The organism is Clostridium sp. YIM B02500, from assembly GCF_022324665.1.
Classification (GTDB): domain Bacteria; phylum Bacillota; class Clostridia; order Clostridiales; family Clostridiaceae; genus Clostridium; species Clostridium beijerinckii.
Genome location: NZ_JAKGTE010000012.1, coordinates 57,672 through 115,342, shown reverse-complemented (window position 1 = coordinate 115,342; position 57,671 = coordinate 57,672). Strand labels below are relative to the sequence as shown.

At 30.2% G+C, this 57,671-nt stretch carries 51 protein-coding genes (1 of these 51 only partly in view); 47 read left to right on the top strand and 4 right to left on the bottom strand.

Features of this window, described 5'->3' with window-relative positions:
- Together aepY and L1S46_RS12245 are read left to right on the top strand one after the other, a co-directional pair.
- Positions 1 to 894, top strand: the 3' portion of a protein-coding gene (gene aepY / locus L1S46_RS12250) for a phosphonopyruvate decarboxylase (RefSeq protein ID WP_012060494.1). The gene continues 240 nt to the left of window position 1, outside the view; only the last 894 of its 1,134 coding nucleotides appear in the window; the start codon falls outside the window, past its left edge; the stop codon is at positions 892 to 894.
- A gap of 55 nt (positions 895 to 949) precedes the next feature.
- On the top strand, positions 950 to 2,074 hold the full coding sequence (locus L1S46_RS12245) for a 2-aminoethylphosphonate aminotransferase (protein ID WP_238900116.1): 1,125 nt from the start codon (positions 950 to 952) through the stop codon (positions 2,072 to 2,074).
- A gap of 16 nt (positions 2,075 to 2,090) precedes the next feature.
- On the opposite strand, the gene L1S46_RS12240 is transcribed toward L1S46_RS12245, so the two are convergent.
- Positions 2,091 to 2,891: a metal ABC transporter permease gene (locus L1S46_RS12240; RefSeq protein ID WP_012060492.1), complete on the bottom strand. Its 801-nt coding sequence runs from the start codon at positions 2,889 to 2,891 to the stop codon at positions 2,091 to 2,093.
- Between the two features lie 33 nt (positions 2,892 to 2,924).
- The gene (locus L1S46_RS12235) at positions 2,925 to 3,596 is read right to left on the bottom strand and encodes a metal ABC transporter ATP-binding protein (protein WP_012060491.1); all 672 of its coding nucleotides are present in this window, start codon (positions 3,594 to 3,596) and stop codon (positions 2,925 to 2,927) included.
- A 281-nt stretch (positions 3,597 to 3,877) separates the two neighbouring features.
- Between L1S46_RS12235 and dltD the strand changes: the two genes are divergently transcribed.
- From dltD to dltC, 5 genes are read left to right on the top strand one after another with little or no spacing between them, the layout of a single operon-like run.
- The gene (gene dltD / locus L1S46_RS12230; RefSeq protein ID WP_017212533.1) at positions 3,878 to 5,062 is read left to right on the top strand and encodes a D-alanyl-lipoteichoic acid biosynthesis protein DltD; all 1,185 of its coding nucleotides are present in this window, start codon (positions 3,878 to 3,880) and stop codon (positions 5,060 to 5,062) included.
- Positions 5,028 to 5,168 (top strand): hypothetical protein, encoded by a 141-nt coding sequence (locus L1S46_RS12225; protein WP_017212532.1) that lies wholly within the window; start codon positions 5,028 to 5,030, stop codon positions 5,166 to 5,168. Before dltD ends, L1S46_RS12225 begins: the two co-directional genes overlap by 35 nt.
- Positions 5,169 to 5,182: 14 nt before the next feature.
- Positions 5,183 to 6,697: a D-alanine--poly(phosphoribitol) ligase subunit DltA gene (gene dltA / locus L1S46_RS12220; RefSeq protein ID WP_238900115.1), complete on the top strand. Its 1,515-nt coding sequence runs from the start codon at positions 5,183 to 5,185 to the stop codon at positions 6,695 to 6,697.
- Positions 6,697 to 7,851 carry a D-alanyl-lipoteichoic acid biosynthesis protein DltB gene (gene dltB / locus L1S46_RS12215; protein WP_238900114.1) on the top strand — a complete coding sequence of 385 codons (1,155 nt, stop codon included), beginning with the start codon at positions 6,697 to 6,699 and terminating at the stop codon, positions 7,849 to 7,851. The genes dltA and dltB overlap by 1 nt, the downstream gene beginning before the upstream one ends.
- Positions 7,852 to 7,907: 56 nt before the next feature.
- Positions 7,908 to 8,135, top strand: coding sequence for a D-alanine--poly(phosphoribitol) ligase subunit DltC (gene dltC / locus L1S46_RS12210; protein ID WP_017212529.1), 228 nt, complete (start codon positions 7,908 to 7,910; stop codon positions 8,133 to 8,135).
- A gap of 596 nt (positions 8,136 to 8,731) precedes the next feature.
- On the opposite strand, the gene L1S46_RS12205 is transcribed toward dltC, so the two are convergent.
- Positions 8,732 to 9,145, bottom strand: coding sequence for a hypothetical protein (locus L1S46_RS12205; protein WP_012060486.1), 414 nt, complete (start codon positions 9,143 to 9,145; stop codon positions 8,732 to 8,734).
- Positions 9,146 to 9,556: 411 nt separating this feature from the next.
- On the opposite strand from L1S46_RS12205, the gene L1S46_RS12200 reads away from it, so the two are divergent.
- From L1S46_RS12200 to L1S46_RS12140, 13 genes are all read left to right on the top strand, one after another.
- Positions 9,557 to 9,958 carry a DUF6762 family protein gene (locus tag L1S46_RS12200; RefSeq protein ID WP_238900113.1) on the top strand — a complete coding sequence of 134 codons (402 nt, stop codon included), beginning with the start codon at positions 9,557 to 9,559 and terminating at the stop codon, positions 9,956 to 9,958.
- A 129-nt stretch (positions 9,959 to 10,087) separates the two neighbouring features.
- The gene (gene pepF, locus L1S46_RS12195) at positions 10,088 to 11,872 is read left to right on the top strand and encodes an oligoendopeptidase F (RefSeq protein WP_238900112.1); all 1,785 of its coding nucleotides are present in this window, start codon (positions 10,088 to 10,090) and stop codon (positions 11,870 to 11,872) included.
- 438 nt (positions 11,873 to 12,310) lie between these two features.
- Entirely contained in the window at positions 12,311 to 13,351 is a 1,041-nt protein-coding gene (locus tag L1S46_RS12190) for a rhomboid family intramembrane serine protease (protein WP_238900111.1), read from the top strand.
- Between the two features lie 215 nt (positions 13,352 to 13,566).
- Positions 13,567 to 14,955, top strand: coding sequence for a glycosyltransferase family 2 protein (locus tag L1S46_RS12185; RefSeq protein ID WP_238900110.1), 1,389 nt, complete (start codon positions 13,567 to 13,569; stop codon positions 14,953 to 14,955).
- A 353-nt stretch (positions 14,956 to 15,308) separates the two neighbouring features.
- The gene (locus L1S46_RS12180) at positions 15,309 to 17,258 is read left to right on the top strand and encodes a DNA topoisomerase IV subunit B (RefSeq protein ID WP_012060481.1); all 1,950 of its coding nucleotides are present in this window, start codon (positions 15,309 to 15,311) and stop codon (positions 17,256 to 17,258) included.
- A gap of 134 nt (positions 17,259 to 17,392) precedes the next feature.
- On the top strand, positions 17,393 to 20,305 hold the full coding sequence (locus L1S46_RS12175) for a DNA topoisomerase IV subunit A (protein WP_238900109.1): 2,913 nt from the start codon (positions 17,393 to 17,395) through the stop codon (positions 20,303 to 20,305).
- Between the two features lie 495 nt (positions 20,306 to 20,800).
- Positions 20,801 to 21,352 (top strand): DJ-1 family glyoxalase III, encoded by a 552-nt coding sequence (locus L1S46_RS12170; protein ID WP_077309218.1) that lies wholly within the window; start codon positions 20,801 to 20,803, stop codon positions 21,350 to 21,352.
- A gap of 138 nt (positions 21,353 to 21,490) precedes the next feature.
- The gene (gene recJ, locus L1S46_RS12165) at positions 21,491 to 23,257 is read left to right on the top strand and encodes a single-stranded-DNA-specific exonuclease RecJ (RefSeq protein WP_238900108.1); all 1,767 of its coding nucleotides are present in this window, start codon (positions 21,491 to 21,493) and stop codon (positions 23,255 to 23,257) included.
- A gap of 87 nt (positions 23,258 to 23,344) precedes the next feature.
- On the top strand, positions 23,345 to 24,424 hold the full coding sequence (locus L1S46_RS12160) for an undecaprenyldiphospho-muramoylpentapeptide beta-N-acetylglucosaminyltransferase (RefSeq protein WP_238900107.1): 1,080 nt from the start codon (positions 23,345 to 23,347) through the stop codon (positions 24,422 to 24,424).
- Positions 24,425 to 24,573: 149 nt separating this feature from the next.
- Positions 24,574 to 25,005, top strand: a complete 432-nt coding sequence (locus tag L1S46_RS12155; protein ID WP_017211285.1) for a flavodoxin domain-containing protein — start codon at positions 24,574 to 24,576, stop codon at positions 25,003 to 25,005.
- Between the two features lie 150 nt (positions 25,006 to 25,155).
- Positions 25,156 to 28,665, top strand: coding sequence for a pyruvate:ferredoxin (flavodoxin) oxidoreductase (gene nifJ, locus L1S46_RS12150; RefSeq protein ID WP_041899795.1), 3,510 nt, complete (start codon positions 25,156 to 25,158; stop codon positions 28,663 to 28,665).
- Between the two features lie 382 nt (positions 28,666 to 29,047).
- Positions 29,048 to 29,383: a DUF1292 domain-containing protein gene (locus L1S46_RS12145; protein WP_012060474.1), complete on the top strand. Its 336-nt coding sequence runs from the start codon at positions 29,048 to 29,050 to the stop codon at positions 29,381 to 29,383.
- Positions 29,384 to 29,766: 383 nt separating this feature from the next.
- On the top strand, positions 29,767 to 30,960 hold the full coding sequence (locus L1S46_RS12140; RefSeq protein ID WP_041899793.1) for a pyridoxal phosphate-dependent aminotransferase: 1,194 nt from the start codon (positions 29,767 to 29,769) through the stop codon (positions 30,958 to 30,960).
- A gap of 59 nt (positions 30,961 to 31,019) precedes the next feature.
- On the opposite strand, the gene L1S46_RS12135 is transcribed toward L1S46_RS12140, so the two are convergent.
- Entirely contained in the window at positions 31,020 to 31,220 is a 201-nt protein-coding gene (locus tag L1S46_RS12135) for a hypothetical protein (protein ID WP_238900106.1), read from the bottom strand.
- A gap of 796 nt (positions 31,221 to 32,016) precedes the next feature.
- On the opposite strand from L1S46_RS12135, the gene L1S46_RS12130 reads away from it, so the two are divergent.
- From L1S46_RS12130 to L1S46_RS12000, 27 genes are all read left to right on the top strand, one after another.
- Entirely contained in the window at positions 32,017 to 32,655 is a 639-nt protein-coding gene (locus L1S46_RS12130) for an HAD family hydrolase (RefSeq protein ID WP_017211288.1), read from the top strand.
- A 275-nt stretch (positions 32,656 to 32,930) separates the two neighbouring features.
- Positions 32,931 to 33,665, top strand: a complete 735-nt coding sequence (locus tag L1S46_RS12125; RefSeq protein ID WP_238900105.1) for an aminotransferase class IV — start codon at positions 32,931 to 32,933, stop codon at positions 33,663 to 33,665.
- 118 nt (positions 33,666 to 33,783) lie between these two features.
- Complete coding sequence (locus L1S46_RS12120) at positions 33,784 to 35,733, top strand: FapA family protein (RefSeq protein ID WP_238900104.1); 1,950 nt, start codon at positions 33,784 to 33,786, stop codon at positions 35,731 to 35,733.
- A 14-nt stretch (positions 35,734 to 35,747) separates the two neighbouring features.
- The gene (locus tag L1S46_RS12115) at positions 35,748 to 36,197 is read left to right on the top strand and encodes a chemotaxis protein CheW (RefSeq protein WP_017211291.1); all 450 of its coding nucleotides are present in this window, start codon (positions 35,748 to 35,750) and stop codon (positions 36,195 to 36,197) included.
- A 9-nt stretch (positions 36,198 to 36,206) separates the two neighbouring features.
- Positions 36,207 to 36,695 carry a chemotaxis protein CheD gene (locus tag L1S46_RS12110; protein WP_041899787.1) on the top strand — a complete coding sequence of 163 codons (489 nt, stop codon included), beginning with the start codon at positions 36,207 to 36,209 and terminating at the stop codon, positions 36,693 to 36,695.
- 23 nt (positions 36,696 to 36,718) lie between these two features.
- On the top strand, positions 36,719 to 37,825 hold the full coding sequence (locus L1S46_RS12105) for a chemotaxis response regulator protein-glutamate methylesterase (protein ID WP_041899786.1): 1,107 nt from the start codon (positions 36,719 to 36,721) through the stop codon (positions 37,823 to 37,825).
- An 8-nt stretch (positions 37,826 to 37,833) separates the two neighbouring features.
- Complete coding sequence (locus tag L1S46_RS12100; RefSeq protein WP_238900103.1) at positions 37,834 to 38,601, top strand: protein-glutamate O-methyltransferase CheR; 768 nt, start codon at positions 37,834 to 37,836, stop codon at positions 38,599 to 38,601.
- A 13-nt stretch (positions 38,602 to 38,614) separates the two neighbouring features.
- Complete coding sequence (locus tag L1S46_RS12095; RefSeq protein ID WP_238900102.1) at positions 38,615 to 40,678, top strand: chemotaxis protein CheA; 2,064 nt, start codon at positions 38,615 to 38,617, stop codon at positions 40,676 to 40,678.
- A 194-nt stretch (positions 40,679 to 40,872) separates the two neighbouring features.
- Entirely contained in the window at positions 40,873 to 41,475 is a 603-nt protein-coding gene (locus L1S46_RS12090; protein ID WP_012060463.1) for a chemotaxis protein CheC, read from the top strand.
- A gap of 19 nt (positions 41,476 to 41,494) precedes the next feature.
- The gene (locus L1S46_RS12085) at positions 41,495 to 41,854 is read left to right on the top strand and encodes a response regulator (protein ID WP_017211295.1); all 360 of its coding nucleotides are present in this window, start codon (positions 41,495 to 41,497) and stop codon (positions 41,852 to 41,854) included.
- 130 nt (positions 41,855 to 41,984) lie between these two features.
- Entirely contained in the window at positions 41,985 to 42,386 is a 402-nt protein-coding gene (locus L1S46_RS12080; RefSeq protein ID WP_017211296.1) for a chemotaxis protein CheW, read from the top strand.
- A 22-nt stretch (positions 42,387 to 42,408) separates the two neighbouring features.
- Positions 42,409 to 43,407, top strand: a complete 999-nt coding sequence (fliM, locus tag L1S46_RS12075; RefSeq protein WP_236896224.1) for a flagellar motor switch protein FliM — start codon at positions 42,409 to 42,411, stop codon at positions 43,405 to 43,407.
- On the top strand, positions 43,391 to 44,605 hold the full coding sequence (gene fliY, locus L1S46_RS12070) for a flagellar motor switch phosphatase FliY (protein ID WP_238858858.1): 1,215 nt from the start codon (positions 43,391 to 43,393) through the stop codon (positions 44,603 to 44,605). The genes fliM and fliY overlap by 17 nt, the downstream gene beginning before the upstream one ends.
- A gap of 737 nt (positions 44,606 to 45,342) precedes the next feature.
- A complete protein-coding gene (locus L1S46_RS12065) occupies positions 45,343 to 45,645 on the top strand; it encodes a hypothetical protein (protein WP_238900101.1) in 303 nt (100 codons plus the stop codon).
- Between the two features lie 298 nt (positions 45,646 to 45,943).
- Positions 45,944 to 46,750 (top strand): phage replisome organizer N-terminal domain-containing protein, encoded by an 807-nt coding sequence (locus tag L1S46_RS12060; protein WP_343217255.1) that lies wholly within the window; start codon positions 45,944 to 45,946, stop codon positions 46,748 to 46,750.
- Positions 46,751 to 46,928: 178 nt separating this feature from the next.
- Positions 46,929 to 47,204, top strand: a complete 276-nt coding sequence (locus L1S46_RS12055) for a flagellar biosynthesis anti-sigma factor FlgM (protein WP_236898727.1) — start codon at positions 46,929 to 46,931, stop codon at positions 47,202 to 47,204.
- Positions 47,205 to 47,206: 2 nt separating this feature from the next.
- Entirely contained in the window at positions 47,207 to 47,617 is a 411-nt protein-coding gene (gene flgN, locus L1S46_RS12050) for a flagellar export chaperone FlgN (RefSeq protein ID WP_238900099.1), read from the top strand.
- Between the two features lie 166 nt (positions 47,618 to 47,783).
- Positions 47,784 to 49,763 (top strand): flagellar hook-associated protein FlgK, encoded by a 1,980-nt coding sequence (gene flgK, locus L1S46_RS12045; RefSeq protein WP_236896232.1) that lies wholly within the window; start codon positions 47,784 to 47,786, stop codon positions 49,761 to 49,763.
- Positions 49,764 to 49,774: 11 nt separating this feature from the next.
- Positions 49,775 to 51,004, top strand: a complete 1,230-nt coding sequence (gene flgL, locus L1S46_RS12040) for a flagellar hook-associated protein FlgL (RefSeq protein WP_236896234.1) — start codon at positions 49,775 to 49,777, stop codon at positions 51,002 to 51,004.
- Positions 51,005 to 51,021: 17 nt separating this feature from the next.
- The gene (fliW, locus tag L1S46_RS12035) at positions 51,022 to 51,441 is read left to right on the top strand and encodes a flagellar assembly protein FliW (RefSeq protein WP_039770195.1); all 420 of its coding nucleotides are present in this window, start codon (positions 51,022 to 51,024) and stop codon (positions 51,439 to 51,441) included.
- A gap of 11 nt (positions 51,442 to 51,452) precedes the next feature.
- Complete coding sequence (csrA, locus tag L1S46_RS12030) at positions 51,453 to 51,671, top strand: carbon storage regulator CsrA (protein WP_039770196.1); 219 nt, start codon at positions 51,453 to 51,455, stop codon at positions 51,669 to 51,671.
- Between the two features lie 41 nt (positions 51,672 to 51,712).
- A complete protein-coding gene (locus L1S46_RS12025; protein ID WP_039770197.1) occupies positions 51,713 to 52,093 on the top strand; it encodes a flagellar protein FlaG in 381 nt (126 codons plus the stop codon).
- A 31-nt stretch (positions 52,094 to 52,124) separates the two neighbouring features.
- Positions 52,125 to 52,415 (top strand): hypothetical protein, encoded by a 291-nt coding sequence (locus L1S46_RS12020; RefSeq protein ID WP_236896239.1) that lies wholly within the window; start codon positions 52,125 to 52,127, stop codon positions 52,413 to 52,415.
- 11 nt (positions 52,416 to 52,426) lie between these two features.
- Entirely contained in the window at positions 52,427 to 52,801 is a 375-nt protein-coding gene (gene fliS / locus L1S46_RS12015; protein WP_238900098.1) for a flagellar export chaperone FliS, read from the top strand.
- 139 nt (positions 52,802 to 52,940) lie between these two features.
- Positions 52,941 to 55,337, top strand: a complete 2,397-nt coding sequence (gene fliD, locus L1S46_RS12010; protein ID WP_238900097.1) for a flagellar filament capping protein FliD — start codon at positions 52,941 to 52,943, stop codon at positions 55,335 to 55,337.
- A 51-nt stretch (positions 55,338 to 55,388) separates the two neighbouring features.
- Positions 55,389 to 55,718 carry a hypothetical protein gene (locus L1S46_RS12005; RefSeq protein ID WP_238900096.1) on the top strand — a complete coding sequence of 110 codons (330 nt, stop codon included), beginning with the start codon at positions 55,389 to 55,391 and terminating at the stop codon, positions 55,716 to 55,718.
- 253 nt (positions 55,719 to 55,971) lie between these two features.
- A complete protein-coding gene (locus L1S46_RS12000; protein ID WP_238858853.1) occupies positions 55,972 to 57,609 on the top strand; it encodes a flagellin in 1,638 nt (545 codons plus the stop codon).
- Positions 57,610 to 57,671 lie beyond the last annotated feature (62 nt).

Below are 57,671 nucleotides of genomic sequence, written 5' to 3'. Positions count from 1 at the left end.
AATCCACTTGTATCCCTTACAGATAAATTGGTCTATAGTATACCAGTGCTTTTAATAGTTGGATGGAGAGGTGAGCCAAATAAGAAAGATGAACCTCAACATAAGAAACAAGGACTTGTTACAATCGAAATATTGGATATTCTAAGCATTAAATATGATATTTTAGAAAATAACACAAGCAATGATGAAATGAGGAAAAAGATAAGGAAAGCAAATAATTATATGAAGGAAAATAACGAGCCCTATGCATTGGTAGTGAAAAAAGATACTTTTGATGAATATCAAATAAAGTATGATAAAACTTTGGATTTAGAAATGACTAGGGAAGATGCTATAGAAATATTAATATCTAATGCGAAAGAAAAATCGGTTGTAGTATCAACAACAGGAATGGCTTCTCGTGAGCTTTTTGAATTGAGGGAAAGATATAATGGAGATCATAGTAAGGATTTTTTAACAGTAGGATCTATGGGACATGCATCTCAAATAGCATTGGGGATTGCATTAAGCAGAAAAGACAGAGATGTCTATTGTATTGATGGGGATGGTGCTTTAATAATGCATCTTGGTGGTTTAGCTATAATAGGAAATCAAAATGCAGATAATCTTAAGCATATTTTGATAAATAATGGAGCTCATGATTCAGTAGGAGGTCAAGAAACTGTAGGATTTAAAATAGATACTTTAGCAATTGCTAAAGCTTGTGGATATAAAAAATTCTATTCGTGTAGTTCAAGAGATGAATTAGTTAGGTTATCGGAAAAAATAAGCAATGAGAAAGGGCCTATATTTTTAGAGATAAAAGTAAAAAAAGGTTCAAGAAAAAATTTGGGGAGACCTACAACAACACCAATTGAAAATAAGGAAATGTTTATGAAATTTTTAGAGAATTAATATACATGGTGAGTTGTTGTTTTTTTTGATAAAACTATACAGGGAGGAAATTAATTTGGAAATCAGAAGAAATATATTATTAAATCCAGGACCAGCTACCACATCGGATACAGTAAAATTCGCTCAGGTTGTACCAGATATTTGCCCTAGAGAAAAAGAATTTGGGAGCATTATGGAGTTTATATCAAGAGAACTTACTGAATTTGTAGGTTCAAATGAAAAGTATACAACTATATTATTTGGAGGATCGGGAACTGCAGCAGTTGAGGCGATTTTAAGTTCGGTAGTTGATAATAAAACAATATTGATAATTAATAATGGGGCTTATGGCAAGAGAATGTGTGAAATTGCAGAAATATATAATTTGAATTATATAGAATTTAAAAGCTCTCAAATAGAAACAATAAACTTAAAAGAGTTGGAAGAAGTAATTAAAAAGAATAATGAAGAAAGCAAAATAAATAATTGTGGAGCTATAAGCCATTTAGCGGTAGTTCATCATGAGACTACAACAGGGATATTAAATGACATAGAATTATTAGGTGAAATTTGTAAGAAATATAGTATTGAGATGATAGTAGATGCTATGAGTTCATTTGCAGGGATTCCTATAGGTATGGATAAGATGAATATAAAATATTTAGCATCGAGTTCAAATAAATGCATACAAGGTATGGCAGGAATAAGCTTTGTAGTAGCAGATCAGAAGGCTTTGAATAATACTCAAAATATAAAACCTAGAAACCTCTACCTTAATATATACAAACAATATTCATATTTTAAAGATAATTATCAAATGAGATTTACGCCGCCAGTTCAAATACTTTATGCATTAAAGCAGGCAATAATAGAGGCTAAGGGTGAGACAATAGAGAAGAGATATAAGAGATATAAAGACTGTTGTAAAATTTTATGGGATGGATTAGATAAACTCAATTTAAATAGACTAATAGATAAAAACATATCATCAATGCTTTTGACTTCAGTAATTGAGCCACAGATAAAAAATTATAAATTCGATAGATTACATGATTACTTATATAGCAGGGGATTTACTATATATCCAGGAAAGATATCTTCAGAAAACACATTTAGAATAGCTAATATAGGTGATATATATCAAGATGATATGAGGAGATTTGTAAAAATATTAGAAGAATATTTTACAGGTATTATATAATAATACCTGTATTAGCCTAATCTTCATAACTAAAAAATCTTTTAAATATTAGTGTTAATAGAAGAACTATAACCGATATTAAGGCAATAGTACCACCAGGTGCACTATTTATATAATAAGAAGATATAAGTCCTATCATAACATCCACAAAACCAAAAATAATAGCAAAAATTAGGGTCGTAGTGAACCCTTTTTTTAATTGCATAGCTGTTGCAACTGGAACCACTATGATTGATGAAACAACAAGGATACCCATAACTCTTATAGAAAGAGAAATTGTTGCACCAACAAGCAGCGTAAAAATATAATTAACGAGTTTAACGTTTATTCCAGATGTTTTTGCTCCATTTTCATCAAAAGTTACATATATTAATTTGTTGTATAGAAAAAGAAGACATATAAGGCATATTCCTCCAACAATGGCGATTAAGCAGATATCAGAATCTGTTACAGTTAAAATACTTCCAAATAAAAATGAATCTACTTTAGCTGAAGCTTTACCACTACTTATTAAAATAATAGCTATTCCTAAACTCAATGTCAAAACAATTGACATAACAAGTTCTGCATATTTTTTATAATACGTTCTTAGAAATTCTATTACAAGAGCGCAAATGCTAGTAAATGAAAATGCAGTTAAAAGTGGGTCAATCCCTAAAACAAGACCAATTGCTACGCCAGCAAAAGATGAATGAGATAATGTATCACCAATCATTGAATAACGTCTAAGAACAATAAAAAGTCCTATAAAAGGACACAGCATAGAAACAATAAAGCCAGCAATAAATGCATTTTGCATAAAACCTAATTGAAACATAAATTATTACCTTCCTAAATATAGTTTAACTACTTAAATTATGTTGTAAAATGAATCCTCAGATTCTAAATATCTTTTAAAATCTTCATTTGTATATAATTTCATAGAACAATTTTCTAATTTTAAAATGTGTGTTGAATACTTTAATGCAACCTTAGTGTTGTGTTCAACAGAGATAATAGTTTTTCCTAAATCCTTATTTAAACTTTGGAGTAGAGGATATATTTCATTTTGGCTCTTTTCATCTATTCCAGTTGATGGCTCATCTAATATTATTAAATCGGGATCACCTATTAACGCTCTAGCAATAAAGATTCTTTGCTGTTGTCCACCTGAAAGGTTTCCTATCAACTTATTGCTGAATTCACTCATATTTACATTTTTTAGAGAACTTTGAATGGACTTTGAATTCTTAATTCCCACTGTCTTGGCATGGCAAGACAAAACTTCCTTAACTGTTATTGGAAATTCTGCATTAAAATTATCAAGTCTTTGCGAAACGTATGAAATTTTATTAGAATCTAAACTTATACAACCGCTATCAGGTTTTAGAAGACCTAATATAAGTTTTACTAGTGTACTCTTACAACTTCCGTTTTCACCAAGTATAGATAGATAAATTCCAGTAGGTATATTAAGATTAATATTTTTTAATAAATCTGTTCCTTTTGTATAGGAAAATGATAGATTTTTTATAGTAATCAAATAATCAACTCCTTAAAGCATTATTATATTATACACTCAAATGCAAATAATTTGCAATAGAATATATTTTTATATTATGATTAATATCCAATACAATAACTATTTTATACTACAGTACTATAAAAATTTGTCATAGAAAGCCGCCTTTGATTATGAAAATATATTCTAATCATATGATTTTATATACTATGATAGAAGGGACTTTTGCATTGAAATATGTCTTAAATTAGTATAGAATTAAATGGAAATCGTAGTAGAAAAACAAGAAATAGGAGGGACAAATGAAAAAAAAGCTTATATATATGTTATTCCCTATTATTACAGCTGTAGTAACCGTTATGTTACTTAATATTTTTTTGGATAAAGAAATAGGAGCTATGTTAAAAAGCAAGGATTTAACTGAAATAAATATAGAGTATGGGAGCAGCTATAAAGATAGAGGACTCGTATATAATGAATTTGTTACAAATAATAACTATCAAATATTAGAGGGGTCATCAGAGTTAGGGGCGCCAGTTTCACAATTAGCTACAACCTTTTTCCCTGTAGAAGGAATGGATACAATTGTAACTAATGGTAGAGCATATTGCCAGGACTTGACTCAGATATCTAATTTAGGAAGCCAGAATACCCAGAGTAAACCAAATGTTGCATTTATAATTTCACTTCAGTGGTTTATGAGTGATCATGGTGTTGATGGGACAGACTTTCAAGCTAATTTTGCACCAGTGCAATTTTATAAATTTTTATCAAATAAAGAAATAAGTGAAGAACATAAAAAAACATATGCAGCTAGAGTGGATAAGCTGCTATCAGGAAGCTCACAATATATACCGGAAAAGCTTTATGCAAAACTTTATACAAACGATAATTTAATATCTAAAGTATCAAGTGTTATATTTAAGCCATATTTTGTTGCAAGGGAAAATATTGTTGAACTTAAAGACAAAGGTCTATTATATAGAAGGTTAAAGAAACTACCTGAAAAATCAGAAAAACAGCTGAGAACAGTTGATTGGAATGAAGAGCATAAGAAGGCCGAGGAAGAAGCAAAGAAACAAGTAACTAATAATGAGTTCTACGTATATGACACATATTATGACAAGAATTTAAAAAATAATTTACAATCTCAAAAAGATATAAATAAAAATGTTGATTTAATGAATTCAAAAGAATTTGATGACTATGAATTATATTTAGACACTTGTGTTGATCTTGGTATAAAGCCATATATAATTTTAGCACCAACTAATGGAAGATGGTATGATTACACTGGAATGACTAAGCAAAGTAGAGATGAGTTTTTCGATAAAGTGGAAGAAATGGCTAAAGAAAGAGGATTTGAAGTTTTGAACTTAAAAGATCAAGAATATACGCCTTATTTTATGTGTGATGTAATGCATCTAGGATGGAAAGGATGGCTTGAAATTGATGAGCAACTTTATAAACGAAATAAAGAAAAATAGAGCTTTAGGATTTGCATTAGTAAGTTCAATTGTAGTTATTTTAGCAATTCTAGTATTAACATTTGAACCATTTGCTGAAATACCATTTGTATATAATCAATTTTAAGGGAGATATAAATAATGAAGATTTTAGAAGGCATAAAAAAATACTCAAATAGTAATAGAATCGCATTAAAATGCGATGGAAATATTATGACATATGCAGAATTAGATACAATATCAGAATGCATAGCAGCTTTTTTATTAAGGGAATTTAAAGATGATAGAACGCCTATTATTATATATGGTAATAAGGAAAATTTAATGATGGCAGTTATGATGGCTGCTTTAAAGTCAGGAAGAGCTTATATACCAATAGATATTAGCTATCCAAAAGAGAGAGTGGAGGCAATTATCAGTGAGGTTCATCCAAAGGTTCTTATTGATTTTAGCAAAGAAAGCAATTTTGAAAGTATAAGGATCTTAAAAGATAAAGATATTGAAGAAATAGTAAAAGAATATAAAGATGTTAAAGTAGAAAAAGAAAATTGGGTAAAAGAAGATGAAAATGCATACATATTATTCACTTCTGGAAGCACTGGGAAGCCAAAAGGTGTTCAAATAAGCAGTAACAATTTAGATAATTTTGTTGAGTGGATTGCAGAATATTTAAATTTAGATGAAAAAGAAGAAGTATTCATGAATCAGGCTGCATACTCTTTTGATTTATCTGTAACATCAATTTACCCAGGATTATGTTATGGGAAAACATTACATGGTTTTTCAAAAGAAACACTTTCAAACTTAAAGAATATGTTTGATGATATGAGAAAATCTGATATTAATATATGGGTATCAACTCCTTCATTCGCAGGAATGTGTGTTGCAGAAAAAGATTTTAATTCTACAATGCTTCAGAATTTAAAAGCAATGATCTTTGTAGGGGAGGTATTACCAAAACCATTATGCGAGGAACTTATAAATAGATTCCCAGGAACAAGAGTGGTAAATGGATATGGTCCAACAGAGGCAACTGTAGCAGTTTCAGCTAATGATATGAGCAAAGAATTATTGTTGGAAGAAGGAAGCTTGCCTATTGGATATCCAATGAAAACATCAGTTGTAAAGATTGTTGATGATGAAGGCAACGTGTTAGGTGATGGAGAAAAAGGAGAAATAGTAATTGTAGGTCCTAGTGTAAGCAAAGGATACTTTAATAATGAACAAGTTACTGCAAAAGCGTTCTTATATGATGATTATAATGGATCTAAATGTAGAGCATATAGAACAGGAGATTTAGGCTATTATGTAAATGGAAATTTATATTATTGTGGAAGAAAGGATTTCCAAATAAAGCTTAATGGTTTTAGAATAGAAATAGAAGATATAGAAAATAACTTAGTTAAAGTTAGTAATATAAAAAATGCAGCTGTTGTTCCAATAGAGAAAGATGGAAAAATTGCATATTTAACTGCGTTTATTGAGTTAAAAGAAGATAATGGCTTAAGTGGATTAAAAAATGGAATAATGATAAAGAAAGAGTTGGCAAATTTGATTCCTTCATACATGGTACCAAGAAATATAAAAATTGTTAAGCAATTTCCGACTAATGTAAATGGAAAGATTGATAGGAAAAAACTATTGGAGGAAGTATAATGAAGTTGACACAATACGGAGATTACTTTTACTTATATATCTTGCTACTAACATTTATTCCTGCCATAGTTTTAGGGCTAAATGGGATTAAATCAAAATATTATGGAATAATTGCTTCGGCTGTAATGATATATTTGATCATGGGAAAAAGTTTAGGATTAGCTTTATTTTCAATGTTTTTAGTTGGCGAAATTTTTGTTATATACTTATATTTGTTTGTTAGAAAGAAAACAGATAACAAATATTTATATTGGTTATTCTTATTTGCATCAATAATTCCGCTTATATTAACTAAAGTAGCAGGGGTTACACATTATGCTTCATACATTGGTTTTATTGGTTTATCATATCTAAACTTTAAGGCAATACAAGTAGTAATAGAAATTTATGATGGTAGAATAACTCAAATAAATTTTATGACATTTATTCATTTTATAACATTTTTTCCGACCTTAAGTTCTGGACCTATAGACAGGTGGAAAAGATTTGAGGATGATTTAAATAGAAAAGTAGAAAAGAATATATATTTAGAAGAATATTTAATTCCAGGTCTGAAAAAGATATTTATTGCAATTGCTTATAAATTTATACTAGCATATTTAATTGATACATATTGGTTGTTAAAAATACCTTCAGGTATTACAATATTAAATAGTGTAAATTATATGTATGCTTACACGATGTATTTATTCTTTGATTTTGCAGGATACAGCTTATTTGCGGTTGGATCAAGTTATATCTTTGGAATTAAAACACCAGATAACTTTAATAAACCTTTCTTAAGTAAGGATATGAAAGAATTTTGGACACGATGGCATATATCTTTATCACGATGGTTTGGAGATTATATTTTCTCAAGATTTGTGCTAAATTCTATGAGAAAAAAGAGGTTTAAGAATAGGTTTATCGCTTCCCACGTGGCTCAAATTATCACTATGTTTATAATGGGATTATGGCATGGACTAACTGTATACTATATAATTTATGGATTATATCAAGGAATTGCATTAGTCTTAACTGATATTTATCAGAGGAAATCAAGTTTTTATAAGAAACATAAAAAAGAGAAATGGTTTAATTATGCTCAGGTTTTAATAACATTTCACATAGTATGTTTTGGTATGCTGATATTTTCAGGATATTTATTTAAATAGAAATAATCAAGCTAAGAAATTAAAAAAATTAGTACTATAAGAAGGAGTATATTATTATGAAAGACAAAGTTTTAGAAATATTTACTGAAGTTACAGGAAATGATGAAATAGCAGAAGATTTTGATTTAGATCTTTTTGAGGCTGGATTACTAGATTCTCTAGCAATAATTGAAGTTTTAATTCAAATAGAAGAGAAGCTAGGAATCAAATTACAACCTACAGATTTAGAAAGAGAAGATATGTCAACTGTTAATAAGTTGGCTGCGTTCTTAGAAACTAGATAAAATCTATAGTTTTCTGTAATGAGAATTCTCGCTGTATAGTTCTATAGATAAACCAACTAAGACCCGAACTTATTCATATAGCTCGCCGAAATAAGGATTATGCTGTTGTTCCAGTTTCTAAGGAATTATGATGGATGATCCCAAGATTACAAGTTGCACCCAAGATGCTAGCATCAAAGGCAAGCTTTGAACTAGCATACTTGAAACAACTTATAATCTAGGAATCAGAGTCATCAAATTCCTAATGAAACATTTCACAAAAGCATAATTCTTATTTCTAGTTGGGGTATATTTCATAGTATAAATCTAACTTATAATTGGGTTATCTATATATAAAAAAGAATCAGACTTATGATATGAAATTCTAGATACTAGAAAAAGGGTTAATCTTTTGTGCAGTGTTGCATTGAGAATAAGGCTGTAGGATTTCTTCATTAGAAATTGTTCCACTTTTTGCTTGTCATGTGCTTGCCACAGGAGCATGCAGAAATGGGTGCAACTTCTAATGTTAGAAATCCACAGTCCTATTCTCTAGCATACCAAAACAAAAGATTAACCCTTATTTCGGCTAGTTTATTGCATAAGTATGAATTTATTTATTCGTCAAATATTTTTTCTAAGCACCAGCTTTTCTTATCATCCTTTTTAAAGCTTCCTTTAATTGAAATGGTTTTATGGGGAGCAGCCTTAGAAAGCCCAGATGCTTCAACAACAGCAGTTTCACCATCATTATATAGCAGTGACATTTTTTGAACTCTAAGGAGTTTGTTTTCTGATGAGAAGCCAGAAGTAAAGTTATGTTCTACAGAAAATCCGAGGTCCTTGGAATTGTTTGATATATAAATATCACGAGTCATAAAGAATGAAGCTATAATTATTATTCCGAAAGAAATAGTTAAAGATAACATGAGTCTTCTTTTATTTTTTAGAGTAATATTTTTCTGGAGTCTTCGTCTTCTTCTTTTTTTATAAACAAAGTACTCTTCTTGAATCTGTGCGCTATTCAGCATACTGTATACCTCCTTTATTTTTGATGTACCTAAAGTATAGTTTGAAGAAATTAATAAATAAGATTAAATTCACAGTATATGAGTGAACATAAGAAAATATTACCATATAATTCCATATAATAAAAACAAAAGCGTATGACAAAGTTAAGGAAAAAATATTATTATCTGAGTGGATTCTGAATATAGTCTTATATTTGGAAAAAAGTTTACCAGGTTTTATTTTTATGGTTATAAAATGTCTTTTTTGATATAATTTTATATGAGAAATTAACTATATATGTTTTAAATTAAGTCTATACTTTATTGAACTATGGCTAAAAATAGTAATGTAGGAGATTTCATAAAACTTATATATGTTTTGATTTACTAATATAAAAATAATTATTATAAAAATAACAGGATGGTGGAACTATGGATTTTTCAAGTTTAGTATTAATAGAAAAAGATAAAGAAACAGGATTTATAAAGAAAGAACTAGGAAGTTTTGAAGTAAATGAAGGAGCATTGTTTGTAAAAAAACTTTATGTGTTGGACGATATTGTATATATGTATTTCGATACAAATAAAAATGTTGAAGAATGGGAATACTCAGCAATATATGATTTATTTAATAACGAAGCATTTTCTGAAAAAGGATTTGAAATTGAAGAGGATTTAGAAGAATACAATCCTACATATATAATAAAATTTAATTATGTAGATGACTATGATGTAATGAAAGGGAAGATACAAGAAGTGGTATCTATAATAGACAATGAGATGAATGCAGTATGTGAAGCTATTAAAGGAAAAGAATCTGAATATACTGAGTAGATAAAAGATATTTTATAGTCATTTGTGTGCATTTCATAAGCATATTCTTAAGAATATATATGGTAATATTCTTGAGATAAATAAGGTTTAGAATTTTACTAAAATTTTTGTAAAGAAAGGTGTATTTATATGAGTGATTTAAAGAAAAGAGAAGAAATAGAAGATAAGTTTAAATGGAAGGTTGATAAGATTTATAAAAGCATAGAGGATTGGGAAAAGGACTTTGAAGATGTAAAAAATGAAGCGGTTAAATTAAAAGATTTTTCAGGAAAACTTGTGAATGGAGAAGCAATACTAGATTATTTGAAATTCAATGAAAAAGTATCTAGGAAGGCAGAAAACTTATTTATTTATGCTCATTTAAAGTGTGATGAAGATACTTCAAATACCACTTATCAAAGTTTAATGAGTAAAGTTGATATATATATGGCAGAGCTTGCAAGTTACACAGCATTCTTTGTACCGGAAATTTTAAGTTTAGATGATAGCTTTATTAAAAGCGAAATAAACAGATTAGATGAATTAAAACAATTTGAATTCTTAATCGAAGATATATTAAAAGAAAAGCCACACATATTATCTAAAGAGATGGAAGAATTGTTAGCAGCGGCATCAGATTGTTTGGATGCCCCTTCAGCAATACACAATATATTAACTAATGCAGATATGACATTTGGAAAAATAGAAGATGAAGATGGTAATGAAGTTGAATTAACAGAAGGAAACTATTCTTCATTCATAAGAGGTAAAAATAGAGAGGTAAGAAAAGCAGCATTTGAAAGATTATTTGGGGAATATGATAAGTTGAAAAATACTCTAGCAACGTCCCTAAGTGCATCAATAAAAACTTTCAATTTTAGCAGCAGAGTTAGAAAATATAATAATGCATTGGAAGCATCATTGAAACCTAATAATATTCCTTTAGAAGTTTACAAAAATGCAATTAAAGTAATAAATAATAATTTAGATTCACTTCATAGATATGTAAAAATTAAGAAGAAACTATTAGGATTAGATGAAATTCATATGTATGATTTATATGTTCCAGTCATTGAAATTCCAAAAGAAAGAATTGAGTTTAATGATGGAGTAAATATAGTATTGAAAGCATTAAATCCTCTAGGAACAGAATATTTAGATATCTTTAAAAGTGGAGTTAATGATGGTTGGATAGATATATATGAAAACAAAGGAAAAAGAGGAGGAGCATATTCTTGGGGTGGATATGATACTATGCCTTATGTTTTGTTAAATTATAATAATGAGCTAGGAGATGTTTCAACTTTAGCACATGAAATGGGGCATTCAATTCATTCATATTATTCAAGAAAAGAGCAGCCATATTACTATGCAAATTACACATTATTCTGCGCAGAAGTTGCATCCACAACAAATGAATCATTACTTATTCACTATCTAATTGAAAATGAAAAGGATGAAAAGAAAAAATTATATTTAATAAATCAAGAATTAGAACAAATAAGAACAACTGTATTTAGACAACTGATGTTTGCAGAATTTGAGTTATATACACATGAGACTCTAGAAAAAGGAATACCATTAACAGCGGAAGATTACAATAAAGCTTGGCATGATCTAAATGTTAAGTACTTTGGAAATGAAATTGTTATAGACAAAGAAGTAGATGTGGAATGGTCAAGAATTCCTCATTTTTATTCAGATTTTTATGTTTATCAATACGCTACAGGTTACGCAGCAGCATCAGCTTTTTCTAAGGCTATCTTAGATGGTAAAGAAAATGCAGTAGAAAAATATAAAGGTTTCTTAAAATCTGGTGGAAGCGATTATCCAATAAATATTTTAAGAAATGCAGGAGTAGATATGACAACAGATACGCCAATAGAAGCTACAATAAAGAGATTTAATGAGCTTTTAGATATGATAGATAATTAGGGTTTGCAAGGTAATTCAGAAATCCAAGATGTATTTCAATAAGGCATATGAAAGAAAATAACGAGTCCAAAATAAAATGCCATGATTATTTTTCATTAGGAGAAGAAGAAGATTGGACTCATAGCGATCCTATTAGTGCAATCTGCATGAAGCATAATGGAAAATAGGCACTTATGAAAAGAGCAGCTATGCTGCAACAAGGAACTTTTCTTAGCAGATAGATTTGTTATTTTTTTGATTATGCCTAATATATAATGTAAAATTCACAATTATGGCTAAAATTCTTGCAATAGTTTTAGAATCATGATGAAGAATTATTTTTGATATATATATAATGTGAAATTCACAATTGTGACATAAATAAAATTGTCTATAATTGTGAATTTACATTATAAAATAATAAGTTATGAATTTTTATATAAGAATAGGTAAGGTATTATGAATAACTTTAAAGAAGAATTTTATAAAATTTTAGTAAATGCAGAGAATTTCTATATGAAACAATATTATAGTGATTTTCATAAAAGAGAAATATTTCTTGCAATTAAAGAGTTATCAAATGGAATATACTGCGTTTTGATAAGCGAGGATGAAAATGAAAATATAGACTTTTTAGAAGCTTTTGAATATATAAAAACCTTAGGAAAAGACTTTTCTCTAAATATGATAGTTTTATCTAAAGGGGAATATACAAATATAAATAATACAGTTATGGTAAATAAACTTATCGTGGATAAAGGAAATTATACAGTTATTAAGTGTGATGAATCATGTCTGCCCTTAAAAAAAATACTTGAACTGTATATAAATAAAAGTAAAGTGAAAAATATTGATAATAAGAGAGAGGTTTTTAGATATAAAATTCCAACTATGATTTTAATATTGATAAATGTAATAATATTTATAATAATGCAAATCGACATTTATAATATTAAACATTCATTAGGTTCATCTCAGTTGTTATCGGAGGAAATGATAAATGCAATAAATAATTCAGTACTAGTGACCTTTGGAGCTAAATATAATGCACTTATAAATAATGGAGAAGTATGGCGGTTATTAACTTGTGCTTTTTTACATTCTAGCATTATACATATAGCATTTAATATGTATTCTTTATATATAGTAGGTCCGCAAATTCAGCAGATTTATGGGGCTAAAAAGTATCTAGTTATTTACATCACTTCTTGTATAACAGCATCAATATTAAGTTATCTAGCAAGTCCATATACTATATCAGTAGGAGCATCAGGTGGCATATTTGGTCTTTTGGGAGCTTTGTTAGCTTTTGCAATTATGGAAAGGCACAGATTGCAGAAAAAATATATATCTAGCTTACTACAGATAATACTTATAAATTTATTTATAGGATTAAGTGTGAAAAATATTGATAATTATGCACACATAGGTGGACTTATTGGAGGAGCATTGATTGGATATGTCTCTTACAAAATATTAAATAAACAGTTGAAAAATTAGATAAATTTATATATTTTTATTGCTTGGGAAATATCATGAATTGAGCTAGAAAAAATGAAATGTAAAGGATTTTATTAAGGCAATATTAATTTTATCTTAAGAAAATAGGGTTGATTTTTTATTTTTATTGAAATATTATTAAATAGGTATAGTATGATGATAGATATAAAATAATAAATGGGAATATATCTCATTAAATATTAGGAGTGAATGTAATGGGAAAATACATTTTTACCATAACAGCATTTTTTCAAATTTTTGTTTTTGCAATAACATGTTACTATTTAGCTTTAGGACTTATAGGGCTTTTCAGAAAGAAAGAAAATAAGAACTATGAACCTAAAAATAAATTTGCATTGTTAATAGCAGCACATAATGAAGAAGTCGTTATTGGTAGTCTCATAGAGAGTATGCTAAAACTAGATTATCCTAAGGAAATGTATGACGTTTTCGTTATTGCAGATAATTGTACAGATGATACAGCTAAGATATCTAAAGGTTACGGGGTAAATGTTTGTGAAAGATTTGCAAAAGATAAAAGAGGAAAAGGTTATGCGTTAGAGTGGATGTTTGCAAAGTTATTTGCAATGGAAAAACAATATGATGCTATTGCTATCTTCGATGCAGATAATCTTGTACATAAAGATTTCTTAAAAGAGATTAATTCAAAGATGCAGGAAGGTTACAAAGTTGTTCAAGGATATATAGACAGTAAGAATCCAGATGATTCATGGATTGCTGCTGCTTATTCAATAGCTTTTTGGACTCAAAATAGAATGTTCCAGTTAGCTAGAGCTAATATAGGATTTTCTAATCAAATTGGTGGAACAGGATTTGCTATTGAAACTAAGACATTGAAGAAATTAGGCTGGGGGGCCACTTGTTTGACAGAGGATTTAGAATTCTCATGTAAGCTTGTACTAAATGGAGAAAAAGTTGGTTGGGCTCATGATGCGATTATATATGATGAAAAACCATTAAAGCTTAAACAATCATGGACTCAAAGAAAAAGATGGATGCAAGGTTTTACAGATGTTGCTTCAAGATATTTCTTTAAGCTTGTTAAGAAGTCAATAATGGAAAGAAAGTTTTATATATTTGACTGCGCACTATACGTATTGCAGCCTTTTGTAACGTTATTACTTGGTATTTCAGCAGTTTTAACTTTAATACAGGCAAATACTACAGGCGTAAATATATTTATTATAAATTATTTGTTTAGTGATGTTGGATTTAAGACATTTGCGGTTATTCAATTTTTGATTACTCCGTTAATATTAACAATTGATAAAAAAATTACAAAACCATTCTTAGTTATGATGGTATTATATTCTAGTAATGTTTTCGTAGTTCCTTATTTAACATCTAATATGGATAATTGGATTATTGCTTGGGTGAGTGGCTTAGCTTATAACTTAGCATTCTTGATATTAACAGGAATATTACTAGGAAAGAAAGAATTAATTTTATTCTTTAGATTCTGGTTATATGCGTTATATACATTAACATGGATACCAATTACAATTCAAGGTATATTAAATAAGAATAATAAAGAGTGGAGTCATACTAAGCATGTTAGAAAGATAGAAATATGTGATGTGTAATACTCTAAACAAAAGTATAAATTAGAAATCAGGATGTCGTAAAATGGTTAAAAAGACCTTTTTGACATCCTATTTTTATTATGATAAGGTATATGTTTTATGAAAATGTCAAATAAATATATATAAGTAGTAAGTATTGTTAGAAATATATATTTTAATATAAATATTAATGATATATAATAATGAAATATTGTTTGTCTCATGCAATTCAGGGAACAGAGATCTTAGAAGATTTAAGAAAATAAGAGATGTCTGCTTAAGTTTTTTTTGACATTAAAGCAGAAAGGCAGTATATTTTATAGAGCGAAATAATTACGAAAAAATAAGAACTGGTGTTCAGATGGAGGAGTTTTATGGAATTAAAAAATACTAATGCTTATGATGTAACAGATTTAACATCACTTGAAAAGCTAGAACCTGTAAGAATAAGACCAGGTATGTATATAGGATCTACAGGTAGTAAGGGGTTACATCACTGTATATGGGAAATAATAGATAACTCCATAGATGAAATAGCTAACGGATATGGTAACAAAGTAACAATAACGTTAAATGAAGATAAAAGTGTAACCGTATTGGATAACGGAAGAGGTATACCTACAGGAATTCATCCAATCAAAAAGAAATCTGGAGTTGAAATGGTATTTACTGAACTTCATACAGGAGGAAAGTTTGATAATAAAAATTATAAAACATCTGGAGGACTTCATGGAGTTGGAGCAGCAGTAGTAAATGCTTTATCAGAATGGTTAGAGGTTGAAGTTTACCAAAACGGGAATATATACAGACAAAGATTTGAATATGCTTTTGATAAAGAATTAAAAAGAGAAATGCCAGGAACATCTGTTGGCAGCTTGAAGGTGATTGGAAAAACAGATAAGGTTGGAACAAAGATCACATTTAAGCCGGATAAAGAAATCTTCTCAACTACTGATTTTAAATTTGATATAATAGATAGCCGATTACAGGAACTGGCATTCCAAAATAAAGGGATAAGATTAGAATTAATAGATAAAAGAAAAGGACAAGAAATCACTAAAGAATATTACTCAGAAAATGGTCTTTTAGATTTTATAAATTATCTAAATGAAAGTAAAACACCAATTCATGAAGAACCTATAATTTTTGACGGCGAAAGAACTGTTGGGGAACTTCAATTATATGGTGAAGTATGTATTCAATTTACAGATTCAACTACTGAATATATTGCAAGTTATGTAAATAACATTCCAACAACAGAAGCTGGGACTCATGAAACTGGATTTAAGACTGGAATGACAAGATCTTTTAAAGAATGGTCTAAAAAGTTAGGATTGGTTAAGGAAAAAGATAAGGAATTTGAAGGCGATGATTTAAGAGAAGGTATGACTGCTATTGTAAGAATTAAAATCACGAATCCTATCTTTGAAGGTCAAACTAAGACTAAACTTGGAAATAATGAAGCATATACTATGATGAATGATTTAGTGTATACTAAATTTTCTGAATGGATAGAAGATAATAAAACTTTGGCAACAAGTATAATTAATAACGCATTAGAGGCAGCTAAAAGAAGAGACAAGATTAAGAAAATAAATGAAGCAGAAAAAAAGAAAATAGGAAAAGGTACAGCACCGCTTGCAGGAAAAGTTGCTGTGTGTACATTGAAAGATAAAACTGTGAATGAATTTATAGTTGTGGAAGGAGATTCGGCAGGAGGATCTGCAAAGCAAGCCAGAGATAGAAGATTTCAAACTATCATGCCTTCAAAAGGTAAGATAATGAATACTGAAAAACAAAAACTTGAAAATGTATTGGCTTCTGAGGAATTAAAAATATTTAACACTGCTGTTGGAACAGGTACTTTGGATAACTACAGAGAAGAAGATTTAAAATATGACAAGATAATAATAATGAGTGATGCTGATGTGGATGGATATCATATTAGGACATTATGGATGACTTATATTTATAGATATATGAGACCGCTTATTGCTAATGGACATTTATATTTAGCGCAGCCCCCATTGTATAAAGTGTATAGGGAAACTAAAGGAAAAACTATAGTTAAATATGCGTATAGTGATGACGAACTTGAAAATACAAAGAAACAGGTTGGAAAAGGTGCACTGATTCAAAGATATAAAGGACTAGGAGAAATGAATCCCGATCAATTATGGGATACAACACTAAATCCAGAAAGTAGAACTCTGCTTCAAGTAACTATAGAAGATGCGGCAAAAGCAGAAAAGATGGTTTCGTTACTTATGGGAGATATTGTTGAACCTAGAAAGAACTATATGTATAAATACGGAGAATTTTAATCAATTTACAGTTCACAAGGTACAATGCACAATCAATGAACATGTTCCTGCGGAACTTAAAATTAAAATTTAGAAATTTCACCATTAATTGTGGATTGTGAACTGTGTATTATGCATCAAAAAAGGAGAAGAGTATGGCAAAAAAGAATGAAAATATTATACCTAAAGATAATAATATAATTGGTATTCCTCTAGAAGAAGCAATGCCAGAGAATTATTTACCATATGCTATAGAAGTTGCTAAAGATAGAGCACTTCCTGATGTTAGAGATGGTCTTAAGCCTGTGCATAGAAGAATTTTATATGGTTCATATATGCTTAAGGCCTTTCCAGATAGACCTTATTATAAATCTGCAAGAATAGTTGGAGATATCTTAGGTAAGTATCACCCTCATGGTGATTCATCTGTATACGAATCTATGGTAATACTAGCTCAAGATTTCTCAACTAGGGCGCCGTTAATTGAAGGTCACGGGAACTGGGGATCTATCGATGGTGATGGGGCTGCAGCTATGAGGTATACAGAGGCTAGATTATCTCCTATTGCAATGGAAATGCTAAGAGATATTGAAAAGGATACGGTAGAAATGGTTCCAAACTATTCTGATAGTGAAATGGAACCTAAAGTATTACCAAGTAGATATCCTAATTTACTTGTAAATGGGGCGTTTGGTATAGCTGTAGGGCTTGCAACCAATATACCTCCACATAATTTGGGAGAGGTAACAGAAGGAGTTCTAGCGTATATTGATAATAATGAAATAACTACTTCTGAGCTCATGAAATATATAAAAGGACCAGATCTACCTACTGGAGGAATCTTAATAGGGGAAAAATCCATTTTATCAGCATATGAAACTGGTGAAGGAAAAGTAGCTTATAGAGCAAAGACTTCAATTGAAAAATTAGAAAATGGAAGAATCGGAATAATTATAACTGAATTCCCATACAGAAGAAATAAGTCTAGGATTCTCCAAACAATATCTGAAATGACTGGAGATAAGAGACATGCAAAAGCATTGGAATCTATAACAGATATTAGAGATGAGTCTGATAGAAGTGGAATAAGAGCTGTAATTGAATTAAAGAAAAATGCAGATGAAGATGTTGCAGATAAAGTGCTAAAGTATCTGTTCAAAAAAACTGATTTACAATGTAACATAAGTTTTAACATGGTAGCCCTTGCAAATGGAAAGCCAGAAACTATGAGTTTAAAGGCTATAATAAGATATTATGTAGAGCACCAGAAAGAAATAATAACTAGAAGAACCCAAAAAGAACTTGATGTGGCAAAAAAGAGGCATCATATTGTTGAAGGATTTATTAAAGCTATAAGTGTTTTAGATGAAGTTATAGCAACCATTAGAAGTTCAAAGTCTAAAAAGGATGCATCGGAAAATTTGATAAGCAAATTTGGGTTTTCTGAGGCTCAAGCACAAGCTATATTGGAACTTATGTTATATAGGTTGACAGGTCTTGAAATAGAAATATTTGAAAAAGAATATGCGCAACTTGAGAAACTTATAAAAAAACTTGAGAAGATTTTATCTAGTGAAAAAGAACTTTTGAAAGTTGTTAAAAGTGAATTAAAAGAAATAAGCGATAAGTACGGAAATGATAGAAGAACTGAAATTATACATGATGATAATGAAAGTAAAATTGATGTTGAAGAATTAATTATTGTAGAAGAAGTTATGGTAACAATATCTAAAGACGGATTTGTAAAGAGAATACCATTAAAAAATTACACTAGATCTAGCTCTAATCCAGAAGATATTGAGTATAGAGAAGGAGATTCTTTAAAATATTTAATAAATTCGAATACTAAGGATACACTTCTTGTATTTACAGATAAAGGTTTTATGTATCAAACAAAAGGTATTAATATTCCTGAAATGAGATGGAAAGAAAAAGGGGATAGATTGGATGAGATTATTAAATCTTTAAATCTTGATAATGAGAAGATAATTGCAGCTATATCCATAGATAATTTCAATCCTAGCAAGGCATTTAGATTTATAACAAAACATGGAGGAATTAAGTTAAGTTCTTTAGATAAATTCCAAACTGCATATGGTAAACTTCAAGCGTTAAAACTTAGAGATGGTGATGAGTTGATTGACGTATCCATGAGAGAATTGGAAGAAGAAGAGAAGTTCTTAAAAGTTAAGAGTAAACTAGGGTTAGAATTTACTCTTGAAATAAAAAATCTAGAGGAAACGGCTAGAAATATTTTACCTACTCAGCTATTTAATTTCTCAGAAGAAGATGAAATTAGTCAAGTAGAAGATACTAATGAAATTGAATATTTTGAATTAAGTGTTGGAGTTACTGATAAGAATAAGTTTAAATTCTATGAGAGGATAAAGGAAGACTCATTAAAAGTTAAAACAAATTCTTTAAAAGAATTGCTTATCTTTAGCAACAGAGGATATGTATATAAAATACCAGTATTTTTAATGAGAAATGTTTTGAATAAAGAAATAAATGTAGAAGCATTTATAGGTAAAATGGAAAAGGGAGAAAAGATAATAAGTCTGATTTCCATTGATTCTTATGATGAAGACTTAGGAGTATACACGTTTACGAAAAAAGGAATGGTTAAGAAAACATTGTTAAAAGAATTTGAAGGTGACTTTCTAAAGCAAGCATGCTATAAGTTTAAGTTTGAAGATGATGAAGTTGTATCTGTAGAAATGAATCAAATAAAGATTGGGCACTTGATTATGATAACTACAAAAGGAATGGCAATAAGATTCCCGGTTGAAAATGTAAATATTATGGGTAAAATAGCTTCGGGAGTAACTGGAATAAGTCTGAGGGATGAAGATCAAGTCATTTTTGGAAAGTATCATAGTAATTACAAGAAAAGTGATGATAATACCGTAATGTTATCTTCGGATGATACAAAAATTACACTTGTTTCTAAAGGCAAGGAGAAATCAGTAATGGATATAAGTGATATTAAATTACAAAATAGAGCTGGAAGAGGAACAAGTATAATGATGGTCTCACTTGATGATGAAATAAAAGATGTACACCTATAAAAAAAGTGCGAAGCACAATTAAGAACCTAGCACCTATAAAAAGGTGCGAAGCACAACCAAGAACATATAACCTATAAAAAAAGTGCGCACTGCTGAAAAGAGTGCGAAGCACAATACGGAACTTATTAAGCACAATTAAGAACATAGCACCTATAAAAAAGTGCGCACTGCTAAGAAGAGTGCGAAGAACAATTCAGAACTTACTAAACATAACAAGTTATGTTGTATATAAAATAAAAATTTCTGATTCTTACTTTTTAGCAAAGTGAATGTCTCACACAAAATATATCATTATGTGTGAATCGTTTATGGCAGGTGGTTGGAAGAAAGTAAAGAAAATTATAGATTGGAAAGTTCCAATTCTGACAATTAAGTTGTGGTAGTTAAACAATAAATGGGGTATAATGTAGGTATAAATTGAAGAGAAGCAGAATGAGGGTGTTCTAAAAAATAGTTTAGGATATCCTCATTGTTTAGATTTAAGGAGGAATTGATATGAAGAAAGTATGCGTTTTATTAGCAGAAGGTTTTGAGGAAATAGAGGCTTTAACTGTATCTGATATAATAAGAAGGGCGGATGTAACTTGTGATTTAGTATCAATTGCAGAAAAGCAAGTTAAGTCAAGTCATGGCGTGGTAGTTCAAGCAGATAAGCTTTTTGATGAAAATATGGAATATGATTTAGTGGTAATACCAGGAGGTATTCCAGGAGCTACTAACTTAAGAGATGATGAGAGAGTAATAAAATTTGTTAAAAAGCAAAACAAAGATGGAAAATTAATTGGAGCGATTTGTGCAGGACCAATAGTTCTTGGAAGAGCGGGAATCACAGAAGGAAGAAATATAACTTCTTATCCTGGATATGAAGATGAATTACCAAATTGTGAATATTTAGAAGATGCTGTAGTCGTTGATAAGAATATAGTAACCAGCAGAGGTCCAGCAACAGCAATGGCGTTTGCATATAAGTTATTAGATATTCTTGGATATGGGAATAAAGTAGAAAGTATTTCATCTGGTATGTTATATAAGATGTTTATAGGGTAAAAGTTATCAAATTTACTGGGAAAGTTTTCACTTTATTTCAGTATAAGAGAAATGAAAAATATAGAAATCTAAAGTATATAACCTCTAGGATCAAAGGTCTTAGGGGTATTGTTGCGGCATGCTGTGAGGGGAGAAGAAATGGCAGAAAGATGGTTTATAAAAAATATAAAAGCTGATTATAAATACATATCTAAAAAATATGCACTTTCAGAATTGGTTAGTAGGCTTATAGTAAACAGGAATATTATAAGCGATGAAATGATAAGAAGTTATATTAACCCGGATTTTGATAAATTTCATGAGGCTAGAGAAATGAAAGATTTAGAAAAATCAGTTGATATACTGCGTGAGAAAATAAAAGCTCAGAATAAGATACGAATTGTTGGAGATTACGATGTTGATGGTGTAATAAGTATTTATATTTTATACTCAGCTTTAAAAAGGTGCAATGCAAATGTAGATTATGAAATTCCAGATAGAATAAAAGATGGATATGGAATTAATATGAATATTATAAAGCAGGCGAAAGAAGATGGGGTTGATACCATACTAACTTGCGATAATGGTATATCCGCTATAGACCAAATAAAATACGCAAAAGAATTAGGAATTACCGTAATAGTTACAGATCATCATGATATACCATTTGTTGAGAAAGAAAATAACGTCAGAGAATTTATAAGTTTAAGTGCTGATGCTGTAGTAAATCCAAAGCAAAGTGAATGCAATTATAAATTTAAACAATTGTGTGGAGCGGGTGTAGCATTTAAGCTTGTAGAAATTCTTTATGAGACTTTTAATATAGATAAAAAAGAATGCTACAAATTCATAGAATTTTTGGCAATAGCGACAGTTTGCGATGTTGTAGATTTAGTTGATGAGAATAGGATATTTGTTAAAAAGGGATTAGAACTTATTAACAGTACAACTAACTTAGGACTACAAGAATTAATAAGAGAATGCGAATTAACAGAAAAAACTTTATCGGTATATCATCTTGGATTTATTATAGGGCCATGCATAAATGCTTCAGGAAGGCTAGATTCGGCTAAAAGAGGATTGAAATTATTGCTCTCAGATGATGAAGAGGAAGCAGTAAGGCTCGCAAAAGAATTAGTTAAATTAAATGAAGATAGAAAAGATATGACCATGAATGGCGTCGATGCTGCTGTTGAAATCATAGAGAAAAGTGGAATGATAAATGATAAAGTGTTTGTTATCTATATTCCTGATATACATGAAAGTTTAGCAGGTATAATAGCAGGAAGAATAAAAGAAAAATATAATGTTCCAACTTTAGTTATAACAAAAGCAGAACATGGTGTGAAGGGTTCAGGAAGATCAATAGAAGAATACAATATGTTTGAAGAACTTATTAAGTGCAAGGATCTGCTTGAAAAGTTTGGCGGGCACCCTATGGCTGCAGGTTTTTCATTAAAAGAAGAAAATATAGATGAATTTAGGCGAAGATTAAATGAAAATACAATTTTAAAAGACGAGGATTTATTGAGAAAAGTTACTATAGACTCGGTTTTGCCGCTTGATGCTATAAACTATGATGTGATAAATGATTTAGAAAGATTAGAGCCTTTTGGTAAATCAAACTCTAAACCATTGTTTGCTGAGAAAAATATTAATTTATTAAGGGCAACAATACTTGGGAAGAATAGGAATGTGCTAAAATTAAAACTCAAGACCAGGATGAATAAAGCTCTGGATGCTATTTATTTTGGTGATATTGAAAAGTTTGAAGAAGAAGTTAGCAGTAAATATGGAAATGAAGAATTGCAAAAACTCTATAATGGAGAATATAATCATGTGAACCTTGATTTAGTATTTTATCCAAATGTTAATGAATATAATGGTAATACTACTATACAAATAGTAATACAAAACTATAGGTAAAAGAATAGAGTTTTCGGTTAAGTATAAAAAGATGTTGTGAATTTAAGATCATATATTTTGAGTTATTATAAGAAAGGATGATAGTTTTTGGCTAAGTATAAAATAATAATGACAGGGGGAGGAACTGCTGGTCACGTTACTCCTAATCTGGCTTTAGTTCCTAAATTAAAGCAAAAGGACTTTGAGATAAAATATATCGGAAGTTTTGACGGCATTGAAAAAGAAATAATAACTAAAAACAATATACCTTTTTTCGGAATTTCGTGCGGGAAATTACGAAGATATTTCGATGTGAAAAATTTTACTGATCCATTCAAAATTTTAAAGGGAATTGCTCAAGCACTAAAAATATTATCAAAAGAAAAACCAGATGTGATTTTTTCAAAGGGTGGTTTTGTAGCTGTTCCAGTTGTAATAGCAGCATCTATTAAAAAAATACCAGTGGTTGCGCATGAATCAGATATGACTCCGGGGCTTGCAAATAAACTTTCGGCACCATTTTGTGATAAACTATGTGTCACATTTAGAGAAAGTCTAAAGTTTATAAAGGATGATAAAGGAGTACTTACAGGAAGCCCAATCAGAGAAGAAATACTTAACGGAGATAAGATTAGAGGAAAAAAGATATGTGAATTTTCTGACAATAAGGAGATTCTCTTTATTATGGGGGGGAGTCTAGGTTCTAAGCTCATAAATGAAGAAATAAGAAAAGATCTAGATAAGCTTTTAAAAGATTTTAATATAATTCATATTTGCGGAAAAGGTAATGTAGATAATAATTTTTTGAATAAAAAAGGGTATAAGCAATTTGAATATGTAACCGAAGAATTGCCTGACCTTATGAAGGCTTGTGACTATATAATTTCAAGAGCAGGCGCTAATTCTATATTTGAATTTTTAGCATTAAAAAAACCAACACTATTAATACCACTTTCAAAAAAGGCAAGTAGAGGAGATCAAATATTAAATGCTAAGTCGTTTGAAAAAGAAGGGTATTCATTAATGCTGCAAGAAGAAGAAATTAAAAATAATGTATTATATGAAAAAGTTCTTGAGCTAAAAAAAAGAAAAGATGAATTAATTAATAATATGGAAAAGAGTCAAGCTAAAAGCGGTGTTGAAGCAATAATAAATGTATTATTAAGAAGTGTTAAGGGAAAAAAATAAATTATTAAATTTGTAATTATTATTTAAATAAAGCACAAATTATACAATCAAATCTTGCAAAAAAAAATATGTGAGATATAATAAAAGAGTAAGTTCATTTTAGTGAAAACATAAGTTAATTATTTAACAAGAAGATGAGGTGCATTACAATGAAAAAAGTTTCAATCATTTATTGGAGTTGTGGAGGAAATATAGAAGCACTTGCGAACACTATGGCAGATGGTGCTAGGGAGCAGGGAGCGGAAGTAAGTGTGAAGCACGTTGCAGATGCCACATTGGAAGATGTTTTAGAAGCTGATTCTATTGCTTTTGGAAGTCCAGCAGTAGATGCCACTAAAATCGAGCAGGAAGAAATGAAACCATTTTTAGATCAATTACAAAACTATAGAGATGTAAACATAAATAAAAATTGTATTTTATTTGCAACTTACGGGTGGATTGAAGATACTTTTATGAAATTATGGAAAGATGAAATGTCATCTTATGGTTTTAATGTAATTGGAGATTTAACAATTAAAGATTCACCAACTAAAACGCAGGCAAACATTATTAAACAATTAGGAAAAAAACTAGTTAATTAATATAAGGTTTGTCATATTGTTTCGTGCGTCTATTGTTAAAAATCTCTTAAGCTAAATATTAATATGTTTATTAGGTGGTCTTTAAGACTAACTTATTAATAAATTTAAATTACTAATTTATGTTTAAAATTAGAAAGAGGGGTCAACGCGATGAGAAAAATGAAAACTATGGACGGTAATACTGCAGCAGCTCATATATCTTATGCATTTACAGAAGTTTCTGCAATATTCCCAATTACACCATCATCACCAATGGCAGAACATGTAGATGAATGGGTAGCACAAGGAAGAAAGAACATATTTGGACAACCTGTAAAAGTTATGGAAATGCAATCAGAAGCTGGAGCAGCTGGTGCAGTTCATGGATCTTTACAAGCTGGAGCTTTAACAACAACTTATACAGCTTCACAAGGTTTATTATTAATGATACCAAACATGTACAAAATTTCTGGTGAAATGTTACCAGGAGTATTCCACGTATCAGCTAGAGCATTAGCTACTTCTGCTTTAAACATATTTGGAGATCACCAAGATGTTATGGCAGCAAGACAAACTGGTTTTGCAATGCTTGCAGAAGGATCAGTTCAAGAAGTTATGGACTTAGCAGCAGTAGCACATTTAACTGCTATTAAGACAAGAATTCCATTCTTAAACTTCTTTGATGGATTCAGAACTTCTCATGAAGTACAAAAAATTGAAGTTTTAGAATATGATGAATTAGCAAGTTTACTTGATTGGGATTCAGTTAAAGCTTTCAGAGAAAGAGCATTAAACCCAAATCATCCTGTAACTAGAGGAACTGCTCAAAATGCAGATATCTATTTCCAAGAAAGAGAATCTGTTAATAAATTCTATAATGAATTACCAGAAACAGTTGAAAATTACATGGCTGAAATCACTAAGTTAACTGGTAGAGAATATCATTGTTTTGATTACTATGGAGCACCAGATGCTGATAGAGTAATTATAGCTATGGGTTCTGCTACAGATGTTTGTGAAGAAACTATAGATTACTTAAATGCTAATGGACAAAAAGTTGGTGTTATTAAAGTAAGATTATTCAGACCATTCTCAAATGAAAGATTATTAGCTGCTATTCCAAAGACAGTTAAGAAAATTGCTGTTTTAGATAGAACTAAGGAACCAGGATCAACTGGAGAACCATTATACTTAGATGTAAGAAATGCATTCTATGGACAAGCTGATGCACCACTTATTGTTGGTGGAAGATTTGGTTTAGGTTCAAAAGATCCAAATCCAGGACATATTGCTGCAGTTTATGCTAACTTAGCACAAGATGCACCAAAGAATGGATTCACAATCGGAATCGTTGATGACGTTACAAATACTTCATTAGAAGTAACTGAAGATATAGATGCAACTCCAGAAGGAACTACATCTTGTAAGTTCTGGGGATTAGGATCAGATGGTACTGTTGGAGCAAACAAGAGTGCAATCAAGATCATTGGAGACAATACAGACATGTATGCTCAAGCATATTTCTTCTATGATTCAAAGAAATCAGGAGGAATTACTGTATCTCACTTAAGATTTGGTAAGAAAGCAATTAAGTCACCATACTTAATAAACAAAGCAGACTTTGTTTCATGTTCTAACCAATCATACATCCATAAATACAATGTACTTGAAGGATTAAAACCAGGTTCTACATTCTTATTAAATACTATCTGGACTCCAGAAGATTTAGAAGAAAAATTACCTGCTTCATATAAGAGATTTTTAGCAAACAACAACATTAAGTTCTATACTATCAATGCTGTAGGTATTGCTCAAGAAATCGGTCTTGGTGGAAGAATCAACATGATAATGCAATCAGCTTTCTTCAAGTTAGCTAACATTATTCCAGTTGAAGATGCTATTAAACACTTAAAAGATTCAGTTGTAACTTCTTATGGTAAGAAGGGTGAAAAAGTTGTTAACATGAACAACGCTGCTATCGATAAAGGTGTTGAATCAATTGTTGCAATAGACATTCCAGAAGCTTGGAAGACAGTTGCAGATGAAGCTCCAGTAGAAATTAAACATGCTACTAAGTTCGTTAAAGATATAGTTATTCCAATGAACAGACAAGAAGGAGATCAACTTCCAGTTTCAGCATTTGCAGGTATGGAAGATGGTACTTTTGAAAATGGTACTGCAGCTTTCGAAAAGAGAGGAATTGCAGTAAATGTTCCTGAATGGGATAAAGATAAATGTATTCAATGTAACCAATGTTCAATGGTATGTCCACATGCTTCTATAAGACCATTCTTATTAACTGATGCAGAAAAGAATGCTGCACCAAGTGCAAATAAGGCTGTAGCTGCTAAAGGATTAAAGACAGAAGAACCATTATTCTATACAATGGGTGTAACACCACTTGACTGTTCAGGTTGTGGAAACTGTGCTCAAGTATGTCCAGCACCAGGAAAAGCATTAGTTATGAAACCACAAGAATCTCAACATGATCAAATAGAAGCTTGGGATTACTTAACTCATGATATATCAGCTAAGAAGAACCCAATGAACAAGAAGACAGTTAAAGGTAGCCAATTTGAGCAACCATTACTTGAGTTCTCAGGAGCTTGTGCAGGTTGTGGAGAAACTCCATATGTTAAAGCTATAACTCAATTAGTTGGTGATAGAATGATGGTTGCTAATGCAACTGGATGTACATCAATATGGGGAGGATCAGCTCCTTCAACTCCATACACTAAGAATAAAAATGGACATGGTCCAGCTTGGGCTAACTCATTATTCGAAGATAATGCTGAATATGGATTAGGTATGTTCTTAGGAGTTAAGGCTATAAGAGAAAGAATTGCAGAAAAAGCTGAAGCTGCTATAGCTGCAAATGATCCAGCAAAAGCTGAATTACAAGAATGGTTAGATAACGTAAATGAAGGTGAAGGAACTAGAGAAAGAGCTGATAAATTAACAGCTGCTTTAGAAGCATCTAACACTGAATTAGCTAAAGAAATATTAGCTGAAAAAGACTACTTCGTTAAGAGATCACAATGGATCTTCGGAGGAGACGGATGGGCTTACGATATCGGATACGGTGGAGTTGACCATGTATTAGCTTCAGGAGAAGATGTAAATATATTAGTAGTAGATACAGAAGTTTACTCAAACACTGGTGGTCAATCATCTAAAGCTACTCCAACTGCTGCAATCGCTAAGTTTGCTGCAAGTGGTAAGAAGACTAAGAAGAAAGATCTTGGAATGATGGCTATGAGTTATGGTTATGTATATGTAGCTCAAATTAACATGGGTGCTGATAAGAACCAAGTTATGAAAGCTATTGCAGAAGCAGAAGCTTATAAAGGACCATCATTAATAATAGCTTATGCACCATGTATAAATCATGGATTAAGAATTGGTATGGGTAACAGCCAAGAAGAAGCTAAGAGAGCTACTGCATGTGGTTACTGGCAAATGTACAGATTCAACCCAGAATTAAAAGATGCTGGAAAGAATCCATTTACATTAGATTCAAAAGAACCAACTGCAGACTTCAAGGAATTCTTAATGGGAGAAGTTAGATACTCTTCATTAGCTAAGGCATTCCCAGAACAAGCTGATGCTTTATTTGAAAAGACTAAGAAAGATGCTATGGAAAGATTAGAAGGATACAAGAAATTAGCTAATCAACAATAGTAAAGTAATTAAAATATTGAAATAACTAAATTTGCGCGAAAAGAGGAGTCACTTCTTTGTAGAAATTATTCTATAGGAAGTGGCTTCTTTTTTACATACATTCGAAAAGGAAGATCCGTAAAAGATCCAAATCCAAAGTGATCGAGATCTTATTTTTAGAAGAAACTTAATGTAGTAGCTGAAATAATAAAATTATATTTTATTGTAAGAACTGTTTAGTTTCTAATAAATGTAATTTAAATTGAATTTTCATAAATTGAATGTTCTAGAATATATATAATTGAAATATTTATTAAAATTACTTTACAATTTTTTTATTTAAGGGTTTTAATTTTGATGATTTAAGGGTAAAATTAATTAAGAACCAAAAGGAGGTTGAAACATGGAAAAAGATTTAGAAAAATGTGGATGTAATAGTGAAGAAGGAAGTTGTGGATGTGGTGGACATCACCATGATGAAGATCATGAATGTGGATGCGGATGCAATGATGAAGAAAACTTCGTTATAGATTTAGAAGATGAAAATGGAAATGTAGTTACATGCCCTATAATCGACGAATTTGAATATGAAGGAAAAGCATATTATTTAGCTCAAAATCCAGAAGAAGATTCAGTTTATCTTTTCAGACTTGATGAAGATGAACTTGTTGTTCCGGATGAAGAAGAATTTGATAGAGTATCAGCTTATTATCAAAATGAGTTAGTAGGCGAAGAATAAGAAGTTAAAGACTTTAGTAATTTATTACTAAGGTCTTTTGTTTAATATGTATTAGGGACATTCAAAAAAATAACAAGTGAATCTGCTAAGAAAAGTTCCTTGTTGCAGCATAGCTGATCTTTTCATAAGTGCCTATTTTCCATTATACTGCTTCAGTAGATTGTCCTAATAGGCTCGCTATGAGATCAATCAGCTTCATTGTCTAATGAAAAATAATCATTGCATTTTGACTTGTTATTTTCCTTCATGTCCCTTAAATATTCCATATTGTTTACAATTCAATATATTAATGATATATTTTTATTATGTGACAAAAGTATATATAAATGAATTAGAACATTTTTTATAATTCATTTTAAGGTCAAAATTGGAGGGAAAAAGCAATGCAATTATCTAAAAAAGCGGGGAATATCACACCATCAATTACATTAGCAATCACAGCTAAAGCTAATGAACTAAAAAGTCAAGGGGTCGATGTAGTAAGTTTTGGAGCAGGGGAACCAGACTTTAATACACCAGAAAACATAATTCAAGCAGCTATAAAAGCTATGAATGACGGGAAAACTAAGTATACTCCAGCAGGAGGTTTGTTAGAGTTAAAAACTACTATATGTAGTAAGTTTAAAAATGATAATAACTTAGAGTATAAGCCAAGTCAAATAATAATTTCTACAGGTGCAAAACAATGTCTTGCAAATGTATTTATGGCAACTTTGAATCCAGGAGATGAAGTATTAATTCCTGTACCATATTGGGTTAGTTATCCTGAATTAGTTAAATTAGCTGATGGGGTTCCAGTATTTGTTGAAACATTAAAAGAAAATAATTATAAATATACAGTTGCTGATCTAGAGAAAGCTTTAACTAGTAAAACTAAGGCGATTTTATTAAACAGCCCTAATAATCCTACAGGAACAATTTATCATGAAGGCGAATTGTTAGAAATTGCTAATTTTGCAAAAGAACATGATTTATTAATTATATCAGATGAAATTTATGAAAAGCTAATATATGATGGAGAAAAGCACATAAGTATAGCAGCATTAAATGAGGATGCTTATGAAAGAACCATAGTAATAAACGGCGTTTCTAAGACGTATGCAATGACTGGGTGGAGACTAGGGTATGCAGCTGCAAGTGAAAGTATAACTAAGCTTATGACAAGCATTCAAAGTCACATGACATCCAATGTAAATACAATAGCTCAATATGCTGCAATAGAGGCATTAAATGGTCCGGTAGAAGATTTAAACAATATGATTAAAGAATTTGAGAATAGAAGAAATTTCATGATATATAAATTAGAAAAGTTAAATGAAATATCAATTATAAAGCCTAATGGTGCATTTTATATAATGGTTAATATATCTTCGTACTTGAATACTACATTTAAGGATCAAACTATTAACAACTCTGTAGATTTTGCAAAGGTATTACTAGAAGAAGAGAAAGTTGCAGTAATACCAGGTTCTGGTTTTGGTTTAGATGATTATATAAGATTATCATATGCGACGTCTATGGATATAATAGAAACTGGAATAGATAGAATTTCAACATTTTTAAGCAAAATTAAATAATTTATATAGATAAACCAACTTAGACCTAAACTTATGCATATATCTCGCCGAAATGAGAATTATGCTGTTGTTCCAGTTCCTAAGGAAATTATAATGGATGATTCTAAGATTACAAGTTGTACCCAAGATGCTAGCCTCAAAGACGAGCTTTGAACTAGCATACTTGGAACAACTTTTAATCTAAGAATCAAAACCATCAAATTCCTAATGAAACATTTCACAAAAGCATAATTCTTATTTCTAGTTGATATATATTTCATAGTATAAATCTAACTTATAATTGGTTTATCCATAGGTATCTAACTTAAGAATTCAACTTATTAGATGAAGATATTTACAAAGTTGCTAAGACTTAAAGTCATATCTTCACTAGAAATCATAAATATATTTGTAACCACAAGGGTCATAATATGGAGAAAGCATTTGAAAATGAGTTGCTAAGATTCTTAGTTGTAGGTTGTTACACTTTAGCTTGTGAAGTGAGAGTTCAAAATTTTATTTTGGGTTCTCGAACTTCCTCAGCGAATGTAATGAGTGGAGCTTCCCTATGAAAGTGAGAGCATGCTAAAATGGTGAAACCCGTAAATTAGAATCTTAAGCGATATTTTCATGGCTTTTCGGAACAAAATATTTATGATTTTGGTAAGTTATCACATAAACCTAGTCTTAAAGTTGTTTATAAATACTAAATATGAAGAAAGAATATTATAGTTAGAATTGATTTTTAATTTTTGTATATATGTTGCAAAGATAGTTCTTCATCATAATTCTAAGAATATTGTGAGAATTTTAGCTATAATTGTGCACTGTGAAATGTGCATTGTGAATTGCAATATATATATTTACGATTTTCTTGTAATAATTAAAGTTATTATTACTTAAAATAAACGAGTGATAAAAAGAATGCTGAAATTGAGTTTAAAGAAAAGCCTAATGATTTTTAATCGAAATTAATAATTATAATATTTAGCTCTAAACACTTAATGATTTAAAGTAAAGTTAAATGATATTCTTGAGTGTTAAGAATTAAATATTAAAAAGGTAGGTATTTGTGTTTTGAAGAAACTTGCTATATTTGACATAGATTATACCATTACTAAAAAAGAAACCTTAATGGAATTATTTAAGTATGTAATTAAAAAAGATAAAAAAAATCTTAGATTCTTACCAAGAGCTATATACTGTGGAATTATGTATGCAATTGGAATATACGATGAGAGAAAAGTAAAAGAGACATTTTTAAGGTTTATAGATGGAATTAAAGAAGAGGAGTTAGCAGAACTTGTTAAAGAGTTTTATGATGAAAGGCTAAAAAATATTTTATATGATGATGCATTGAAAATGATGAAAAAACTTAAAAATGAGGGGTATGATATATATCTGATTTCAGCATCTCCTGAATTTTACGTTAATGAATTTTACAATATAAAAGAAGTTGATAAAGTAATAGGAACTAAATTTGGATTTGAAAATGGAACTTTCGTAAGAAAAATGGTAGGAAATAACTGCAAGGGAGAAGAGAAGGTTAGAAGATTGAAAGAAGTACTTAAAGATGAAAAAATTGAGGTGGATTTTAAGGAATCGTATATGTTTTCTGATTCCTTATCAGATAAACCATTATTGGATCTAGTAGGTAAGCCATATTTAATAAACTATAAAAAGAATCATGATATAGAGATACTAAGATGGAAATAAAATGTAAATTGAGATATCAGTCTTATTAAGAAATAAAATTGATTTGATTACATAGTATAAGCTGGGTTAAAGAATTTACATTAGCATATGATTAAAGTTTAGGTTTATGCAATTAATAATATTGATTTAATATTACAGATTATATATATACATTGCAAAAATGATTCTTTATCATGATTCTAAAAATATTGCAGGAATTTTAGCAATGATTCTGAATTGTGAAATGTGCATTGTGAATTGTAATATCTATATATAGTAGAAAGGGATGGCAAGGCATGGAAGATAAAATAATTTATGAAGTTTTAAGAGTAATAGATAGAAAGGCAATTTTTCTAGAAAGTCATTTAAAAAGAATGAAAAATTCTTTTAATTTAATAAATGAAGAATTTTTAGTAAGTTACGAAGAAATAAGTAAGGAAATTGAGGAGCTAATAGAAAGTGAAAATAAATCTGAAGGAAATATAAAAATAACATTTGGAGTAAATGAAAAAAAGCTAAGAGTATTTTTTATTGAACACTCATATCCATCTGATGAAATGTATATGAATGGTGTTAACACTATACTTTATTTTGGAGAAAGAGAAAATCCTAATGCGAAAATAATAAATGATACCTTTAGAGAAAAGGTTAATAAAGAGATAAAAGATAAAAATGCGTATGAAGCCATCTTGGTTGATTCGAGCGGATATATAACAGAAGGCAGCAGATCAAATGTTTTTATGGTTAAAGGAAATAAACTTTTGACATCACCTGTAAAGGCTGTATTGCCAGGTGTGACCAGAGGAGAAATAATAGATATTGCAAATAATGTTGGGGTTGAAGTCGAGGAAGTAGAATATAAATATTCCGATATAGATAAATTGGATGGAATGTTTATTTCGGGTACATCCCCTAAAATATTACCAATAAAAACGGTAAATAGCATAAATTTTAATGTGGATAATAACTTGATTAGAAAATTGATGAAAGAATATGATGATGAGATAGAAAAATATATAAAAAATCATTAAAATTAAGTTAATTTGTATTTTCATGTAAAATAATATAGATTAATATAAATAATGGATATAAAATTAAAATAGGCTGTGGTATACTTAGATAAAGGAGTATTTTTAGGGGGAGATATTTATGGACTTGAAGTTTTCTGGATCATCTTTAAATGAATGTCTTGAAAAAGCATCTTCTGAATTAAATCTTTCGAAAGAAGCTTTAAAATATAGAATAATTAAGGAAGAAAAGAAGTTTTTTAGAAAGAAAGTGGAGATAGAAATAATAGAAGTTGACGAAAGTAAGAGCAGCATTGAAGAAAAGGAAATAATTGAAGAATTACCAGAAACTAAAGAGGAATTTGGAGCTAAGATTGAGAATGGGAAAATAATAATAACGGAATCCAATAATAAAGATGAAATTATTACTATAAAAACTTGTCCGGGTGTAATTTTAATTATTAATGGGCAAAAATGTGATGGAATAACTCCTGTAACATCACAAGATAAAATTGAATATAAATTTGAAGAGAACGAGCCAACAAGAAACATAAATATATCAATTACAGATGATAAACTGGAGGTATATGTTGATATAAAATCAACCCCAGCTCATATATATGAATTAGTTAACCAAGAATATCAAAAAAATTTAACAATAAAAAAGAAGAATGTTGATGATAAATATCCACCAAAATATACAGTAAAAGAATTAAAAGAGTTGCTAAAAAATAATGGAATTAAATATGGAATTATTGAAAAAGAATTAGAAACTATATGTAATGAACATAATATAGAAAAAAAAATAGTTGCAAAAGGAGTGCCAGCTGTAGATGACATTCCAGATGAAATTCAAGTTTTGTTTCACGATTCGGAAGAATTAATTCATTACAAAGACTCAGAAGAAAAAGTTGATTATAGAAATAGATTTCTAATTGCAAATGTTAAAGTTGGAGACGTTATAGGTAGAATAGTGCCTGGAAAATCGGGAAATGATGGACAAGATATATATGGTGTTCCTGTTAAAAGAAAGACTTTTAAAAAGACAGGAGTAAGGCTTGGAGAAGGATGTAAACTTGAAAACAATAGTATTATAGCAACGTCTGAGGGTAAGCCAGCTTATAAAGCAAATACATTTGTAGTAAATAAATTATACAAGGTAGATCAAGTAGATTTAAAAAGCGGAAATATAGATTTTGTTGGTAATGTTGAAGTTGTTGGTAGTGTTTTAGAAGCAATGGAAGTTAAAGCAGGGAATGAGCTTCATGTCGGCAAAAATGTAGAATCTGCAATAATCAGGTCTTCAGGAGAAATTTTTATAGGCGGAAATATATTGAATTCAACAGTGACAGCTGGATGTGAGAATGTTGAGAAAAAGCAGTATTTAGAAAGTTTGAAGAGTCTGGCTCATATTATTGATGATTTAGTTGATTCAACAGTGCAAGTAAAAGAACATAACTTACTAGGTTCAAAAAAAGATGGAGAAATAATTAAAATATTAATAGAGAATAAGTTGAAATCATTACCTAAAATATGTAGAAATATTTTGAATTATAATATGTCTGAAGGAATTCAGCATAGTGATGTTACAACATTTATAATAAATAAACTATTGGGCTTGGGCCCACTTAAAATAAATAATATTAATGAATTTGACATTTTTAAGGAATTGTTAGATGAAGAAATTTGCGAAATAGAAGATTTGATGGTAATTCCTACAAGTGTGCATTTAGCGTATGCTCAAGGGTCTACCATAGAAGCATCAGGGAGTGTTTTTATAACAGGTAAAGGACAGTATACCTGCAACATAATAGCATTGGAAAATATAGAGTTTACCAGTGAAAAAGCTGTTTGTAGAGGTGGCACACTTTCAGCTGGATCTGAAATAAAGTTAAAGACAGTGGGAAGTGCAGCTGGAGTTAGTACTGTTTTAAAAGTCTCTAAAAAAGGAAGAATTACAGCTGATATAGCTTATAACAATACTATTTTCTGCTTTGGAGAAAAACAAATTATGTTAGAAGTTTCTTCTAAAAATGTAGAGGCATATATAGATAAAACTGGAGAAATAACAATTGATAAATTTATACTATAGGAGGGTTCAAAGTAATGTCAAGTAATGAAGTGAAAATTTTAATATTTGGATTAAATGGAGAACATTACGCAACAGATATAAAAGAAGTTGAGAGGATTTTAGGATATGAAGAACCAACAATTCTTCCTGATTCGCCTAGTTTTGTAAAGGGAGTAATAAATTATGAACAAAGTATACTTCCAATAATTAGCTTATCCAAAAAGTTTAATTTTGGAGAAGATGAAGAAAATGAAAATAGAAAAATAATAGTTGTAAAAAGAGATGAAAATAAATTCGGAATTATTGTAGAAAATGTTTACGAAGTGCGAGATGTTAGTAGTGATTTAATGGAAGAAGCACCTCCTATAACAGCAACAATAGATAAAAGATATATAGCAGGTTTGATAAAATTAAAAGATAATATTGTTATTTTATTAGACTTAGAAAAGATACTGTCTTCAGAGGATGAAGAAAAAATCTTTTAGGGGGTAAAGATGGTAAGTGCAGAAGTAAAAGTTGGAATAGCTGATCTAAATTTAGTACTCGACCCAGGAACAATAATGACAATAGGACTCGGATCATGTATAGGAATCGCCTTATATGATAGGACAGTTAAGGTGGCAGGATTAGCACATATAATGCTTCCTGATAGTACACAATTTAAAAGTAGTACAAACCCCATGAAATTTGCAGATTTAGCTATTCCACTATTAATTGATAAAATGGAAAAGCAAGGGTGTAAAAAGAGAAATCTCGTAGCTAAAATAGCTGGTGGAGCTTCAATGTTTAATTTTTCTGATAAGAGCATAATAAGCGATATTGGAAAAAGGAATAGTGATGCAGTGAAGAAGAGTTTAAAAGAAGAATCTATTCCTATAATTGCTGAGGAGACAGGTGGAAATAAAGGTAGAACTATGATCCTTTATGCAAGTGATGGAAAAGTAATACTTAAAGTTGTTGGGCTTGGAATTGTAGAATTGTAGAATAAAGAGAGAGGTGTGATTAGGTGGGTAAGATAAAGATTATTGTTGTTGATGATTCGGCTTTTATGAGGAAGGCGATATCAGATATGATAGAATCAGAAAGTAATTTTGAAGTTGTAGCTAAATTTAGAGATGGTAGAGAATTAGTTGAGAAGGTAGAGAAGTACAATCCGGACCTTATCACATTAGATGTACATATGAGGGATTTAGATGGACTTGCAACTCTTAAAGAATTAAAAAGACTTGGGAAAAGTTATCCTGTAATAATGCTTAGTAGTTCAACGACAGAAGGATCGGAACTAACTTTAGAATGTTTAGATAATGGAGCTATTAGCTTTATAACTAAGCCATCAGGAAGTATTTCGCTAGATATAGCAAAAGTTAAAAATAACTTAATAGAACAAATAAAAAGTATAACTAGCAATGTTAATTCTAGAAAGAAGTTAATAAGTTTAGAAACTAATAAAAATAACCCAATAACTAATAATGAGATTGGTTTAAATAATCCCAATATAATAAAAGAAAAAACTATACATAGGGTGAATAGTATACCTAAAAATAAAAAGATAGATGCAGTTGTAATTGGGGCATCTACTGGAGGCCCTAAGGCTCTTCAGGAGGTATTAACTAAATTACCTGAAAATTTAGGGGTGCCAGTTTTTGTAGTTCAGCACATGCCAGAAGGCTTTACAAAAGTATTTTCTGAAAGACTAGATAAAGCTTGCAAGATGAAAGTGGTTGAAGGAGCAGAAGGTATGAGGATTAGTAATAATACAATATATATTGCTAAGGGTGGTCAACATATGACTGTAGGCTCAAATAATTTAATTCACTTAAATGAAGAACCGCCTATATGGGGAGTAAGACCAGCAGTTGACAAGTTATTTAATTCTGCTATAAAAGTGTACAGAGGAAATTTAATATCTGTAATTCTTACAGGAATGGGCAGAGATGGTGCTGATGGAACTGCAAATATAAAAGATAACGGTGGTATAACAATTTCAGAGGATAAATCTACATGTACAATTTATGGTATGCCAAAGGCTGCGTTTGAAACTGGAAAGGTAGATTTAGTGGCTCCGCTTAATGAAATAGCTGAAAATATAGTAAAAATAATTAAACAGTTATAGGAGGAAATATGGATTTTAATGAATTTCACAAATGGGTTCATAAAGAGTTGGGTATAAATTTATCAGCATATAAGCCAGAACAGCTAAATAGAAGAATAAACAGCTTGATGACAAGAGTTGGTATAAAAACATTAGATGAATATTCCAAGTCTATAAAAAGTAATCCAGAGCAAAGACAAAAGTTTTTAGATTTCATAACAATAAACGTAACAGAATTTTTTAGAAATCCAGAATTATTTACTGATTTAGAAAAACAAATTGCAAAGGAGTTACTACCAAATAATTCAAGTCTAAAAATTTGGAGTGCAGCTTGTTCAATAGGCTGTGAACCATATTCATTGGGAATAATATTGGATAAGTTGGCGTCAAATGGAAGACATAATATAATAGCTACAGATATAGATGATACTATACTTTCTAGAGCAAAGCTTGGAGAATATACTCAAAATGAAATGAAAGGTGTAAATAATACAGATTTAAGTAAATATTTTAAAGTAAGGGACGATAAATACTATGTAGAGTCTAAAATTAAGAATATGGTAACTTTTAAGAAACATGATTTGATTTTAGATCGATACGATACTGGCTTTGATTTAATTGTTTGTAGAAATGTAGTTATTTATTTTAATAATGATGTTAAACAGGAAATTTATAAAAAATTCAGTAACTCATTAAAAAAGGGTGGGCTTTTATTTGTAGGAGCTACAGAGAGCATTTATAATTATAGAGACTATGGATTTGAAAAAGCATCAACCTTTATTTATAAAAAGATATAGAGGAGGAGTAAGGATGGATACATCTCAATATATGTCAATGTTTTTAGAGGAGTCATTAGAAAATTTACAAACATTGAATGAATCACTATTAGATTTGGAACAAAATCCAGATGATACAGATAAGGTTAATGAAATATTTAGAGTTGCTCACACAATTAAGGGAATGGCAGCGACTATGGGATTTACCGATTTAGCAGAACTTACCCATAAGATGGAAGATGTATTAGCTGAATTCAGAGAAGGAAAACTAAAAGTAACTCAGGATGTAGTGACAGTATTGTTTGATTGTCTTGATACATTAGAAAAGATGGTTGACAATGTTCAAGAAGGCTCTGAGGAAAAAATAGATATAGATGGAATAATGAAAGCTTTAGCTGATATAAAAGAAAATGGAAACAAGAGTGACGTACAAGAAGAAACACAAGCTAGTGAAATTAAGTCAGAAGATGAAAATAAAATGATATCAGGTGATGAATTTGATTTAGATTTAAATCAATATGACACATCTGTTATTAGACAAGCTAGAGAAAAAGGATTTAACTCCATTGAATTAAAAGTAACGTTAAGTGAAAACACTTTATTAAAATCAGCAAGAGCCTTTTTAATAGTTAAAGATCTTGAAGATCACGGAGAAATATTAAAATCAGACCCATCAACTCAAGAAATTGAAAATGAAGAGTTTGATTTTGAATTGAAATTTATCTTAGTAACTAAAAATACTGTAGATGAAATATTAACTGTTGTAAATGGAATTTCAGAAGTTGCAAAAGTTGAAGCTTCTTTAATAGAATTAGAAAGTTCAGATATAGCTCCAAAAGAAGCAGAAGTAAAAGAAGTGCCACAGTTACCAGTTATAGAAAAAGCTCCAGAAGAAAAGTCATCTGAAGCAAAAGTTGAGGCTAAGCAGCCAGTTGCTAAAAAGCCTACTCAAAAGAAAGAAGTTAAGAAAGCACATCAATCGGTAAGAGTTGACTTAGAGAGAATAGATAATTTAATGAATATGGTTTCTGAACTTGTAATTTACAGAACTCGATTAGAACAAATTGTAAATGTTCATAAATCACAAGAGTTAAATGAAACATTGGAACAAGTAGGAAGAACAACATCTGATCTTCAAGATTTAGTCATGAAAATTAGAATGCTTCCACTAGATACAGTATTCAATAGATTCCCAAGAATGATAAGGGATATATCAGTAGAATTAAATAAGGAAATTAACTTTGTTATAGAAGGTGCTGATACTGAACTTGATAGAACTGTTATTGATGAAATAGGTGAACCATTAATACATTTATTAAGAAATGCAGCGGATCATGGCATAGAATCTGCTGAAAAGAGAATTGCACAAGGCAAGCCTCCAGTTGGAACTGTTAAATTGGTTGCATACCAAGAAGGAACAAAAGCATTAATAAAGGTATCAGATGATGGAGCAGGAATAAATCTTGAAAGAGTAAAAGCTAAAGCAGAGCAAAAAGGAATAAACACAGAAGGATTATCAGATAGTGATATTAAGAACTTGATTTTTGCTCAAGGATTTAGTACTAATGAAGTTGTAACAGATATCTCAGGAAGAGGAGTTGGAATGGATGTTGTTAAAACAAAAATTGCAGCACTCGGTGGTACTGTAGATCTACTAAGTGAAGAAGGCAAAGGTTCAACTTTTGTAATTAAGCTTCCACTTACATTACAAATAATACAAGCCTTACTTGTAAAAATAGGAGAAGAAACATTAGCAATATCGTTAGGCTTTATTGATAGAGTAATTGACTATAAAGAGGAAAATATAAAGAAAAGTAATGGAAAAGAAGTTATTATTTATAGAGAAAATGTAATTCCATTAGTAAGATTAAATGAAACTTTAGATATAGAGGCTAGTAATACTGATAAGAAATTTGTTATAATAGTTAATGTAGGTGATAAAACTATAGGTTTATTAGTCGATTCATTACTTGGACAACAAGAAATAGTTATAAAACCACTCGGAAAAACATTAAAGAATTTAGATCAGTATATTGGTGCGACTATACTTGGTAATGGTTTAGTAACGCTGATATTAGATGTAGGGGCATTATTATAAAGTGAAATTTTTAAGTAAGATTTTTAAATCTAATTAAAATTAGTTTGACTTATAATTCCATAAAAATGAGCAAAAGGCTAAAGGTTTGGAGTGGACAAGATATGTTATTATTGTTATGTTATAAAGGCAATAATAATATATAAATGTGAGATGATTGGCCCTTTAGGGTGAAAAATTTTAAAGGAGGGTTATAAGTGGAGTATTCTAATTTAAGCACTTTGCAATTAGATGCACTTAAAGAAGTTTCTAACATAGGTGCAGGTAATGCAGCAACTGCTCTTTCTATGATGATGGGAAAAAAAGTAGATATGACAGTACCAGCAGTAAATGTAGTAAAACTAGAAGAAGTATTTCAAGAAAGTGGAGAATGTGCTGTAGCTGGAACAGTTGTAAGAGTGCTGGGCGATATTTCAGGAAATATGCTTTTAGTATTCGAACAGGAAACAGCTGAAAATGTAATAAAAAAATTAGTTGGAAGCAAGCAGTCTCCAGAAAGTGAAATGGGAAGTTCTGTATTATGCGAGATAGCAAATATAATATCAGCGTCATATATGAATGCTATTGCACAGTTAACTAATCTTGTTATGGCACCATCAGTGCCTGCAACTTCATTTGATATGTTAGGTGCAATACTCACAACTACATTTATTGAGTCCAATCAATATGATGAATATATACTAGATATTGAAACTGTATTCTTAGACAGTGATACAGAAGAGAATATAGGTGGACATTTTTATTATATCCCTATGCCGGGTTCGTTAGAGAAAATATTGAAATCTATAGGAATAAATTAAATTTTGGAGGTAAAATTGTATGGCTAGAGTTTTAATTGTGGATGATGCAGCGTTCATGAGAATGATGATAAAGGATATCTTAGAAAAGAATGATTTTGAAATAGTAGGTGAAGCAAATAACGGAATAGTTGCAGTAGACCTTTATAAAAAAGAAAAACCAGACGTAGTAACAATGGATATAACTATGCCAGATATGGATGGAATTGAAGCAGTTAAACAAATAAAAGCATTCGATCCAGATGCTAAAGTAATCATGTGTTCAGCAATGGGACAACAATCAATGGTTATGGATGCAATAAGAGCTGGAGCAAAAGACTTTATAGTAAAACCATTCCAAGCGGATAGAGTTTTAGAAGCTATAAAGAAAGTTGTAGGTTAATATAAAAGCAATAATACAAGAAATGAATTATAACAGGCTATAAATAAATCTTTGCAGATTTTACAGAAATTTTAATTTAAGTGTCAATTATTAATGGTTGATTGTATATTATTGTAGAGGAGGAGTATGAATGCAAATAGTAGTATTCAAACTAGGAGAAGAACATTTTGCAGTAGAAACAGATAGAGTCCAAAGTATCAATGATACTATGGGGATTACAAAAGTTCCTAAGGCTCCGAGTTATATTAAAGGATTGATAAATTTACGTGGGAGCATTAAATCTCTTGTTGACATAAATTTGTTACTTGATGTAACTCCTGGGAAAGAACAAAATAATATAATTATTTTAACAGTAGAAGATGAAGAAATCGGAATATCAGTGGATGAGGTTGAAGAAGTTTTAGATATAGATGAGAAAAATATACAAAAAATAGAAAAGGATGCAGGTAAAGCACAGCCTTATATTAAAGGTATATTAAATTATGATGAAAAACTTCTTACAATAATAGATATTGACAAATTATTAAATTAGTTTATTGAAATGAGGGAAAAATATGGCAGATGTCTTATCGCAAAGTGAAATAGATGCCTTATTGTCTGCCTTATCTACAGGTGAAATAGAGTCAGAAGATGTTGGTAAAGATGAAGAAAAACATAAAGTCAAGCTTTATGATTTTAGGAGTCCTCAAAAATTTTCAAAAGAGCATATAAGGACACTTGAATTGATTCATGATAATTATGCGAGAATTATTTCCAACTACCTAACAGGTCAGACTAGGCAAAATGTTAAGGTTAAGATAGAATCTGTAGAGCAGATAACATATGAGGAATTTATTCACTCTGTGCAAAACCCTACTATTATTACAATATTTAAAATGGCTCCATTATCAGGGACAATAATATTCGAAACTAATCCTCAATTTTCTCTTCAAGTAATAGATGTTTTACTTGGGGGAAAAGGAAATAGGAAAGCTGAAACAAAAGAATTTACAGATATAGACAAGAATATAATGCGACAAGTGACTACCGGAATGATAAGTAATTTAAAGTTAGCATGGGATTCGGTATTAGAAGTTGAGCCAGAAGTAGAAGCAATTGAAACTAATCCGGCAATCAATCAAACACTAGCACCTAATGATCCTGTAGCATTAATAACATTTTCAGTAGAAATGAATAAGAGAAGCACATTTATTAATATGTGTCTTCCTTATTTAAGTGTAGAAAAAATATTAGATAAATTAGTAGTACAATATGCATTTAAGAATGATAATGAAGCTTCCATTGCTGAGTCGAGAGAAAAAATAGAAAAAGGAATCAATAAAGTTGATGTTGAAATTGTAGCGGAACTTGGAACTGCTAATATAACAGTAGATGATTTCTTGAAGCTAACAGTGGGTGATGTAATTAAACTTGATAATAAGAGTTCATCACCAATAAAAGTATATGTAGGTAATGAAGAATGTTATTATGCTAAGCCGGGTGTAGTAGGAAAAAATGCAGGTGTTATGATTTTAGATATAACGGATAAGGAAGTGAATGGGTATGGGCAATAACTTTTTATCACAAGAAGAAATAAATGCGTTATTAGCAGGTGAAGATTTAGCTTCTACTGGAGCTGAAAGTGCAGATACGTCAGCTGGCGATAATAAAATAGATACCGAAGCTATAACTGATATTGATAAGGATCTGCTTGGAGAGATCGGAAATATTTCCATGGGATCGGCTTCAACTGCCTTGTATCAGCTTATAAATCAACAAGTTAACATAACTACTCCAGTAGTTAGTGTGACTACGTTAAAGGAAATAAAAGAAGGCTTTGAAACACCGAATATTGTTCTAGATATTGAATATATTGCAGGGATAATAGGAAGAAACATTTTAATTATAAAAACATTAGATGGTTTAGTTATATCTAACCTTATGATGGGTGGAGATGGAAATATAACTGAAGCTCATGATTTATCTGAAATAGAGATCAGTGCTGTTTCAGAAGCTATGAACCAAATGATAGGTTCTGCAGCTACATCAATGGCTACTATGTTTGGAAGAAAAGTAGATATATCACCACCAAGTGCTAAAATTGTAGTTGATGGATCTATACCGATTTCTGATGCAATACCAGAAGATCAACCAATAGTTAGAGTATCATTTAGAATGACTATTGGAGATATTGTAGATAGTAATATAATGCAAATATTTCCAATAGAGACGGCTAAAAATATTGTTGCAATAATGACTGGAGAAGATAAGGAAAAAGAAGTGGCGGCATCAGAACCGGCAAAAGATAATAAAAAAGATACAATTGTAAATAAGGAAATATATGAACAGCCAGCAACTGTTCAACAGCAGCCACAACAACAATATCAACCAGAACCTCAATATCAGCAGCAATATCAACAACCACAATATGAGCAGCCAAGAATGCAGCAGCCGGTAGAAGTTCATGCAGCAACATTTGAACCATTAGTACCGCAAAATAGCGTTCCGCCAATAAAGAATATTGACTTAATATTAGATGTTCCTTTAGATATATCCGTAGTTCTAGGAAGAACAAAGAAAAGTATACAGGATATTTTAAATTTAGGAACAGGTTCCTTAATAGAGTTAGATAAACTTGCAGAAGAACCAGTTGAAATATTAGTTAATGGAAAACAAATAGCTTTAGGTGAAGTTGTTGTAGTTGATGAAAACTTTGGAATAAGAATAACTAATATAGTAAGTAGTGTTGAAAGAATAAAGAGATTAAAATAAAAACTCCCGAGAGGGAGTTTTTATTTTTGGATATAGATATAGATAAACCAACTAAGAACTAAAATTATGCATATAGCCCGCCGAAATAAGAATTATGCTGTTATTCCAGTTTCTAAGGAAATTATGATGGGTGATTCTAAGATCACAAGTTGCATCCAAGATGTTAGCATGAAAGGCGAGCGCTCACAGAGAAAGTTCGAAGAACGAAATGTAAAATTTCGATTCTCACTTTTTGAACTAGCATACTTGGAATAGTCTAAAGGAAACTCGATTCACTTCGTTCGCTGAGTAATTTCAATTGACAAAATCATAGATTTGGAATTTCAATTAAGAATCAGAGCCATCAAATTCCTAATGAAACATTCCATAATAGCATAAGTCTTATTTCTAGTTGGAATATATTTCATAGTATAAATCTAGTTTATAATTGGTTTATCTGCATCATTTTGAGAATTAAACATATGCGGTAAATCTAGAAAAATTAAACACACTTGTATTCCTAAGGAATATGAAAATTTTGATGGAAGGTTCTGATTAAGGCAAACCTGTAATTTGGGTATTTATATATATGTTACAATTCACCATGCACATTTTACAATTAAGGTTAAAATTCTTGGAATATTTTTAAAGTATGATGAGGAACATTTTTGCAACATATACATTAAAAATAATAGTAGAACTAATATAAAATTATGATATAATTAATTTACTTACTAATAAATATGTGAGGTGAGAAAGTGGAAGATAAAGTTTTGAATATCCTTGAAAGGCTTGAATTAAGATTTACATCAATGGAAAATAAAATTGATGGGATAGAGACTAAAATTAGTGGAATCGAAGAAGATGTTAAAGTACTTAAACAAGATGTTAAAGAGCTTAAAGAAGGTCAAGAGAGAATTGAGAAGAAATTGGAATCAACACATGAACAAGTGGAAAGAACTGCGGAAGATATAACGAGTATAAAGCATGATCTTAATAATGTTGAAATGATAACATCTAAAAATTGGTATGATATAGCTAAAATAAAAGCAATTAAATAATAATGTGATTTGAAAAGTTTAGTATTCGCTTAGTGTTATATAGCACTGGGCTTTTTTTTCGCCTAAATAATTACGCATAACTTAGTCAGAAAACTATAAATTAATAAAAAAATTTGTTAGAACCCTTTATATATTTCTTTTTTTGCATATATATTAATTAGAAGGATAAATACGCACCTATGAAAAGAGCAGCTATGCACTACTGAAAAGAGCAGCTATGCTGCAATGCGGAACTTTTTAAGTGTAAGAAAACTTTTGTGAATTAATTTATTAATATATATGAAAGGGATTGATGAATATGAGAGAAAGAAAATACGTTAAATTTAGAGTTGACATGTATGAGGACACAAAATTTAAAATAATAGATAAGATGCCTAATAGAGATCTTATTCACTATGTTTGGAACAGGATGGTTGTTTTAGCCGGAAAGGTAAATCAAGAGGGAGAATTATATATGTCAAGAAATATTCCATACACAGTAGAGACTTTATCAATAGAATTTAATAGAGATATAAGTGAAGTAAAAGCTGCATTAGAGGTTTTAATGAATTTGGAAATGATTGAAATCGTAGATAATAATATATACAAGGTGAAAAATTTCATAAAGCATCAAAATATCAAAGTCAAAGAAAAAAATGAAATTGTGAAAAAAGATAATGTGGTAAAAATCCCCCAAAAGGCTGATATGAGTAAAAATGATAGTATAGAAGCAATTTGGAGAACTGTAATTCCTATAAAAGGAAAAGGAGAAGTCGATACTAAAGAAAATAAAGATAATGGAATAGCACTTTTAGAAGTGGGTAATTCAAAATCAAATAGTAAAAATGAACGTGATGATAATAGTAATGTGATTGAAGTAGAGAATGAGGAGAATAATCAACATAATAATTCTCCTGTAATTTTAGAGGTTAAGAAAAATTCAAGCAAGAAGAAGAGAAGGGGAAGTAAAAAGAAAAATGAGAGCGATATAAAAGTTTATGATGAAGATATTTCCGATGATACTGCGAATAAAAGTAATAAGGATGATCTTTTGTGCTGGATTAGTGAAGGTGAAATTACCTTGGGGGAAGGAGAAACTAAGATAGCAGAGTGGTCTTTTGATTAATTAGAACATATATTATGAATATTTTCTTAAAATAGTTGCATAAAATATTTTTTATTGACTTTTCTATAAACTTATAAAAGAAAAGTACGATAAGTATAGTAATGAAGTAGTAAGGCACAATTAAAGAAATAACAATAGTTATTTTCTTTCAGGAGCCTAAGAAATGGAGAAATGTATTATGAGTATTGATAGAGTAAGTAGATCGACATATATAAATGCATATAACTCAAATAGCAGTAAAGCTGTCGAAAAGACAAAGAAAACTAATGATGTGGATAGAATTGAGATTTCAGAACTTGGAAAAAGTCTTAAAGGTTACTCATTAGATAGCAATATACAAAATGCAAAGAAAATAGCTGATATTAAAAATAAAATAGATAGTGGAACATACAATGTTGATGCAAGATTAACTGCAAAAAGTATGTTAGATGCAATGAAGGAGAGTAAGGCATAAGTATGATAAATGAACTTATTAAATTAATACAAAGCCAAGAGGAAGAGTTACAAAGACTTTTAGAATTGTTAGAAACTCAATATAAAATGATAATGAGTAAAGATGTATTTGGTTTAGAGGGATTAGTTGATAAGATTAATGAATCTGGTAAGAAAATAGCTAAACAGGAAATTGAGAGAAGAAATATACTTGGTGATAAGGGAATAACTGAAGTTGTAAGGAATTCAAATAGTGAAGAGTTAAAAGAAGAATATAATAAGATAAAAATGCTATTGAATTCAGTTATTTCTCAAAAAGAAACAAATGATATATTATTAAAACAACAAATAATATTTAATAACAAAATGCTAGAAATAATAAATCCAAGAAGGGAAATAAAGACATATAATTCATATGGAAATTTATCTAGATAAATCTTTATATGAACTTTTGTATATTTTAATAAATATTGTCAATTCAACAATTACAAATTTTAAAATGGATTATTTCTATATTAATAAATTTATGATTGAAAAATAATAAGGAAGTTATAATATACTACATGGAAGTTGGGATTATTGAAAGGTAGGAAAAAAACATATGGCAGGATTATTTGATACGTTTACCATCGCTAAAAGAGGGCTAAATGTGCAACAAGGTGCGATAAATACAACATCTCACAATATAGCTAATGCAAATACAGTTGGATTTTCAAGGCAAAGAGCCGTTGCAGAAACTACAAGACCATTTGGAGGGATGTCAAGATTTGATACAACTGGAGCTGGACAAGTTGGAACGGGTGCTGAAATAACATCAATACAAAGAATTAGAGATTATTTTATAGATTATCAGGTAAGAAGTGAATCGGGAACATCTGGATATTACACACAAGCAAGTAATACCTTATCAAAGGCAGAAGATATTTTTGGAGAACCATCAGATACAGGAATTCAAGAACTAACAAATCAATTTTTTAATGCATTTCAAGAAGTATCTAAAAGTCCGGGTAAATCAGACGTTAAAACAGTAGCCATTAAAGATGCTTCTGCACTTGCAGATGCGTTAAATTATACTTACAATCAATTAAAAAAGACTCAAGATGATAGTCAATCACTTCTTCAAACTAATGTTACTGACGTAAATAGCTATCTCGATCAAATAAATGAATTGAATAAGCAGATAAGAGGTATTTCAGCAGTTGGACAAACACCAAATGATTTAATGGATAAAAGAGATAATCTTTTAGATCAATTAAGTTATAAATTTGGAATAAAAGTCGATAGAGATAACCTTGATACTATAAATCTTTCATCAACAGAGTATCCGGATGCATCTTTAGTTAATTCAGATCCAAATGATACAGATTATTCTAGGCTTTCATATGTTAAAAGTGCGGTAGCGACTACAGATGCATCTGGAAATTTTACCGGAGAGGTTACGGTAGAATATTATCCTTTAGGAAATGAAAATTTACCAACTAAGTCATTTAAGGTTACAACGGATCCGGCTAAGGCCAAAGATTTAGCGGATAATTTAATGCAAAATAGAATTTTAATTGCAGATAAAGACGGGAATGCAGAAGGATTAAGTAAAACTGAATTAAAGATAAATGCGGGTGATACAACTACACCTAAACCTACAGTTGGAACAACAACTTCAACTGTATCTGGAGTAACGACAATAACGAAGGTAACAGCATTAACAAATACAGATGGTTCAGTTGTATATACAACATTAGTAAAATCAATACCACCAGCAACGGATACGGAGTTAAAAGGTGGCATGTTTCAAACTTATAAATATGACAGTGAAAGTGGAGTAAATAATGTAGATAATAACCATGTAAGAGGAGAAATAGCTGCAAACCAATCAGTTCAGCAAACTATAAAAGGATACATGGATAGTTTAGATAGACTTGCTGCAGGTTTAGCTTATTCAGTTAATGCAATTCAAACTGGAAGTTTAGACTCTAGTGCTTCGTCTCAAGGATTGAACAATAATTTAATATTTATTACCAATGGAGCTAGCAGTAAAACAGATACTGGGATCACAGCAGCAACAATAAAAGTAAATGACGCTTTAGTAAAAGATCCAACTTTGTTAAACTGTAATACAACTTCAGTCAGTGGTGAAGGCGATGGAAAGAGAGCAAGTGCAATAGCTAATCTTAACTCAATGAAGATGAACTTAAGTAACGTTAAATCTACAGAAGATTTAACTAAAATGACTAGAAAAGAATTTCTGGAGGAGATAGGGATAGATGATGCATCTGGAACAGGATTTTCGGATAGTACTTGCTTAAATTTAAATGCTGGAACAAATGGATCAACAGTGGATAGTTATTATAAAACTATAATAAATAATATTGCGACAACTACACAAGAGGCTGGTAGGCAGGTTGACAATCAGGAGGCGGTACTGTCAGATTTGGAAAATCAAAAAGCATCAGTTTCAGGAGTATCGTTGGATGAAGAAATGACAAATTTAATACAATTTCAACATGCTTATCAAGCAAATGCGAAGATGATATCAACAATAGATGAACTATTAGATGTAGTTATAAATGGATTAAAAAAATAGGAGGTGATTAGATGTCATTTAGAATAACAAATAGCATGTTAAGTGGCAATTATTTAAGAAATGTGAAAAGAAATATGAATAATATGCAGACATTACAAAATCAATTGTCTTCAGGAAAGGAAATAAGCAAAGCATCAGATAATCCTTATGTAGCATCAAGAAGTATGCAGTTAAATGGAGAAATATCTTATAATAAGCAATATGATGAGAATATTAAGGATACATCGAATTGGCTTGATACAACGGATACAGCATTATCTCAGATGGGAAATATCTTTGGGAGAATAGAGACATTACTTGTAAGTGCTGGAAATGGTACTTATAAAGAAGATGAAAGAACAGCAATTCAAGATGAAGTTAAAGAAAAAGTTAATGAATTATCACAAGTTTTAAATACCAGCTTCGATGGTTCGTATATATTTGGAGGAACTAAAATTACTTCAAAACCAACTACTGTTGTAAATGGAGTTTTGAAATATGCTGATAAGGCTGGAAATGGAATATCTAGAACTGCTACAGGGATGAACATAGATTTATCTGTTAATCCGATCGAAAGTAGTGTCACACCTACAACGAAGATTGATGGAATTGAAAAAAACGGAACTAATGTGATAATAACAGTAAATGATCATTCCACTAATCCGGCAACACCAGTGACACCATCACCTACAATTGATCTTACGACTTTGGGTACTGGAACCCCTCCTGCAACTATAGAGTCGCTATTTAATGATGCGTTAACTCCAACATTCAGTTCGGATGATGCTATGAAGGCACTTTCTTCATATAGTTCGTTAGATCAAATAAATTCAGACTTGCAAGTTGATATTTCAAGCGGAGTTAAAAGTGATTATAATAAAACGGCAGTTGATGTTTTAGAATTTACAGATAAAGATGGAAAATCTATAAATATTTCAGATCTTTTAAATAAAATAATAAATGATCTGGGGCCAAGCGGAAATATAAGTGATTTAACAACAGTTGACTTAAAAGATATACAATCTGTAACAGCTAATTTATTACAACAAAGATCAGAAGTTGGGTCTATGCAAAACAGAATGGATTCAGCACAAACAAATAATGAAAGCCAAAATTATAATATGACAGATATATTATCTAAAACAGAAGATATAGATTTTGCAGAAAAGACTATGGAATATTCAATTATGCAAACAGTATATACAGCTTCACTTCAAACTAGCGCGAAAATCTTGCCGATGAGCATATTAAATTATTTATAGTTAGGAGAAGATAAAATATGAGATTTCTTTCAAAAGTTCATGGTGAAATGGAATATGAAGAAAATAATATAATTACCTTTAATAAAGGAATTCCAGGGTTTAATGATTTGAGGAATTTTATTCTCTTAGATTTACAAGAATATGAGCCATTTAAACTTCTACAATCTTTAGAGAATGATGAAATTTCATTAATTGTAACTTCACCATACGAATTTTATAATGATTATGAAATTAAATTAAGTGAAGAAATAATTAAAAATCTTAAAATTGATTCTCCAAAACAAGTAAATATAATTACTACAGTAACATTGAATTCAGATGTAAAAAAAATAACTACTAATTTGCAAGGACCTATAGTTATAAATACTTCTAATAATCTTGGGGAACAAATAATATTAGATAATTCTAAATATAAAGTAAAAAGTCCCTTAATATGAGGAGGTAGGAAATGCTAATTATAACTAGAAAAAAAGGTGAATCTCTTATGATTGGAGATGATATAGAAGTTATTATAAGTAGAATAGATGATGGAAGTGTAAAAATTGGAATAAAGGCTCCAAAAGATGTATCAATACTTAGAAAAGAATTATATGAAGAAGTGGAAAAGGAAAATAAAGAGGCAACAAAAATTGATCTCAGTATGTTAAAGAATATAAAGAAGAGATAGGCATGGAATATTAAGGGTAAAAACAAGGAGGTATAATAAACATGGATGTTAATAACTTAGGACAAAACTCGATCAATATAAATGCGTATAAATCAAATTTATCAGATTATGCAGAAGCTAATACAGAAGTGGCAGTTCCACAAGTCCAACAAATTGAAACTAAGTCATCAGGAGAAAATGCTGCAAACAGTCAGGAGTATAGTAAGAAAGATTTGGATGATGCAATAAAAAAAATTAATAACTTTTTAAAAGGCGAACATACACATGCAGAATATTCTTATCATAAAGAAATGAAAACAACGATGATAAAAATAGTAGATGAGGATACAAAAGAAGTTATATTGGAGATTCCACCAAAAAAGATTTTAGATATGGTTGCCAGCATGATTAAACAAGTTGGTCTGTTAGATAGAAAGGCTTGATTTAAAATAAAGTCTAAGGAGGCTATTTTAATTGGAGTTTAAACTAAATAAGATTGACACAGATATTAGAAAAAAGATGCAAGAAGAAATAAAAGAAGAAAAAGTTCATTCGGGTAAAAACATAACTATAAAAAAAGATGTAAAAGATGAAAAGAATGAAGATGTAAACACAAAAGATTTTGAGAAGAATGAACATGAAAAAAGATATATTACAATTGATGGTGTGAAACTTAGTAATAAAAATATAAACATAAAAGTAGAAAAAGTAGAAAAGATTAATGAAGAAAATTCAAAGGGAAGACTTTTAGATACAACGAAATAGGAGGGCTCACAATGTATTCTAATGGATATAATGTATATAAAAATAATACTGTAAATTATGCATCGAAAGAGCAATTACTTTTAATGTTAGTTGAAGGTGCTGTTAGGTTCTGTAAAATGGGCAGACAAGCTATAATAGATAAAGATGTTAAAAAAGCACATGATGCATTAATAAGAACTCAAGACATATTTTCAGAGCTTATGATAAGTTTAGACACAAGCCAAGGAGATTGGGCAGTTCAATTATTTAATGTATATGCGTTCATCAAAGAAAAGTTAGCTGAGGCGAATATGACTAAAAATGTAGGGATAATAGATGAAATTTTACCTCTTGTTGAAGATGTAAGTGAAACGTGGCATGAGGCATACAAGAGAGCTAAGAAATAACAATACGGAATTGTGTTAAATGGTGAAAGTTTAAAACTTTCAGTATTTCTAAAAAAAATATGATTTTAATTAATCCTACAATGAATTTTCTTTGAGACTATTTTAAAGTTTAACTATCTGTAAAAAGGAGTGGAATAAAATGTCAACAATACAAAGAGTAACAGGAACGAATTCTGGGTTAGATGTAGATGCATTGGTTAAATCAGCAATGCAATCTTATCAAAGTCAAATAGATAAAGAAACTCAAAATGAAAAAGTTTTAGAATATCAACAACAACAATATAAACAAATAATGAGTGATGCATCAGATTTCTATGATAAATATTTTGACGTATTAAAAACAGGAAACTTAATGTCATCAAGTAGTTATCAAACTCAAACCTTTACATCTACTGATGGTTCAAAAGTAAGTGCAAGGGGTTTAGCAGGAGCAACTCTTGATAATTACTCAGTAAATGTAAGCCAATTAGCATCTACTGCATCAGACACGTTACTTAGTAGTGAAACAGGGGTAAAATCAATAACAATTGGTACATCAACAATAACTTTTAATGCAACTTCTGATGGAAGCGCAACAGTTGCAAATTATAATAAAGCAATAGCAGATAGAAAAGCTGCATTAAATGCTATAGTAAATCCAAGCGATGCACAAAAACAAGAATTGTCAGATTTGAACAATAAGGTTGTAACAGCAAAATATAGTCAATTCAGTGGAAATGTAACCTTTACAGCAAGTTCATTTGGTGGAGGCGGCTTTACAATTAAAGATACCAACGATTCAACTAAAAATCATGCTAAAGCAGAAGACAAATATCTTGAGGCTACTGTGAAAAATAGTAAAGGCGAAGTATATACAATAAGTAGTGCTGATAAAAAAACAAGCAACAGTGTAACCGTTGATAATGTAGTATTTGATTTTAAAGGAATTAGTAATTCAACTTCTGTGGCAGCATCAGGTACGGTGGTACCAGTATCAGCATTAGATGAAAAGAGTTTAACACAAACAAATTTGGAATTGACCCCATTAATAGATTTAACACCACTAGCAGAAGATGGAACAACTCAAAAGACAACAGCAGCTGATGGTACCGTAACAACAGTAACGACTTCAGGTGGTAAAACAACTAAAACAGTGACTGCACCAGATAAATCAACAACGGTTACAACTACTCAAGGAGCAGTAACGACAGTAACGAATGCAAATGGAGTAACGACTACTACTGATACAAGCAATTTGGCTGCAGATGGTAAAAGTGGATATACATTACAAACTATAAAAAGTGGATCAACAACGTCAACAACAACTATGATTAATTATGATGGTACAATACCAGTAGCTAAAGCTATACAAACAATTTCAGGAACAACAACAACTACTACTACATTAAAAAGTGGAGATAAAACTACAGTTAAACAAGATGTTGATGATGGAACAACGACAACAACAACATCAACAACAGAAAAACAGGGAACTGATGGTTCAACAACAACAGTGGAAAATTCAACAAAAAATGACACAACTGGAGTAATAACAGTATCTTCATCAACTACAACACAATTAAAAGTTGGAACTGATGGGAAAACAACCAAAACAGTATCAACATCTAATGGAACACCATTAACACAAGTGGCGGAAACAGGAACAAATACGGTGACAACCACTCAAGCTGATGGAACAATAGTAAAAACAGTAACTGATTCTGGGAATACATCTTATAAAACCGTAACAACAACAGCACCAGACGGAACAATGACAGTAACAACAACGGATGGCACAAAAACAACGGTGACTACAGCAACTACTTATGGTACACCAACTTCTTTAACTGGAGCAACTGATGCTAGTGCGCTAAAAGATAAAATTGTAAGCTTTGTTAATGACTATAATAAATTATTGTCAGAAATTAATACAAAGATCTATGAAACAAGGGATAAAAATTATATGCCTTTAACAGATGAACAAAAAAAGGCTATGACTGATGATCAAATTACAGCTTGGGAAAAAAAGGCGCAAACAGGGTTGCTTAGAAAAGATAACGATCTTGAAAGAATAGCAAGTGAAATGAAAAGTGCAATGTCAACTGTAATATCTGGCAGCGGTTTAAGTTTAGAAAAGATAGGAATAGCACCAGTTAAAGATTACACTGATAAAAATGGGATGCTTACCATAGATGAAGATAAATTGACAACAGCATTAGAAGAAAATGGTGGAGATGTAAAAGACTTATTCACGCGATTAGCATCAGGTACAGATAAAGGTGGAGCATTAACTCAGCTTAAGTCATCTTTATATAGTGAATTTAAAGCAAGTAGCTCTTCATTATCTAAAAAAGCTGGACTAGCTGGAGGTAGTACTGAATTTGATAATACTATAACTAAAAATATAAATGATAAAAAGAAATTAATAACCCAGTTAAATAGCCAATTTACAGATAAGGAAAATGCATTATATAATAAATATTCGGCACTAGAAACAGCAATGGAACAGTTGAATGCACAAAAATCATCATTAGCTAGTATGCTTGGTCAAGGCTAAGTTATAGATAAGTTGAATCTTAATTAAATAAGAATAAAGAGGATATAAATTATGAATTTATATGAGTATTTAGAAGAATATAAAACTTTAACTTTAGAAATGATGGATAGAATTAGGGAAGATGGAAATTTAGATGTTTTAGTTAATAAAAGAGAAGAAATATTAAAAGCAATTAATGAACTTGATTTTGATAAAGAAGATATTAAAAGAATAGGCAATTCATTAAATTTATTAGAATTGGAAGAAGAGTTAGAGCTTTTAATTAAAAAGGAAAAGGTTGAAGTAAAGAAGAAAATAGAAAGTCTAAAGAAGACCAGACAAGCTAATGCAAATTATAACAAGATTGAATATAGAGCTAGAGTGTTTAATAAAACAATTTAAAAATAATATTCAAAATATTATAAAGTCTTGAATTAAAATGACGAATATAAAAATATAGGATTTAAATAATATTACTTACAGGAGTCAAAAGAATAATAAAAAAGTTGAAAAAACTTAAATAAAGGCTAAAGTAATATATATTAAAGCCGAACATATAAATATAAAGCTTGCAAGCTATTAACTCTTAAGAGTTGATATAAATAAAAAAATGGACAGGGAAGTCCAATATTTAAAAATCAAGGAGGAATATATTATGGTAATCAATCACAATATGATGGCAGCAAATGCTAACAGAAACATGAACATCAATTCAGGTGCAGCAAGTAAATCTATGGAAAAACTTTCTTCAGGTTTAAGAATTAACAGAGCTGGAGATGACGCTGCAGGTCTTGCAATATCAGAAAAAATGAGAAGCCAAATCAGAGGTTTAGACCAAGCTTCTGCAAATGCACAAGATGGTATCTCAATGATACAAACAGCTGAAGGTGCGTTAAATGAAACTCACTCAATTCTTCAAAGAATGAGAGAATTAGCAGACCAAGCAGCTAATGGAACTAACACTGATGCTGATAGATCATCAATTCAGGATGAAGTTAACCAATTAACTTCAGAAGTAAACAGAATCGGTAATACTACTGAATTCAATACTCAAAAAGTATTAAATGGTGGTATGGATTCTCAAGATGGAGCTAAAATTACTAAATCTACAAGTGCTAAATTTGCAGTATCATCTAATATGGGTGCTATGACTGGAACATCTAAATTAACAGTAGATGGAGTAACTTTTAACTTTACTGGTGTTACAGTTGCTGGAAAAGCAGATATAGATAAATTAGGAGCAGTTACTGCTGGTGGTAAAAAATTATCAGACTTAGTTGATATAGGAATGAACGCAGCAGGTACTTCAATAGTATTTACAGATAAATCATCAGGAACTGCAAGTACTCTTAAAGGTGTGGGTGCAGGTGCATTCAATGGTATAGATAAAAAAGGAGACCCAACTACTATTGAAAGATCAGGGCTTCAAGGAACTGTAGCACTTACAGCTGCTGCTGGTATAACTATAAATGCAAATTCAACATTTAAAATTAAAGTTGGTACTGATAGTGATGTTACTGTAACACTAAATCCAGGTGTTAGTAATAAAGTTTATGATGTTGGTAATACAGATGAAAATGTAGCTAGTGCAGCACGTCAAGATTTAATAAAAGATATAAATGCTTCATTGCAAGATGCAGGTTTAGGTGGTTCGGTTACTGCTTCACTTGGAAAAGATAATAAACTTCAATTTATATCAGAATCAGGATTAGATTTAGATGTTACTGATGGTACTGGTACTCCTTTAGCAACTGCTTTTGGTGCAGATACTATAGGGGCTAGCAATGTACAACAAGTTGTTGGAGCAGGGGCTCAAGGAACTGGATTTAATACAGTGTTACAAGTGGGTGCTAATAAAGGTCAATCAATAGCAGTTCATATTGAAGATATGAGATCTGCTGCTATTGGAATTACTGGTAATGCTGGTCAAGATGGATTTACTAGTACTAATGTTGTAACTAATGGGACAACAGATGTTAAGCAAGAAGCTGCATTAAATGTTATGGATAAGGCAGATGCTACTAGTGCACTTTCAGTTCTTGATAAGGCTATAGCTAAAGTATCAGCTCAAAGAGGTAATTTAGGAGCAATACAAAACAGATTAGAACACACAATAAATAATCTTGGAACTTCTTCTGAAAACTTAACTTCAGCAGAATCAAGAATTAGAGACGTTGATATGGCTAAAGAAATGTCAACATACTCAAAGAACAATATTCTTTCTCAAGCTGCTCAAGCTATGCTTGCTCAAGCTAATCAACAACCACAACAAGTTCTTCAATTATTAAGATAGTTGTGAAATTATAAGAGTAGGGGAAACTCTACTCTTTTTATATATTTTTTATTGAGAAATAA

Excerpts from the sequence above, each read along its gene's own strand:
- L1S46_RS12100 (WP_238900103.1), top strand. The coding sequence starts at position 37,834 with ATGGATTTTAATGAATTTCACAAATGGGTTCATAAAGAGTTGGGTATA.
- L1S46_RS12110 (WP_041899787.1), top strand. The coding sequence starts at position 36,207 with ATGGTAAGTGCAGAAGTAAAAGTTGGAATAGCTGATCTAAATTTAGTA.
- L1S46_RS12000 (WP_238858853.1), top strand. The coding sequence starts at position 55,972 with ATGGTAATCAATCACAATATGATGGCAGCAAATGCTAACAGAAACATG.
- fliY (WP_238858858.1), top strand. The coding sequence starts at position 43,391 with ATGGGTATGGGCAATAACTTTTTATCACAAGAAGAAATAAATGCGTTA.
- L1S46_RS12185 (WP_238900110.1), top strand. The coding sequence starts at position 13,567 with ATGGGAAAATACATTTTTACCATAACAGCATTTTTTCAAATTTTTGTT.
- L1S46_RS12135 (WP_238900106.1), bottom strand. The coding sequence starts at position 31,220 with ATGAAATATATATCAACTAGAAATAAGAATTATGCTTTTGTGAAATGT.
- L1S46_RS12200 (WP_238900113.1), top strand. The coding sequence starts at position 9,557 with ATGGATTTTTCAAGTTTAGTATTAATAGAAAAAGATAAAGAAACAGGA.
- L1S46_RS12175 (WP_238900109.1), top strand. The coding sequence starts at position 17,393 with ATGGCAAAAAAGAATGAAAATATTATACCTAAAGATAATAATATAATT.
- L1S46_RS12120 (WP_238900104.1), top strand. The coding sequence starts at position 33,784 with ATGGACTTGAAGTTTTCTGGATCATCTTTAAATGAATGTCTTGAAAAA.
- L1S46_RS12060 (WP_343217255.1), top strand. The coding sequence starts at position 45,944 with ATGAGAGAAAGAAAATACGTTAAATTTAGAGTTGACATGTATGAGGAC.
- L1S46_RS12080 (WP_017211296.1), top strand. The coding sequence starts at position 41,985 with ATGCAAATAGTAGTATTCAAACTAGGAGAAGAACATTTTGCAGTAGAA.
- L1S46_RS12180 (WP_012060481.1), top strand. The coding sequence starts at position 15,309 with ATGGAATTAAAAAATACTAATGCTTATGATGTAACAGATTTAACATCA.
- L1S46_RS12125 (WP_238900105.1), top strand. The coding sequence starts at position 32,931 with ATGGAAGATAAAATAATTTATGAAGTTTTAAGAGTAATAGATAGAAAG.
- dltB (WP_238900114.1), top strand. The coding sequence starts at position 6,697 with ATGAAGTTGACACAATACGGAGATTACTTTTACTTATATATCTTGCTA.
- L1S46_RS12140 (WP_041899793.1), top strand. The coding sequence starts at position 29,767 with ATGCAATTATCTAAAAAAGCGGGGAATATCACACCATCAATTACATTA.
- L1S46_RS12155 (WP_017211285.1), top strand. The coding sequence starts at position 24,574 with ATGAAAAAAGTTTCAATCATTTATTGGAGTTGTGGAGGAAATATAGAA.
- L1S46_RS12055 (WP_236898727.1), top strand. The coding sequence starts at position 46,929 with ATGAGTATTGATAGAGTAAGTAGATCGACATATATAAATGCATATAAC.
- L1S46_RS12095 (WP_238900102.1), top strand. The coding sequence starts at position 38,615 with ATGGATACATCTCAATATATGTCAATGTTTTTAGAGGAGTCATTAGAA.
- nifJ (WP_041899795.1), top strand. The coding sequence starts at position 25,156 with ATGAGAAAAATGAAAACTATGGACGGTAATACTGCAGCAGCTCATATA.
- L1S46_RS12225 (WP_017212532.1), top strand. The coding sequence starts at position 5,028 with ATGAGCAACTTTATAAACGAAATAAAGAAAAATAGAGCTTTAGGATTT.
- fliW (WP_039770195.1), top strand. The coding sequence starts at position 51,022 with ATGAGATTTCTTTCAAAAGTTCATGGTGAAATGGAATATGAAGAAAAT.
- L1S46_RS12085 (WP_017211295.1), top strand. The coding sequence starts at position 41,495 with ATGGCTAGAGTTTTAATTGTGGATGATGCAGCGTTCATGAGAATGATG.
- L1S46_RS12005 (WP_238900096.1), top strand. The coding sequence starts at position 55,389 with ATGAATTTATATGAGTATTTAGAAGAATATAAAACTTTAACTTTAGAA.
- dltA (WP_238900115.1), top strand. The coding sequence starts at position 5,183 with ATGAAGATTTTAGAAGGCATAAAAAAATACTCAAATAGTAATAGAATC.
- flgN (WP_238900099.1), top strand. The coding sequence starts at position 47,207 with ATGATAAATGAACTTATTAAATTAATACAAAGCCAAGAGGAAGAGTTA.
- L1S46_RS12205 (WP_012060486.1), bottom strand. The coding sequence starts at position 9,145 with ATGCTGAATAGCGCACAGATTCAAGAAGAGTACTTTGTTTATAAAAAA.
- fliD (WP_238900097.1), top strand. The coding sequence starts at position 52,941 with ATGTCAACAATACAAAGAGTAACAGGAACGAATTCTGGGTTAGATGTA.
- L1S46_RS12025 (WP_039770197.1), top strand. The coding sequence starts at position 51,713 with ATGGATGTTAATAACTTAGGACAAAACTCGATCAATATAAATGCGTAT.
- L1S46_RS12170 (WP_077309218.1), top strand. The coding sequence starts at position 20,801 with ATGAAGAAAGTATGCGTTTTATTAGCAGAAGGTTTTGAGGAAATAGAG.
- recJ (WP_238900108.1), top strand. The coding sequence starts at position 21,491 with ATGGCAGAAAGATGGTTTATAAAAAATATAAAAGCTGATTATAAATAC.
- fliM (WP_236896224.1), top strand. The coding sequence starts at position 42,409 with ATGGCAGATGTCTTATCGCAAAGTGAAATAGATGCCTTATTGTCTGCC.
- csrA (WP_039770196.1), top strand. The coding sequence starts at position 51,453 with ATGCTAATTATAACTAGAAAAAAAGGTGAATCTCTTATGATTGGAGAT.
- flgL (WP_236896234.1), top strand. The coding sequence starts at position 49,775 with ATGTCATTTAGAATAACAAATAGCATGTTAAGTGGCAATTATTTAAGA.
- L1S46_RS12115 (WP_017211291.1), top strand. The coding sequence starts at position 35,748 with ATGTCAAGTAATGAAGTGAAAATTTTAATATTTGGATTAAATGGAGAA.
- pepF (WP_238900112.1), top strand. The coding sequence starts at position 10,088 with ATGAGTGATTTAAAGAAAAGAGAAGAAATAGAAGATAAGTTTAAATGG.
- L1S46_RS12190 (WP_238900111.1), top strand. The coding sequence starts at position 12,311 with ATGAATAACTTTAAAGAAGAATTTTATAAAATTTTAGTAAATGCAGAG.
- dltD (WP_017212533.1), top strand. The coding sequence starts at position 3,878 with ATGAAAAAAAAGCTTATATATATGTTATTCCCTATTATTACAGCTGTA.
- L1S46_RS12240 (WP_012060492.1), bottom strand. The coding sequence starts at position 2,891 with ATGTTTCAATTAGGTTTTATGCAAAATGCATTTATTGCTGGCTTTATT.
- L1S46_RS12145 (WP_012060474.1), top strand. The coding sequence starts at position 29,048 with ATGGAAAAAGATTTAGAAAAATGTGGATGTAATAGTGAAGAAGGAAGT.
- flgK (WP_236896232.1), top strand. The coding sequence starts at position 47,784 with ATGGCAGGATTATTTGATACGTTTACCATCGCTAAAAGAGGGCTAAAT.
- dltC (WP_017212529.1), top strand. The coding sequence starts at position 7,908 with ATGAAAGACAAAGTTTTAGAAATATTTACTGAAGTTACAGGAAATGAT.
- fliS (WP_238900098.1), top strand. The coding sequence starts at position 52,427 with ATGTATTCTAATGGATATAATGTATATAAAAATAATACTGTAAATTAT.